This is a genomic window from Rhodococcus sp. FW305-130, from assembly GCF_058788335.1.
This window is the reverse complement of record NZ_JBYTAP010000012.1, coordinates 57672-111942: the sequence shown is the minus strand read 5'-3', so window position 1 is coordinate 111942 and position 54271 is coordinate 57672. Positions and strand designations below refer to the sequence as shown.

The 54271-nt window shown below is 62.2% G+C and carries 62 protein-coding genes (2 of these 62 only partly in view); 31 read left to right on the top strand and 31 right to left on the bottom strand.

The window, feature by feature from the left end:
- Together AC3WQS_RS29295 and AC3WQS_RS29290 are read right to left on the bottom strand one after the other, a co-directional pair.
- A protein-coding gene (locus AC3WQS_RS29295) for a hypothetical protein (RefSeq protein ID WP_020971538.1) crosses the window boundary here: on the bottom strand, positions 1–133 show its 5' portion. Its footprint begins 11 nt before the window's first position; 133 of the gene's 144 nt are visible here — the first part of the coding sequence; the start codon lies at positions 131–133; the stop codon falls past the left edge of the window.
- Between the two features lie 37 nt (positions 134–170).
- Complete coding sequence (locus AC3WQS_RS29290; RefSeq protein ID WP_021334480.1) at positions 171–311, bottom strand: hypothetical protein; 141 nt, start codon at positions 309–311, stop codon at positions 171–173.
- A 604-nt stretch (positions 312–915) separates the two neighbouring features.
- On the opposite strand from AC3WQS_RS29290, the gene AC3WQS_RS29285 reads away from it, so the two are divergent.
- Entirely contained in the window at positions 916–1287 is a 372-nt protein-coding gene (locus AC3WQS_RS29285; protein ID WP_021334479.1) for a hypothetical protein, read from the top strand.
- A gap of 78 nt (positions 1288–1365) precedes the next feature.
- Here the strand turns inward: AC3WQS_RS29285 and AC3WQS_RS29280 are convergent, their stop codons facing one another.
- From AC3WQS_RS29280 to AC3WQS_RS29230, 11 genes are all read right to left on the bottom strand, one after another.
- Complete coding sequence (locus AC3WQS_RS29280; RefSeq protein ID WP_021334478.1) at positions 1366–1704, bottom strand: hypothetical protein; 339 nt, start codon at positions 1702–1704, stop codon at positions 1366–1368.
- The gene (gene imuA' / locus AC3WQS_RS29275; RefSeq protein ID WP_021334477.1) at positions 1701–2504 is read right to left on the bottom strand and encodes a DnaE2-dependent mutagenesis accessory factor ImuA'; all 804 of its coding nucleotides are present in this window, start codon (positions 2502–2504) and stop codon (positions 1701–1703) included. Before imuA' ends, AC3WQS_RS29280 begins: the two co-directional genes overlap by 4 nt.
- 191 nt (positions 2505–2695) lie before the next feature.
- Positions 2696–4453 carry an arsenical pump-driving ATPase gene (arsA, locus tag AC3WQS_RS29270; RefSeq protein ID WP_020971543.1) on the bottom strand — a complete coding sequence of 586 codons (1758 nt, stop codon included), beginning with the start codon at positions 4451–4453 and terminating at the stop codon, positions 2696–2698.
- An 18-nt stretch (positions 4454–4471) separates the two neighbouring features.
- A complete protein-coding gene (gene arsD, locus AC3WQS_RS29265) occupies positions 4472–4879 on the bottom strand; it encodes an arsenite efflux transporter metallochaperone ArsD (protein WP_020971544.1) in 408 nt (135 codons plus the stop codon).
- Positions 4880–4910: 31 nt separating this feature from the next.
- On the bottom strand, positions 4911–5993 hold the full coding sequence (locus AC3WQS_RS29260) for an ArsO family NAD(P)H-dependent flavin-containing monooxygenase (protein ID WP_031332165.1): 1083 nt from the start codon (positions 5991–5993) through the stop codon (positions 4911–4913).
- Between the two features lie 53 nt (positions 5994–6046).
- A complete protein-coding gene (locus AC3WQS_RS29255) occupies positions 6047–6454 on the bottom strand; it encodes an arsenate-mycothiol transferase ArsC (protein WP_021334475.1) in 408 nt (135 codons plus the stop codon).
- A 27-nt stretch (positions 6455–6481) separates the two neighbouring features.
- Positions 6482–7468, bottom strand: a complete 987-nt coding sequence (trxB, locus tag AC3WQS_RS29250) for a thioredoxin-disulfide reductase (protein ID WP_492713270.1) — start codon at positions 7466–7468, stop codon at positions 6482–6484.
- 41 nt (positions 7469–7509) lie between these two features.
- Positions 7510–7926 carry an arsenate reductase ArsC gene (locus AC3WQS_RS29245; protein WP_021334473.1) on the bottom strand — a complete coding sequence of 139 codons (417 nt, stop codon included), beginning with the start codon at positions 7924–7926 and terminating at the stop codon, positions 7510–7512.
- A gap of 41 nt (positions 7927–7967) precedes the next feature.
- On the bottom strand, positions 7968–8624 hold the full coding sequence (locus tag AC3WQS_RS29240) for an arsenate reductase ArsC (RefSeq protein ID WP_021334472.1): 657 nt from the start codon (positions 8622–8624) through the stop codon (positions 7968–7970).
- 24 nt (positions 8625–8648) lie between these two features.
- Positions 8649–9746, bottom strand: a complete 1098-nt coding sequence (gene arsB / locus AC3WQS_RS29235) for an ACR3 family arsenite efflux transporter (protein WP_210378500.1) — start codon at positions 9744–9746, stop codon at positions 8649–8651.
- Positions 9743–10129 (bottom strand): ArsR/SmtB family transcription factor, encoded by a 387-nt coding sequence (locus AC3WQS_RS29230; RefSeq protein ID WP_021334364.1) that lies wholly within the window; start codon positions 10127–10129, stop codon positions 9743–9745. Before AC3WQS_RS29230 ends, arsB begins: the two co-directional genes overlap by 4 nt.
- A 111-nt stretch (positions 10130–10240) precedes the next feature.
- Here AC3WQS_RS29230 and AC3WQS_RS29225 point away from each other — a divergent pair, with 111 nt between their 5' ends.
- The gene (locus AC3WQS_RS29225) at positions 10241–10651 is read left to right on the top strand and encodes a MerR family transcriptional regulator (protein ID WP_021334365.1); all 411 of its coding nucleotides are present in this window, start codon (positions 10241–10243) and stop codon (positions 10649–10651) included.
- Positions 10648–10986 (top strand): hypothetical protein, encoded by a 339-nt coding sequence (locus AC3WQS_RS29220; protein WP_031332098.1) that lies wholly within the window; start codon positions 10648–10650, stop codon positions 10984–10986. Before AC3WQS_RS29225 ends, AC3WQS_RS29220 begins: the two co-directional genes overlap by 4 nt.
- 95 nt (positions 10987–11081) lie before the next feature.
- Here the strand turns inward: AC3WQS_RS29220 and AC3WQS_RS29215 are convergent, their stop codons facing one another.
- Complete coding sequence (locus AC3WQS_RS29215; protein WP_021334368.1) at positions 11082–11540, bottom strand: heavy metal-responsive transcriptional regulator; 459 nt, start codon at positions 11538–11540, stop codon at positions 11082–11084.
- A gap of 306 nt (positions 11541–11846) precedes the next feature.
- On the opposite strand from AC3WQS_RS29215, the gene AC3WQS_RS29210 reads away from it, so the two are divergent.
- From AC3WQS_RS29210 to AC3WQS_RS29190, 5 genes are all read left to right on the top strand, one after another.
- Positions 11847–12227 (top strand): ArsR/SmtB family transcription factor, encoded by a 381-nt coding sequence (locus tag AC3WQS_RS29210; RefSeq protein WP_021334369.1) that lies wholly within the window; start codon positions 11847–11849, stop codon positions 12225–12227.
- Complete coding sequence (locus AC3WQS_RS29205; protein ID WP_021334370.1) at positions 12220–14178, top strand: heavy metal translocating P-type ATPase; 1959 nt, start codon at positions 12220–12222, stop codon at positions 14176–14178. Before AC3WQS_RS29210 ends, AC3WQS_RS29205 begins: the two co-directional genes overlap by 8 nt.
- The gene (lspA, locus tag AC3WQS_RS29200; protein ID WP_021334371.1) at positions 14175–14687 is read left to right on the top strand and encodes a signal peptidase II; all 513 of its coding nucleotides are present in this window, start codon (positions 14175–14177) and stop codon (positions 14685–14687) included. The genes AC3WQS_RS29205 and lspA (AC3WQS_RS29200) overlap by 4 nt, the downstream gene beginning before the upstream one ends.
- On the top strand, positions 14687–15034 hold the full coding sequence (locus tag AC3WQS_RS29195; RefSeq protein ID WP_021334372.1) for a DUF3703 domain-containing protein: 348 nt from the start codon (positions 14687–14689) through the stop codon (positions 15032–15034). The genes lspA (AC3WQS_RS29200) and AC3WQS_RS29195 overlap by 1 nt, the downstream gene beginning before the upstream one ends.
- A gap of 374 nt (positions 15035–15408) precedes the next feature.
- Positions 15409–16425, top strand: coding sequence for an arsenic resistance protein (locus AC3WQS_RS29190; protein WP_051253193.1), 1017 nt, complete (start codon positions 15409–15411; stop codon positions 16423–16425).
- A 187-nt stretch (positions 16426–16612) separates the two neighbouring features.
- Here AC3WQS_RS29190 and AC3WQS_RS29185 read toward each other — a convergent pair whose 3' ends face one another.
- Positions 16613–16978 (bottom strand): DUF4229 domain-containing protein, encoded by a 366-nt coding sequence (locus AC3WQS_RS29185; RefSeq protein ID WP_021334375.1) that lies wholly within the window; start codon positions 16976–16978, stop codon positions 16613–16615.
- 129 nt (positions 16979–17107) lie between these two features.
- On the opposite strand from AC3WQS_RS29185, the gene AC3WQS_RS29180 reads away from it, so the two are divergent.
- From AC3WQS_RS29180 to AC3WQS_RS29150, 7 genes are read left to right on the top strand one after another with little or no spacing between them, the layout of a single operon-like run.
- The gene (locus AC3WQS_RS29180; RefSeq protein ID WP_021334376.1) at positions 17108–17749 is read left to right on the top strand and encodes a TlpA family protein disulfide reductase; all 642 of its coding nucleotides are present in this window, start codon (positions 17108–17110) and stop codon (positions 17747–17749) included.
- The gene (locus tag AC3WQS_RS29175; RefSeq protein WP_021334377.1) at positions 17746–18390 is read left to right on the top strand and encodes a TlpA disulfide reductase family protein; all 645 of its coding nucleotides are present in this window, start codon (positions 17746–17748) and stop codon (positions 18388–18390) included. The genes AC3WQS_RS29180 and AC3WQS_RS29175 overlap by 4 nt, the downstream gene beginning before the upstream one ends.
- Positions 18387–19193, top strand: a complete 807-nt coding sequence (locus AC3WQS_RS29170) for a cytochrome c biogenesis CcdA family protein (RefSeq protein WP_208722137.1) — start codon at positions 18387–18389, stop codon at positions 19191–19193. The genes AC3WQS_RS29175 and AC3WQS_RS29170 overlap by 4 nt, the downstream gene beginning before the upstream one ends.
- A gap of 47 nt (positions 19194–19240) precedes the next feature.
- Positions 19241–20821 (top strand): cytochrome c biogenesis protein ResB, encoded by a 1581-nt coding sequence (gene resB / locus AC3WQS_RS29165; protein WP_134771762.1) that lies wholly within the window; start codon positions 19241–19243, stop codon positions 20819–20821.
- A 53-nt stretch (positions 20822–20874) separates the two neighbouring features.
- Positions 20875–22431 (top strand): apolipoprotein N-acyltransferase, encoded by a 1557-nt coding sequence (gene lnt, locus AC3WQS_RS29160; RefSeq protein ID WP_492713566.1) that lies wholly within the window; start codon positions 20875–20877, stop codon positions 22429–22431.
- A 50-nt stretch (positions 22432–22481) separates the two neighbouring features.
- Positions 22482–23282 (top strand): thioredoxin-like domain-containing protein, encoded by an 801-nt coding sequence (locus tag AC3WQS_RS29155; RefSeq protein ID WP_021334380.1) that lies wholly within the window; start codon positions 22482–22484, stop codon positions 23280–23282.
- 31 nt (positions 23283–23313) lie between these two features.
- Positions 23314–24018, top strand: coding sequence for a DUF305 domain-containing protein (locus AC3WQS_RS29150; RefSeq protein ID WP_134771760.1), 705 nt, complete (start codon positions 23314–23316; stop codon positions 24016–24018).
- 56 nt (positions 24019–24074) lie between these two features.
- Here the strand turns inward: AC3WQS_RS29150 and AC3WQS_RS29145 are convergent, their stop codons facing one another.
- The gene (locus tag AC3WQS_RS29145; RefSeq protein WP_021334382.1) at positions 24075–25010 is read right to left on the bottom strand and encodes a cytochrome c oxidase assembly protein; all 936 of its coding nucleotides are present in this window, start codon (positions 25008–25010) and stop codon (positions 24075–24077) included.
- A 40-nt stretch (positions 25011–25050) separates the two neighbouring features.
- The gene (locus tag AC3WQS_RS29140; RefSeq protein ID WP_234552571.1) at positions 25051–25593 is read right to left on the bottom strand and encodes a copper resistance CopC family protein; all 543 of its coding nucleotides are present in this window, start codon (positions 25591–25593) and stop codon (positions 25051–25053) included.
- A gap of 183 nt (positions 25594–25776) precedes the next feature.
- On the opposite strand from AC3WQS_RS29140, the gene AC3WQS_RS29135 reads away from it, so the two are divergent.
- The 3 genes from AC3WQS_RS29135 to AC3WQS_RS29125 all read left to right on the top strand — a co-directional run bounded on the left by AC3WQS_RS29135 (position 25777) and on the right by AC3WQS_RS29125 (position 27438).
- The gene (locus AC3WQS_RS29135) at positions 25777–26433 is read left to right on the top strand and encodes a DsbA family protein (protein ID WP_021334384.1); all 657 of its coding nucleotides are present in this window, start codon (positions 25777–25779) and stop codon (positions 26431–26433) included.
- Entirely contained in the window at positions 26430–27092 is a 663-nt protein-coding gene (locus tag AC3WQS_RS29130; RefSeq protein WP_021334385.1) for a vitamin K epoxide reductase family protein, read from the top strand. The genes AC3WQS_RS29135 and AC3WQS_RS29130 overlap by 4 nt, the downstream gene beginning before the upstream one ends.
- A 151-nt stretch (positions 27093–27243) precedes the next feature.
- Positions 27244–27438, top strand: coding sequence for an antitoxin (locus AC3WQS_RS29125; RefSeq protein ID WP_021334386.1), 195 nt, complete (start codon positions 27244–27246; stop codon positions 27436–27438).
- A 701-nt stretch (positions 27439–28139) separates the two neighbouring features.
- On the opposite strand, the gene ctaD is transcribed toward AC3WQS_RS29125, so the two are convergent.
- The 5 genes from ctaD to AC3WQS_RS29100 all read right to left on the bottom strand — a co-directional run bounded on the left by ctaD (position 28140) and on the right by AC3WQS_RS29100 (position 34298).
- Positions 28140–29888: an aa3-type cytochrome oxidase subunit I gene (gene ctaD, locus AC3WQS_RS29120; protein ID WP_021334388.1), complete on the bottom strand. Its 1749-nt coding sequence runs from the start codon at positions 29886–29888 to the stop codon at positions 28140–28142.
- A gap of 117 nt (positions 29889–30005) precedes the next feature.
- Positions 30006–30956, bottom strand: a complete 951-nt coding sequence (locus AC3WQS_RS29115) for a M56 family metallopeptidase (protein ID WP_021334389.1) — start codon at positions 30954–30956, stop codon at positions 30006–30008.
- A complete protein-coding gene (locus tag AC3WQS_RS29110) occupies positions 30957–31316 on the bottom strand; it encodes a BlaI/MecI/CopY family transcriptional regulator (RefSeq protein WP_003944627.1) in 360 nt (119 codons plus the stop codon).
- A gap of 32 nt (positions 31317–31348) precedes the next feature.
- On the bottom strand, positions 31349–32227 hold the full coding sequence (locus AC3WQS_RS29105) for a M23 family metallopeptidase (RefSeq protein WP_234552570.1): 879 nt from the start codon (positions 32225–32227) through the stop codon (positions 31349–31351).
- A 139-nt stretch (positions 32228–32366) separates the two neighbouring features.
- Positions 32367–34298: a bifunctional copper resistance protein CopD/cytochrome c oxidase assembly protein gene (locus AC3WQS_RS29100; RefSeq protein ID WP_064113082.1), complete on the bottom strand. Its 1932-nt coding sequence runs from the start codon at positions 34296–34298 to the stop codon at positions 32367–32369.
- Between the two features lie 179 nt (positions 34299–34477).
- On the opposite strand from AC3WQS_RS29100, the gene AC3WQS_RS29095 reads away from it, so the two are divergent.
- The 6 genes from AC3WQS_RS29095 to AC3WQS_RS29070 all read left to right on the top strand — a co-directional run bounded on the left by AC3WQS_RS29095 (position 34478) and on the right by AC3WQS_RS29070 (position 39710).
- The gene (locus AC3WQS_RS29095) at positions 34478–35398 is read left to right on the top strand and encodes a cation diffusion facilitator family transporter (protein ID WP_003944635.1); all 921 of its coding nucleotides are present in this window, start codon (positions 34478–34480) and stop codon (positions 35396–35398) included.
- Positions 35395–35922 (top strand): signal peptidase II, encoded by a 528-nt coding sequence (lspA, locus tag AC3WQS_RS29090; protein WP_031332112.1) that lies wholly within the window; start codon positions 35395–35397, stop codon positions 35920–35922. Before AC3WQS_RS29095 ends, lspA (AC3WQS_RS29090) begins: the two co-directional genes overlap by 4 nt.
- Positions 35923–36161: 239 nt before the next feature.
- Entirely contained in the window at positions 36162–37229 is a 1068-nt protein-coding gene (locus AC3WQS_RS29085) for a multicopper oxidase domain-containing protein (RefSeq protein WP_492741614.1), read from the top strand.
- Entirely contained in the window at positions 37226–38488 is a 1263-nt protein-coding gene (locus AC3WQS_RS29080) for a ZIP family metal transporter (protein WP_021334393.1), read from the top strand. Before AC3WQS_RS29085 ends, AC3WQS_RS29080 begins: the two co-directional genes overlap by 4 nt.
- Positions 38485–38904 carry a QcrA and Rieske domain-containing protein gene (locus AC3WQS_RS29075; protein ID WP_021334394.1) on the top strand — a complete coding sequence of 140 codons (420 nt, stop codon included), beginning with the start codon at positions 38485–38487 and terminating at the stop codon, positions 38902–38904. The genes AC3WQS_RS29080 and AC3WQS_RS29075 overlap by 4 nt, the downstream gene beginning before the upstream one ends.
- An 89-nt stretch (positions 38905–38993) precedes the next feature.
- Positions 38994–39710 carry a YwaF family protein gene (locus AC3WQS_RS29070; protein ID WP_037137539.1) on the top strand — a complete coding sequence of 239 codons (717 nt, stop codon included), beginning with the start codon at positions 38994–38996 and terminating at the stop codon, positions 39708–39710.
- 443 nt (positions 39711–40153) lie between these two features.
- Here AC3WQS_RS29070 and AC3WQS_RS29065 read toward each other — a convergent pair whose 3' ends face one another.
- Entirely contained in the window at positions 40154–41035 is an 882-nt protein-coding gene (locus AC3WQS_RS29065) for a helix-turn-helix domain-containing GNAT family N-acetyltransferase (RefSeq protein ID WP_031332113.1), read from the bottom strand.
- A 99-nt stretch (positions 41036–41134) separates the two neighbouring features.
- Here AC3WQS_RS29065 and AC3WQS_RS29060 point away from each other — a divergent pair, with 99 nt between their 5' ends.
- Both AC3WQS_RS29060 and AC3WQS_RS29055 read left to right on the top strand, forming a co-directional pair.
- Positions 41135–42487 (top strand): NAD(P)-binding domain-containing protein, encoded by a 1353-nt coding sequence (locus tag AC3WQS_RS29060; protein ID WP_021334397.1) that lies wholly within the window; start codon positions 41135–41137, stop codon positions 42485–42487.
- 10 nt (positions 42488–42497) lie between these two features.
- A complete protein-coding gene (locus tag AC3WQS_RS29055) occupies positions 42498–43736 on the top strand; it encodes an MFS transporter (RefSeq protein WP_021334398.1) in 1239 nt (412 codons plus the stop codon).
- A gap of 177 nt (positions 43737–43913) precedes the next feature.
- Here AC3WQS_RS29055 and AC3WQS_RS29050 read toward each other — a convergent pair whose 3' ends face one another.
- Positions 43914–44099, bottom strand: a complete 186-nt coding sequence (locus AC3WQS_RS29050) for a hypothetical protein (protein WP_021334399.1) — start codon at positions 44097–44099, stop codon at positions 43914–43916.
- A 1818-nt stretch (positions 44100–45917) separates the two neighbouring features.
- Between AC3WQS_RS29050 and AC3WQS_RS29045 the strand changes: the two genes are divergently transcribed.
- The gene (locus AC3WQS_RS29045; protein WP_019750088.1) at positions 45918–46523 is read left to right on the top strand and encodes a recombinase family protein; all 606 of its coding nucleotides are present in this window, start codon (positions 45918–45920) and stop codon (positions 46521–46523) included.
- Positions 46524–46633: 110 nt separating this feature from the next.
- Here the strand turns inward: AC3WQS_RS29045 and AC3WQS_RS29040 are convergent, their stop codons facing one another.
- A complete protein-coding gene (locus AC3WQS_RS29040; RefSeq protein ID WP_230544130.1) occupies positions 46634–46897 on the bottom strand; it encodes a hypothetical protein in 264 nt (87 codons plus the stop codon).
- Positions 46898–47091: 194 nt separating this feature from the next.
- Here AC3WQS_RS29040 and AC3WQS_RS29035 point away from each other — a divergent pair, with 194 nt between their 5' ends.
- Together AC3WQS_RS29035 and AC3WQS_RS29030 are read left to right on the top strand one after the other, a co-directional pair.
- Positions 47092–47718, top strand: a complete 627-nt coding sequence (locus AC3WQS_RS29035) for a hypothetical protein (RefSeq protein ID WP_019750086.1) — start codon at positions 47092–47094, stop codon at positions 47716–47718.
- 520 nt (positions 47719–48238) lie between these two features.
- Positions 48239–48586, top strand: coding sequence for a hypothetical protein (locus AC3WQS_RS29030; RefSeq protein WP_223304650.1), 348 nt, complete (start codon positions 48239–48241; stop codon positions 48584–48586).
- Between the two features lie 356 nt (positions 48587–48942).
- Here the strand turns inward: AC3WQS_RS29030 and AC3WQS_RS29025 are convergent, their stop codons facing one another.
- From AC3WQS_RS29025 to AC3WQS_RS29005, 5 genes are all read right to left on the bottom strand, one after another.
- The gene (locus tag AC3WQS_RS29025) at positions 48943–49230 is read right to left on the bottom strand and encodes a hypothetical protein (RefSeq protein ID WP_019750075.1); all 288 of its coding nucleotides are present in this window, start codon (positions 49228–49230) and stop codon (positions 48943–48945) included.
- Positions 49230–49433, bottom strand: a complete 204-nt coding sequence (locus AC3WQS_RS29020; protein WP_019750074.1) for a three-helix bundle dimerization domain-containing protein — start codon at positions 49431–49433, stop codon at positions 49230–49232. Before AC3WQS_RS29020 ends, AC3WQS_RS29025 begins: the two co-directional genes overlap by 1 nt.
- Positions 49434–49802: 369 nt before the next feature.
- The gene (locus tag AC3WQS_RS29015; protein WP_019750071.1) at positions 49803–50396 is read right to left on the bottom strand and encodes a PaaI family thioesterase; all 594 of its coding nucleotides are present in this window, start codon (positions 50394–50396) and stop codon (positions 49803–49805) included.
- Positions 50393–50839, bottom strand: coding sequence for a universal stress protein (locus AC3WQS_RS29010; protein WP_492713550.1), 447 nt, complete (start codon positions 50837–50839; stop codon positions 50393–50395). The genes AC3WQS_RS29015 and AC3WQS_RS29010 overlap by 4 nt, the downstream gene beginning before the upstream one ends.
- A gap of 13 nt (positions 50840–50852) precedes the next feature.
- Positions 50853–52376 (bottom strand): MFS transporter, encoded by a 1524-nt coding sequence (locus AC3WQS_RS29005; protein WP_019750069.1) that lies wholly within the window; start codon positions 52374–52376, stop codon positions 50853–50855.
- 188 nt (positions 52377–52564) lie between these two features.
- Between AC3WQS_RS29005 and AC3WQS_RS29000 the strand changes: the two genes are divergently transcribed.
- Entirely contained in the window at positions 52565–52789 is a 225-nt protein-coding gene (locus tag AC3WQS_RS29000; RefSeq protein ID WP_230544131.1) for a hypothetical protein, read from the top strand.
- Between the two features lie 289 nt (positions 52790–53078).
- Here AC3WQS_RS29000 and AC3WQS_RS28995 read toward each other — a convergent pair whose 3' ends face one another.
- Positions 53079–54080 carry an AraC family transcriptional regulator gene (locus AC3WQS_RS28995; protein ID WP_003942428.1) on the bottom strand — a complete coding sequence of 334 codons (1002 nt, stop codon included), beginning with the start codon at positions 54078–54080 and terminating at the stop codon, positions 53079–53081.
- Positions 54081–54207: 127 nt separating this feature from the next.
- Here AC3WQS_RS28995 and AC3WQS_RS28990 point away from each other — a divergent pair, with 127 nt between their 5' ends.
- A protein-coding gene (locus tag AC3WQS_RS28990) for a 2Fe-2S iron-sulfur cluster-binding protein (RefSeq protein WP_003942421.1) crosses the window boundary here: on the top strand, positions 54208–54271 show its 5' portion. Its footprint extends 257 nt past the window's final position; the window shows 64 of its 321 coding nt (coding positions 1–64); the start codon lies at positions 54208–54210; the stop codon falls past the right edge of the window.

Sequence of the window (54271 nt, the reverse complement as noted above, 5' to 3'; positions counted from 1 at the left end):
TGCAGTCCTCGTCGCCGGATCGTTGCGCGGTGCAGGCGTAGTCGCCGGGGTCCGGGTAGATGCACATCTGCGTGTCGTCTGTCATTGCAGGGCAGGAGGTTTGGCCGCAGTCGCAGTTCGTCTCGTTGCTCATCGTTTTTCCTTTGCTCGAGATTGGTGGGTGGTTGTCGTTACTCGGCGTTGACGCACTGCACGGCGTCGTCGTGCATGCGAGGGCAGGAGTAGTCACCGCACCCGCAACTGAGTCCGGCGTAGTGGATGGTTGCCGCGCTGTAGTCGTCGCCCTCGGCGTAGTCGTAGTCGTCGCTCATCGGTGACCTTTCGTTCGCGGCTGGGGACCAATCCTGTGCCCCGCCAATTTTTTTCGCCTTCTGGCATAGGAGAGTTGGACCGGCATGAGGGGGGCGGAGTGCAACTGGTGAGCGGAAGAGTTTTTCTGCGAGCTTGCGAGTGCGGGTTGAAAAAGTCTTTCGAGCCGAAGGCCGGAGCGAAGCGGAGTCAGCGGTTGCGCGCAGGTCACCGCCGGTCAAAATCGGAAGGCCAGAAGGAGAAACAAATAAAACGCTTTTCCAGAACGGAGCGAAGCGGAGTTCTCTTCGGGGGACACCGCAGGTGGCCGGGCCGCCGGGCAGGCGGATGCAGTGGGTGGTCCGACCGACCGGGTTGAGTGCCAGGCATTCACTCAGAGGGAACGAAAAGCGACAAGCGGCCCGTTTCCGTGTACAAACTCCCGGCCCTTATCTACTGTTTCGCCTAGTCATAAAGTGCGAGCGGCACGAATGTCAGACTTCCAGTTCCTCGACCACGTGACCGAGGTCATGTTGTCGCAAATGTTCGGTTACCAGCATTTGCGATACCGTCAGTTACATCAAGTTGGTTGCGGTCGATGCAGCCTTCACGTCACAGGAGGTTTCCATGTCCCGTTCACGTATGGCCGTAGCTGCGCTGCTGGTCCCGGTCGCAGCCGGCGCTGTCGCCCTCCTCGGCGCGGGTGCCGCATCTGCCGTTACGCCGTATTCCGGAGACGGATATGTCGGTGTTCGGTTCGATCAGAACGAGACGCGCTTCCTCGCCGACACCAACACCGCTGATTTCCTCAACGCCATCCCCGGCGAATACTGGGGCGTGTATTCCGGCGAAGGATCGGTCTACAACAACGGGACTATCGTCCGCGCCACTATCGGCCAGCTGGTTGACGAGACTGCTAATCACCAAGGCCAGGTCTCTTTCAGTGTGAACAACCCGGCGATCTGGCGCAGCACCGTCGATATCGTCCAGGAGTGGTGACATAGGTCGAGTTTGTACGCGTAGGGCCGGTGAGCGCATTGCTCACCGGCCCTTTCCGCGTGTCCGTAATTGCCCAGCTCAATTGGTGGCCGGCACTTCCGCGATGGCGTCGGCGGTCACGAGCATGTCGATCTCTACGAGGTTGGTTCCGCCGGCATCGGTGACTCGCACGGTTACCCCGGCCAACCATTGACCATCGTGCATCCTTGCCCAGAATTTAAGAATGCCGTCGAGGTATCCGGACATGTAGAGCGCGGATGTTTTCACCCGCATGCTCACATGATCGGCGCGTGAGGCTCCCCCGCGGCCGAGCGGGAGCGCGCGGCCGATGTCGACTTTCACTGCCCTCGGTGAGTCGAATGTCCTGATCACGGGGTGATCGGGCCAGCGTTCCGACCAGTGGTCGGTGTTGATCACTGTGCTGCCCTCAATGGCGGTGTCGATGCGAGGGTGGTGTCGTCGACGGTCGCCCAGCGGAGCTGTCCGACGTCGTCGCGGATCTCCACGCGTCCGGCGCGTTGCTGGAATCCTTTCCCGACGGCCGCGACGTCGAGCCGAACGCCTGTCACCCGCCCTCTCCCCGCGGATAGACCCGAGTATCCGAAAACACGGGACGAGATCCGCAGATCCGGACCGTCCCACTGGCCTTCTGTCACGATGAGCAGCGATCCCTTACTTCGCGCCCTTGCTGTCACTGCCCGCCCGCGAGAGGGCGTCACAGCGCCTCCGGCGAGGCCCAGCACAACGGCATCGAAACCCTCCAGCAGAATTGCGGCACAGTCGATCCCGGCATCCTTCGGCTGAGGGACGAGGGCGAGCTTCGCCAAATCTGCGCCTTGCTCATGGAAAGCGAGAAGTCCGAGGCCGGGCATTCCGATTACGGCGACATGCCCGCCGGCTGCGGTAATGGTGGCGAGCAGTCCGATCAGGACCGATGCTGCGCCGTCGACGCTGACGACGGTTCCTCGGGCCAACCCGCCGCGCGGGAGCAGATCACCGATCGGCGCCGGAACGGGAAGCATCCGGAGGGCTGATTGCGCGGTGGCCACGATCGGGGCCGGCTCACGCTCGTCGACCGGGCGGAGCATCACCGACGGCGTGGCTGGTTCGGTGCCGTCCGAGCGAGCGGGGATCGAGGCCATCTTGCGGCGTAACTGTTCGAGCTTGTCCGCCTTGGTCAGCACCGTTGTTGATGATGACTGGGGCTGTTGGCTCATCGTCGCCCCGCTTTCCTGGATTCGCGCACACTTCCCGCACGTCCAGAGTACTCGAACACAAGTTCGATAAGAACGGTGGCGGAAAGGTCCGGATCGCTACTGCCGGCCACCGGCTCGAGCAAGCTCGGGTCGTTTTCTTTAGCTGTTGACCGCAGTCGGGCTTCGTAGTGCTCGACTTTTGGGGGGAGGGGCTATGCCTTGATCAGAGCTGCCAGGGCGGCTTCGCCGATGGGTTCTTCGGCGAACATCGGAACGACGGCGGTTCGTTGGCTGTATTGGTCTGTGATGGTGTCGATTTCGGTGATCTCGCCGGCTGCGCGTTGCTGCAGGAGCGTCGAGGTTGGTTCGGCTGCGGCGAGGGAGTTGTTGACCACCCATGCCCAGGGCTCGATGCCTGCGCGTTGTAGGTCGGCTTGGAGACCGGCGGCCTCGAGGACGGGGGTGGTTTCAGCGAGGGTCACGAGTAGGACTTTCGTGGCGTTCGGGTCCTGTAGTCGCATGAGTGGGGTGGTGAAGTTGCTGTTCTCACCCATTTGTCGGGCGATTTCCCGGTGGTAGGAGCCGGTGGCGTCGAGCAACAACAAGGTGTGCCCGGTCGGGGCCGTGTCCACGACGACGAATTTGCGACTCGATTCGTGAATCACCCGCGAAAACGCCTGAAAGACGGCCACTTCCTCCGTGCACGGCGATCGGAGGTCTTCGGCGAGGTTCGCGCGTCCGCGGTCGTCGAGGTTCTTGCCTTTGGTGGTCAAGACGCGGGTGCGGTACTGCTCGGTGGCTTCGGCGGGGTCGATTCGGGAGATCTGGAGGTTGTCGAGTTCCCCGTTCAAGGTTTCTGTCAGATGTGCGGCCGGGTCGGTGGTGGTCAGGTGCACCTGGTGGCCGCGTTCGGCGAGGGCGACAGCGATGGCGGCGGCGATGGTGGTCTTGCCGACTCCGCCTTTGCCCATGCACATGATCAGGCCGTGATCGTCGGTGTCGAGTTCGTCGATCAGGGATGAGAGTGGAGAACTGGGTAGCTGCAGGGACGGGTCCGCTGAGGCGGCGGATACCGGGCCGAGGTCGGCAGCAAAGAGGCTCTCGAGTGCGTCGATACCGACGATATTGGTCGCTTTGAGCGGGACCTGATCGGTGGGCAATTGCGCCAATTCGTCGGGCAGGCCGGCTATCGCGGCTTGTTCACGCCGGTAGATCGCGGTCGCGAGCGGATCGGTGTCGTCGGCCGGGCCCGGGAGGACACCGTTGATCACGACATGCTGATGGGTCAGTCCGATGTCGGCGAGTTCACGGTGGGTGCGGGTGATTTCGGCGAGCGTCGAACGCTGGGCGCGCGAGACCAGGACGAGGCGGGTCCGCTGCGGATCTGCGAGCGCGGCAACGGCGTCGGCGTAGACGGCTCGCTGCTTCTCGAGCCCGGACAGCGGCCCCAGGCACGATGCGTCGCCTTTACCGTCGTCGAGGAACTCGGTCCACGATCCGGGAAGCTGCAGCAGCCGGATGGTGTGCCCCGTCGGAGCGGTGTCGAAGAGGACATGGTCGAAGTCCGCGGTGATGTCGCCTTGGCCGGAGAGCAGTCCGGTGAATTCGTTGAACGACGCTATTTCGGTGGTGCAGGACCCGGAGAGCTGTTCGGCGATCGCCGCGATCTCCTTCTCGGGGAGCAATCCGCGGACGGGGCCGATGATCCGCTCGCGATAGGCGGCGGCGGCTTGTTCGGGGTCGATCTCGAGCGCAGACAATCCGGGAGCGGCGGGAATGTCGGTGATGGTGTTGCCGATGCTCACGCCGAAGACCTGTCCGACGTTGGAGGCTGGATCGGTGCTCACGAGCAGCACTTTCTTCCCGGCGCGGGCGAGGGTGATCGCGCTCGCGCAGGCGATGGAGGTTTTGCCGACACCGCCTTTGCCGGTGAAGAACAGGAATCGGGGCGCGTTGTTCAGGAACTTCATTTTGTGGTGTCGGCGCTTTCAGCAGCAGGTGGTGGAGTCGGCGGCGTCGGTGGAGCAGCATGCTGAGCCGTCGGCGAGTCCGAGCATCGTGATCCCGGCCGGCGCGTCCGCGGCTCCCGGTTCGGTGATGCCGGCCCATTTCGCGAGCTGGTTGCGGGTGGGATATGTGCCGGTCAGGGCGGTGACTCCGTCGACGATCGCCAGCGGGAGTCCTTCAGAGCCTGAGATTTTGAGAAACGCTGCCACCGTGTCGTTTCCGGCGAAGGCAAGGGGGTCGTTGGCGAGGTTGTGGCGGGTGATGGTGCCGCCGTTGCTCGCGACCCAGTCGAGGTCGGCGGTGAAGGTGATCAGCGCTTGGTCGACGTCGTCGCCGCAGACGCCGGTGTTGCAGCACAGGGCCGGTTCGAATACTTCGATGGTGCTCATGATGTGTCCTCTGTTTTGTTTCGGATGTTGCTCAGATGGCCGGGACTGTGAACAGGTCGTCGTCGAGTGCGGTGATGGCGTCGCGTGCGGTGCGGCCGACTCCGATCAGGGTGGCCGATGCGGGACCGGTCCAGTCGCCGTATCCGAGGAAAATCAGTCCAGGTTCATCAGCGACGTGCTCTCCGTCGAGTTCGATGCGTCCGGTGTCACCGTCTCGGAGTCCAAGGGGCTGAAGGTGCCGTAGTGCGGGGCGGAATCCGGTGCACCAGATAATGGCGTCCACCGGTTCGACGTGATCGCCGAAGACCAGTCCGGTGGCGGTGAGGCGGTCGAACATGGGGTGCGCCACCATCACGCCGCGCTCGCGGGCGGCTTTGACAGGGGGCACCATCACGATGTCGCCGAGTCCGGCGATGCCCCCGGAATCGGTTTCACCTGAAGCAATTTCACGGGCATGTTCACGGGCGACGTCGAACAGGATCCGGCCGTCGACGTCGTCGGGCAGGAACCGCGGTTCCCGGCTCGTCAGCCAGAGTGTCTCGGCGACGGTGGAGACTTCGGCGACGATCTGCGCAGCAGAGTTTCCGCCGCCGACCACGGCGACCTTGCTACCGGCGAACGGGGTCGGCGAACGGTAGCTGGTGGTATGGATTTGGGTGCCGGTGAACTCGCGGATACCGGGGTAGATCGGCCAGAACGGTTGCCGCCAAGTCCCGGTGGTGTTGACGACAGCCCGCGCGAACCAGCTGCTGTGATCGGATTCGACGAGATACCCGTCACCGGAACGGGTCACGGACGTGACACGAACCGGGCGGCGGACCGGTAGGTCGTATCGGGTCTCGTAGGCGGTGAGGTAATCCACGACATGCGAAGCGGGCGGGAAACCGGGACTCCAGCCCGGCATCGGCCAGCCGGGCAGCGAGGAGTATTCGGCTGGTGAGAACAGGTGCAGTGAGTCCCAGTAGTGCTGCCAGGATCCACCGGGCGCTGTTTCGGCGTCGAGGATCACGAAGTCGCGGCCGGAGCGGCGCAGGTAGTACCCGGCGGCCATTCCGGCTTGACCGCCACCGATCACGACAACGTCGACCGTGATCGGTGTCCCTTGCGAGTGCACGAGTGTCCTTTCCTCATCCAGATCTACTGCTGACAACCGGGGTGATACGTCGATTACGTGGTCAGACGCCCGGCCAGGGCGTCGACGCAGGCGGCGATGTCGTCGCGGACCAGCCGCATTCGTTCGATTCCGTCGATGCCGCGTTCGGACGGCTCGTCGGTGTCCCAGTTCTCGAAATCGGTACCTGCGACGGGATCGACCTTCGCTTCGCTGCCCAGGGTGACGACGAGGTCGACATCGCGCACCAGTTGCGGATCGATCAGTGTCGGGGTCTGTCCGGAGATGTCCACCCCGACCTCGAGGAGGGTTTCGGCAGACAGGGCGTTGACCGCCGAGCCTGGTTTCGTGCCGGCCGAGTACACGTCCACCTGGTCACCGGCGGCTTTGCGCATGAGGCCGGCGGCCATCTGGGATTTGCCGCCGTTCTTGACGCACACGAACAGCACTGAAGGCTTGCTCATCGAAGTTCCTTTCGCTGGGTGTGGGAGTCAGACGGCGTCGACCATGTGGCCGGCTGCGTCGAGCGTGTTGGCGGTGATGTCGCCGCGGTCGGCCAGCCAGCGTTCGGCGTCGATTGCTGCGGAGCATCCGGTGCCGGCAGCGGTGATCGCCTGACGGTACGTGTGATCGACCAGGTCACCGGCAGCGAAGACGCCGTCGACGGAGGTCGCGGTAGAACCGGGAGCGACCCGCACGTATCCGGCGTCGTCGAGATCGACCTGGCCCTTGACGAGTTCACTGCGCGGGTCGTGGCCGATGGCGACGAACATGCCGGTGATCTCGAGTGTGGAGGTCTCGCCGGTGACGGTGTCGCGCACGACGAGGCCGGTGACGCTGTTCTCACCGAGCACCTCGACGGGCTCGGCGTTGGTCAGGAAGCGGATCTTCTCGTTGGCCTTGGCGCGCTCGAGCATGATCCGTGAGGCGCGGAACTCCTCGCGGCGGTGCACCAGGGTGACCGAGCGAGCGAAGCGGGTGAGGAAGGTTGCTTCTTCCATCGCGGAGTCGCCGCCGCCGACCACGACGATGTCCTGGTCACGGAAGAAGAAGCCGTCGCAGGTGGCGCAGGCGCTGACGCCACGGCCGAGGAGACGCTCTTCACCGGGAATCCCCAGGTAACGCGCTGCGGCGCCCATCGCGAGGATGATCGCGTGCGCGGCGTAGGTTTCGCCGTTCGCGACGACCGTCTTGATCGGGCCGCTCAGGTCGATCTCCTCGACGTCCTCGGTGCGGATGTCGGTGTCGAAGCGCAGAGCCTGCTCACGCATCTGTTCCATCAGGTCCGGTCCCATGATTCCCTCGCGGAATCCGGGGAAGTTCTCGACCTCGGTGGTGGTCATGAGGGCGCCACCGAACTGCGTTCCCTCGAAGAGCAGGGGCGCGAGCTCAGCGCGCGCGGTGTAGACACCAGCGGTGTAGCCGGCCGGTCCGGAACCGACAATGATGACGTCATGGACCCTTGACGGAGTGGTCATGGAAGCTTCTTTCACAGGGGAAATGTGGAAAGCGTGGGCGGTCAGCGCGATACCGACGGGGCGGTGAGTTCGGTGATCAGGTCCTGTACGCGGGTTTTGATCTCGTCGCGGATCGGGCGAACCGCATCGATGCCCTGACCGGCCGGATCCTCGAGGACCCAGTCGCGGTAACTCTTGCCGGGGAAGATCGGGCAGGTGTCACCGCAGCCCATCGTGATCACGACATCCGAATCCTGCACGGCGTCGGTGGTGAGGATCTTCGGGGTCTGGGCGGAGATGTCGATTCCGAGCTCTGCCATCGCCTCAACCGCGGCGGAGTTGATGGTCTCCGCGGGGGCGGATCCGGCGGAGCGGACCTCGATGGCATCGCCGGCGAGGTGGCTCAGGAATCCGGCGGCCATCTGCGATCGGCCGGCGTTGTGGACACAGACGAACAGGACGCTGGGCTTGTCGGACATGAGGATGGAGGTTCCCTTCGAAGACGGAAGTAAGAGGTCGGTCAGACGGCGACGGGTGAGGTCAGCTCGGTGAGCAGTGCGATCACCCGGGCATCGAGGTCGTCGCGGATTGCCCGCACCACCTCGAGGGGCTGCCCGTCCGGGTCGTCGAGAGCCCAGTCGAGGTACCGCTTCCCGGGGTAGACGACGCACGCGTCGCCGCAGCCCATCGAGACGACGCAGTCCGCTGCGGCGACCACGTCATCGGTGAGCGGTTTCGGGAACTCGTCGGCCAGGTCGATCCCGATCTCGGCCATCGCCGTGATGACGGCGGGGTTGATCTCGTGGACCGGCGCGGATCCAGCCGAGCGCACATGAACGCGGCCGCGGGCGTGGTGATCGAGCAGTGCCGCCGCCATCTGCGACCGGCCGGCGTTATGGACGCACACGAACAGAACTTCGGGCACGTCCTTGGCGAGTGCTCCGCTGGACTGAGCCAAAGCGGTGAGGCGGTCGGCAGCGAACCGCGCCGCGAGCGAGGTGAGATGAGTGTGGATCTTCGCGGTGCGGCGCAGCGCCGTATAGGACTCGAAGACATAGCGTTCGACGGTTTGCGGGGAGAAGACTCCGACATACTTCGCTGCCAGGTCTTGCGCGGTGCGCGAGAGAACGGCCTGCGGTGAGAGGAGATCGGGCTGGGCGCGGTGCTCGTTCATCATGACTCCCGAAGAGTTGTAGGTGACTTACGTGCCGGTAGGTGCGGGTGAAACCTCTTTGACGGCAAAGCGTTTACGCAGAGCGAGGGAGACGTAGACCAAGCCCACCAGCACCGGCACCTCGATCAGCGGGCCGACCACTCCCGCCAACGCTTGACCGGAGGTGGCGCCATAGGTGGCGATGGCGACGGCGATCGCGAGTTCGAAGTTGTTGCCGGCTGCGGTGAAGGCGAGGGTGGTGGTGCGTTCGTATCCCAATCCGATTGCGGCGCCGAGGATGTAGCCGCCGCCCCACATGAGCGCGAAGTACACCAGCAGCGGCAGCGCGATGCGGACGACGTCCCAGGGCTGTGAGGTGATCTGTTCGCCCTGCATCGAGAAGAGCACGACGATGGTGAACAGCAGACCGTAGAGCGCCCAGGGGCTGATCTTGGGGATGAATTTGTTGTCGTACCAGTCGCGGCCTTTGGCGCGTTCGCCGAAGAAGCGGGACAGAAAACCTGCCAGCAATGGGATTCCGAGGAAGATCAGGACCGATTTCGCGATCTGCCAGGGCGAGGTGTCGATGGTGGTCTGTTCGAGGCCGAGCCACCCGGGCAGGACCGAGAGGTAGAACCAACCGAGCACGGCGAACATGATCACCTGGAACACCGAGTTGATGGCGACCAGCACCGCGGCGGCTTCGCGGTCTCCGCAGGCCAGGTCGTTCCAGATGATCACCATCGCGATGCAGCGAGCGAGACCGACGATGATCAAACCGGTTCGGTATTCCGGCAGGTCAGGCAGAAACAGCCAGGCGAGGGCGAACATCAGCGCTGGGCCGAGAACCCAGTTCAGGAACAGGGAGCCGGCGAGGAGTTTCTTGTCCCCGGTGACTGTGTCGAGGCGGTCGTAGCGAACTTTCGCCAACACCGGGTACATCATGATCAGCAGTCCGAGGGCGATCGGCAGGGAGATGCCGTCGATCTGCACCTTGTCCAGGGCAGTGTTCACACCGGGGATCCAGCGCCCGACCAGCAGGCCGACGACCATGGCGACGCCGATCCAGACCGCCAGATAGCGGTCGAGGGTGGAGAGTTTTCCGACGACTGCGGGGTGTTCGGTGGTGGCAGCGGTGTTGCTCATGCGCTGACCTCTGCGCACGCGTCCGCGACACTCACGCTCGTACCTTCAACCAGTAGAACGGCGGAAAGCTGTTGCAGCGCAGCCGGAATAACCCAGTAGTACACCCAGGTCCCGCGTCGTTCACAGTCGAGTAAACCGGCCTGTCGCAGCACCTTGAGGTGATGCGAGATCGTCGGCTGGGACAGGTCGAAGGTGTCGGAGATGTCGCAGACGCAGGCTTCACCACCCTCGTGACTTGCCACCAAGCTGAGCAAGCGGAGGCGAACCGGATCGCCGAGGGCTTTGAACATGCGGGCCAGGTCGCCGGCCCAGTCTTCGGTCAACGGTTCACGTACGAGCGGGGAGCAGCAGGCGCCGGTCTCCACCACAACTTGATTCGACATACTTCGATATTGACAGTTTTCGAAATAACACGCAACCAACCTCAGATGAATTCCCGACGAGGAGAGAGACGACTTGACTCCGTAGCCGGGTACAGGGTTAACAATGGCGACATGCGTAGCAGTGAACTGGCCACCCGCGCCGGGGTGAACGTACAGACATTGCGGTACTACGAACGGCGCGGACTCCTGCAGCACCCGCCGCGATCCGCCTCGGGATACCGCTCATATCCGGACGAAACTGTCGAAATTGTCCGGTTCGTCAAACGCGCCCAGGAACACGGCTTCAGCCTCGACGAAATCAACGAACTTCTCCATCTCGCTGGCGGCGGACCGGATGATTGCGACACAGCTCGGCGACTGGCGCAGACGAAGATCACCGAGTTCGACGAAAAGATCCGAGATCTGCAACGCATGCGGGCCTCGCTGGCCGAGTTCGCGTCCACCTGCGCGCGACCGCGACCGCGAGCAGACCGGCACTGCCCCATGCTCCAGACACTGCACACCGACAAAGGACGACCATGATGAATCTCGAAATTCTGCAAGTCCCGGACTGCCCTAACGTGCCGCTCCTCGAACAACGAATCGAGCACGCTCTTTCAGGCGTGCCGATCGAATGGGAACTGCGCCACGTGATCATCGAAGATCCTCGATCAGCAGCACTTGCCGGTATGGCCGGATCTCCGACGTTGCTCGTTGACGGCCGCGACCCCTTTGCCGAACCGGATCAGATGCCAAGCGTGTCCTGCAGGCTCTACCGCGACGCCGTGGGTGCGGTCAGTGGCGCTCCTACCGTGACTGCGCTGAGGAATGCATTCGAACGGGATACACCCACTGCCGCTACTTCCGTACCGGACTGATCAATACACCGACAACACCACGACAACCGCTTCGCGCACCTCATCACGTTGCAGAGCGCCGAACCTGCTGAAACGGGAAGGGGTCGCAATCAATTTCACGATTCGGCAACACCTTCCTGAGACTCGGATTCCAGGATCCAGCACACACCGACATCGTCGGCTTCCGACGGAATCTCACCTTCCGCTCTACTCAGCAGAGCAACAAGGTTTGTTTCGAGGGCGGTAAGTTCGCGGATCTTGCCACGCACCTGGGAAAGATGCTCCGAGAGCATCTCCACGACCTGTTCACAAGGAGCCGCCCCGCGGTCATGGGTGGTGAGGATGTCGCGGATCTCTCGCAGGGTGAGACCTGCAGACTGGGCGCTGCGGACGAACCGCAAACGCGCAAGAGATTCCGGACCGTAGTCCCGGTAGCCGTTGGACTTTCGGACCGGGACGGGAATCACCCCGCTGTCCTCGTAGAAACGCAGTGTCTTAGGGGCAACGCCACTTCGAGCGGCCAGTTCACCAATTTTCACGAGATCCTTGACCTTCCATCGCACTGGAATGTCCATTATGGATGACGTTCGGGAACCGCAGGTGACTCGGACCGTTCGTCGCCGCGCTGGCGACGAACTCAGAAGGAGGTGAATGAAGATGAATCCACTGGAGATGTTGTGCGACTGGCTGTGTCGAGCGATGGGTCCTTGTTGTCCCCCCATGTGATGCCGTGGCGAGCAACTCGCAAACTACAGATGCCACTGCGCCATTCCTGGTGAGGTACGTCGGCCGACCACCGTTCGGCTGGCGTACCACATCCACTTTCAAGTCCTGCACATCCGCACCTTTTTTAAATCGCCAACTATCGCTATCATCGTTATATGACGATAAATAAAGAGTCGGGGTGCCTCGCCGCAACCGGCAGCGGGTCCAGCTTGGATGCGGCAGTGGCCCTGTTCCACAGTCTCTCGGACGGCACCCGATTGTCGATCGTGCGCCGTCTCGCCGAAGGAGAGGCACGGGTTGCGGATTTGATCGGCGAACTCGGCCTCGCCCAGTCGACGGTGTCCGCACATGTCGCATGCCTACGTGATTGCGGTTTGGTCGACGGCAGACCGGAAGGTCGGCAGGTGTTCTACTCGCTGGCCCGGCCGGAATTGATGGACCTACTCGCCTCGGCGGAGACGCTCCTTGCCGCGACAGGGAACGCGGTTGCCCTGTGCCCGAATTACGGCACCGACATCGGAGATAGCCGTGAGTGACGCGTGCGGCTGCGGCCACGACGAACCCCGTGCCGAGGGCGAGGAAGAACACGGGCCCGAAAAGTGGTGGCAGGTTACCGAGATCCGGGCGGCTGCAGCTGCGGGCGTGCTGCTGATCGCGGCCCTGACAGTCGGGCTGGCCGGCGGACCTGATGCGCTCGGGATCGGCCTCGAAGCGGGCGCGCTGATCATTGCCGGCTACACCTTCGTACCGTCCACCCTCACACGCCTGGCCAAGGGCAAAATCGGGGTCGGCACCCTGATGACGATCGCGGCCGTCGGCGCGGTACTGCTCGGCGAGGTCGGCGAAGCAGCCATGCTCGCATTCTTGTTTGCGATCAGCGAGGGACTCGAGGAGTACGCGGTCACCCGCACCCGCCGTGGCCTGCGCGCGTTACTGTCCCTGGTCCCGGACACCGCGACAGTGCTCCGCGACGGCCGGGAGGAAACCGTCCCACCCTCGGACCTCGAGCTCGGTGAGGCCATGATCGTCAAGCCCGGGGAGCGGATCGCCACCGACGGTGTCATTCGCGCCGGCCGCACCGCCCTGGACACCTCCGCGATCACCGGAGAATCGGTGCCCGTCGAAGCCGGTCCCGGCGACGAGGTATTCGCCGGGTCGATCAACGGCACCGGCGTCCTCGAAGTCGAGGTCACCGCAGAGGCGCAGGACAATTCGCTGGCGAAGATCGTGCGGATCGTCGAAGCTGAGCAGTCCCGCAAGGGCGAGGCGCAACGCCTCGCCGACAAGATCGCCAAACCGCTGGTTCCGGGCGTAATGATCGTCGCCGCGGTTATCGCCGCGGTCGGCAGCGTGCTCGGTGATCCGCTGGTGTGGATCGAACGAGCCCTGGTGGTACTGGTCGCCGCGTCCCCGTGCGCGCTGGCCATCGCGATACCCGTCACGGTCGTCGCCGCAATCGGCGCAGCATCCAAGCTCGGTGTCCTGGTCAAGGGCGGCGCAGCCCTCGAAGCGCTCGGCAGGATCCGCACCATCGCATTGGACAAGACCGGCACCCTCACCCGCAACCAACCCGCCGTGATCGACGTCGCGACCGCGAACGGCGCCAACCGCGGTGACGTTCTCGCGGTGGCCGCAGCGTTGGAGGCACGCAGCGAGCACCCGCTCGCTCGCGCGATTCTCGCCGCCGTCGAGGACTACACACCCGCTGATGACGCGGACGCAGTCATCGGTGCAGGCCTGACCGGCTACATCGACGGCATCCCCGTCCGGCTCGGTCGACCAGGCTGGATCGACCCGGGGCCACTGACCGGGGATATCGAACGAATGCAGCACGCCGGCGCCACTGCGGTCCTGATCGAACGCGCCGGAACCGTGATCGGGGCGGTCGCCGTCCGCGACGAACTCCGCCCGGAAGCACGCGAAGTGGTCACCGAACTACGCCGCGGCGGCTACACCGTCGCGATGCTCACCGGCGACAACGAGCGCACTGCCCGCGCTCTGGCCGCCGATGTCGGCATCGACGACGTGCACGCCGATCTGCGCCCGGAGGACAAGGCGCGCATTGTGGAGACCTTGCGTGCGAGCCGACCGACGGCGATGGTCGGGGACGGTGTCAACGATGCCCCCGCCCTGGCCACCGCCGATCTGGGTATCGCGATGGGTGCGATGGGAACCGACGTCGCCATCGAGACCGCCGATGTCGCTTTGATGGGCGAGGACCTGCGGCATCTTCCTCAGGCTCTGCAGCACGCGCGACGATCGCGGTCGATCATGTTGCAGAACGTCGGCCTGTCTTTGGCGATCATCACCGTTCTGATGCCTCTGGCTCTGTTCGGTGTACTCGGATTGGCTGCGGTCGTGCTCGTCCACGAGGTCGCCGAGATCGTCGTCATCGCCAACGGGGTGCGCGCCGGGCGTACCCGAAGTCTGGCTGCTGTACCGCAGTCGACCAGGGCGTCCGAGCCGGCCACGGTAGTACGGCGATGACATCTGCCGCCAGCTCCGGGTCATCATCGGTGTCCGTGGTCGGAATGCGTCGCGGCCGGGGTGTTCTCGTCATACTCGCAGGTGCCTTGGCTGCGGTCGCGCTGCTCCTCGACCCGGTGGCACGTGGCGCGCTGTCCGGTGGGCAGGTAGTCGATTTCGGGGTCTTGCAACTGCGATTGGCCTACAACAGCGGTGTCGCGTTCAGTCTCGGTGACCAGCTCCCCACAGTCGTCGTTCTCGCCGGCACCGCTGCCCTCACCGCCGCGATCGGTGTGTTCGCCTGGCGCACAGCATCTGAGCGTCCCGTACTCCAGACCATCGGGCTGGCCGCGATCACGGCCGGTGCCGCCGCCAACGTCGTCGACCGCTTTCTCGACGGCAAAGTCACCGACTACTTCCATACCGGATGGTGGCCCACGTTCAACCTCGCTGACACCTACATCACCGGCGGCGTTGTCCTCGTCATCGGCGGGCTGCTCCTCGAATCCACTAGCAGGGAACACATCTGATGAAACGAATGCCCGCACAGTTGCGCCGTACCTACACCGCGGAGATGGCCGCAGCTGGCCGCACCGGCGATGACATCAGGCGTTGGCATCACCTCGAACGCGCACATGTCATCTCCCAGCCCTATCCGTGGCCTCACACCCACAACCACCTCGCCATGCTCCTCCTCGCCCTTCGTCAGCGTGATCGCCGCGAGGCACTCGGACAGATTCTTCGCATCATCGTCGCCGCACCGGGGTCAGCCCTGGGACGCTATCCGGAGGGCAACACCGGACGCACTCGTGTCGGTCTGATGACACCGATGCCGATACCTGACGATCTCGCCGAAACCATCTCTCGCAGCGCCTGAACCGCCACGGGTGTTGTTGTCGGAGGCGGTCCAACGTGCACTAGCACCGTGTCATGCTCTCCCCAGTACGTCGTCGACTCGCCGCGGAAGGGTTATGCGATCACCAGTTCTCGTCCGGCACCCCCTGATGTCGCACCGGCAATCGCTGCCGCAACAGTCCTCGGTGTCACGGTCAGAAGTCTCTTGACCGATATCGTTGCCGGTGAGGTGGTCGAAATTGGCAGCGCCGCCGTTTTCCGGTTCGTGCTCCGAACGATCATCACCAGGAGATGACTCCCTCGCACGCTTCTACCGTCGAGCCCTACGTCGGGCCGATGACGTACTCATCTCGTTGTTCCTGCCGAATCCGACCAGAAATGACACCGCTGCCACTCATGACTGCTCCACGTGTTACTCGCCTGGTCGAGGCCCTCGAACGTCATCAAATCCCGCTCTATCTCTTGGCCCTGCTGATCGGTGGCCTTGTGGGGATCCTTGCGCCCGACACCGCTCCGGGTTTCGAACACGCGATCAACCCCGTTCTGATCGTCCTGCTCTACGCCACCTTCCTCGCGGTACCGTTCTCCTCGATCCGGACGTCGTTGAAGGACGGCCGATTCCTCACTGCACTGCTCGGTGTGAACTTCGTTCTGGTTCCGATCGTCGTGTTCGCTCTCTCGCGTTTCGTCGCCGACGATCAAGCGGTATTACTCGGCGTGCTGTTGGTGCTGTTGGCGCCGTGCATCGACTACGTCATCGTCTTCAGCGGGTTGGCCGGCGCAGCGTCCGAACGTCTCCTCGCTGCCGCGCCGCTGCTCATGTTGCTGCAGATGGCGCTTCTTCCGGTCTACTTGTGGTTGTTCGTCGGATCCGAACTTGTCGATGTCATCGACGTCGCTCCGTTCGTGGAGGCTTTCCTACTTCTGATCGTGGTGCCGCTTGTTCTCGCGGCCCTCACGCAGGGCGTTGCTCGACGGCATGGGGCTGGTCGCATCGTGATGGAGGTGATGGCCTCGATCATGGTTCCGGTGATGATGGCGACCCTGGCAGTGGTTGTTGCCTCCCAGATCGAATCTGTCCGCACACAACTGAGTTCGCTGATCGTAGTGGTTCCGATTTTCGCCGTGTTCCTGGTGGTCATGGCATTCGTCGGTCAAGGTGTCGGCAAGGCAGCACGCGTGAAACCGGCCGCGACGAGGGCGTTGATATTTTCCGGTGCCACCCGTAATTCCCTCGTCGTTCTGCCGCTCGCGCTGGCGCTTCCGCCCGCGTTGTCACTGGCTGCCGTGGTCGTGGTGACCCAGACTCTCGTCGAGCTCGTCGGCATGGTGATCTACGTCCGCCTGATCCCTCGGCTCGTACCGATGTCGAAATTTGATGCCACAACGAATTCCACTGACTTGCGAATCTGAGCCCGCCACCTGACATCTTCATCACTCGATGCCATGAAAACGCTCGACCCTCCCACCGGCGCCATCCAGAAATAGATCTTTGAGCGGTCACGTACCGAAAAGGGACCGTGCGGGCACGATTTTGTGAATTGCGAGGTACGTTCGGCGACTGGGCGCTTCTATGCGTGTCGGGCCGCAGGGCGACTCCTCACTGAGTACGCATTGCGCGACGTTTCTCATCTACGACCATCACTTCTTCATTGATCCGGCGCCGTAACGACCGGAATATGATCGCGGAGATCGCGAATCCGAGCAGCAGGGCCCCGAACAGTGCCAAGACGCCGGGGATTTCAAGATCGAATATGGCGTTGATTCCCATGATGATCACTGCGAGACCGGCGATCAGGGCGAGCCGAGCCGCGGTGTAGTACAGCATCAGGCGCACGAGCTTTGAACGTGCCACACGGTTGATTCGCGCCAGGCGTGTCTGCTGCGTTTGATGGGCATCCACTTCCGCAATTTCTGGCCTGACTGGTGAGTTGGGGCGGCCCTTCGGAGCGGACTGGCGTTTCACGATGCTCGATTCTCGGGTTCGGATCCCGCCTCTGTTTGGCGGGGGGCGACAGACGAACCACATAACTACTATGCACAATAGTAGTTCAGTGTTGTTTCCGGTTCATCGCACCACGCTTGGAGGAAGTGCATGCAGGCACGTTCGCGATGGCTCCTGTTCTTCCTGGTCGTGATCGCCCTCCTTGTCGTGGCGATCTGGCCTCGATCCACCTCGACCGAGGCCCACACCTCGACCCGGCCGCAAGTGCCCCCGGCCGCATCACAAGGCGAAGAAGAAGCTCCCGGCTCGGTGCTTTCCTCGTCGCCCGCGGCAGCGGACGTTTCCTGTCCAGTGGCCCCGGCACCACCGCCCGTAAACGGAGAACTCCTGGGAATCAAAGCGAAGTGCCTCGGCGAGAGCACCGAAGTCGACCTCGGTGCAGCGTTGTCGGGGGAACCTACCTTGATCAACCTCTGGGCCTCGTGGTGTGGGCCGTGCCGATCGGAAATCCCGGTACTGAATGACTATGCAGGTACTCCGGGCGCCATCCGCGTAGTCGGAATCAACGTCCAGGACGACATGTCAACAGCACTAGCACTTCTCACGGACACAGGCGTGCGCTATCCCTCGTTCGCCGCCGTCGACGACATCGGAGTTGCGCTGTCGGCGCCGCCAGTTCTGCCGCTGAGCTTCCTCGTCCAACGTGACGGGTCCGTCGACCAGGTTACAACCCCCATGGTTTTCGAGAACACTGACCAAATACGCTCCGCTGTAAGTGAGTTGATGAAATGACCGCCCCCACGCTCCCTCGAAAACCGAGACAACGCGCACTCGGAACACCCACCCGCGCCCTCTCACTCGTCGCTATTCTCACCGCGATCGTCGTCGCCGCGAGCGGGTGCGCGACCGGCACCGACGCAGTCGCTTCGGGTGCGAATTTCGATTTCGTCTCACCGGGAGGGCAAACCGATATTTTGTACGACCCACCCGAGTCGAGAAACACGATCGGCGTATTGGCCGGACCTGACCTCATGACCGACGGTAGCGATATTTCACTGGCTGATTACGCAGGTCAGGTCGTCGTGATCAATCTGTGGGGGCAATGGTGCGCCCCGTGCCGGTCCGAGGCCGATGATCTCGAGCGCGCGTACGAAGCGACCAAAGGTCTCGGTGTTCAGTTTCTCGGGATCAATGTTCGAGATCCTCAACGTGACAAGGCCCAGGACTTCGTCGTCGACAACAACGTGAGCTACCCCTCGATCTACGACCCGTCGATGAGAACATTGACAGCACTCGGCGGAAACTACCCGACAAGCGTGATTCCCTCCACGCTGGTGTTGGATCGACAGCAGCGCGTCGCCGCCGTATTCCTTCGCGCACTTCTCACCGAGGATCTGCAACCTGTCATCGAGCGTGTGGCGGCCGAACAGTGAACGAACTCGCCCAAGGCGTCGGGTCCAGCTTCCAGACCGCCGCCTCGAGCGGTCCGTTGCTGCTCGCCGTGGCAGCGTGCATTCTGGCCGGTCTGGTGTCTTTCGCATCGCCGTGCGTGGTGCCACTGGTTCCCGGATACCTGTCGTATCTGGCCGGCATTTCCGGAGCTGATTCTCCGTCGGTGACCCCCGGCGACGAGAATGCACAACCCGCGGGCAGATGGCGGGTGACAGGGGCCGCCACGATGTTCGTTGCGGGATTCACGGTGGTGTTCGTTCTCGCCACGGCGTCGGTATTCGGGGTGATCGGCACCCTGCGCATCAACGAAGAGCTGCTCCAACGCGTGGGTGGTGTGATCACCATCGTGATGGGGTTGACGTTCATCGGCTTCATTCCTGCCCTGCAGAAAGACGCACGGTTCGCCCCACGGCGCATCTCCTCCCTTGCCGGCGCACCCTTGTTGGGGGGTGTGTTCGCGTTGGGTTGGACACCGTGTCTCGGGCCCACTCTCGCCGGGGTTATTTCGGTTGCGGCCGGAACTCAAGGCACGACAGCAGCGCGTGGGGTGATACTGATCGTCGCCTACTGTCTGGGATTGGGACTGCCGTTTATCGTGCTGGCATTCGGGTCCGCAAAAGCGCTCCGCGGTGTCGGATGGCTCAAACGCCATTCACGGACGATTCAGATCATCGGCGGAATAATGCTCGTCGTTGTCGGCCTGGCCCTGGTCACCGGCGTCTGGAGCATGTTCATCGGCTGGTTGCGCAACGAATTCGTCAGTTCGGTCGTGTTGCCGATATGACCGATAACGCCACCGCAGGAGCTCTCATCCGTCGCCTCCCAAGACTGATGATCCGAGAAAGCATTCGGCTACTGCGCCAGAATTGGCGCAGGTTGACATCGATGAGTACCGCGCTCGTGCTCCTGTTCCTCTTGGCACTCGCAGCACTTCCAGGCGCTATGTTGCCTCAACGAAATCTCAACGTACAAAAAGTGTCCCAGTACATCGCGGCCCAACCAACCCTTGGCCCGTTGTTCGACAAGCTGGAGTTGTTCGACGTCTTTTCCAGCTTCTGGTTCACTGCGATCTATGTCCTCCTGTTTCTCTCTCTCATCGGCTGTCTGGTTCCACGCTTGCAGGCGCATCTCGGCGCGCTTCGGAGCCAACCTGTGCGAGCGCCTCGGAATCTGTCCAGGTTGCCTCACCATTTTCGCGGCGTTCTAGATATCTCGCATGACGAGGCCCTCACCAGAGTGCGGCAGTCGCTCAAGGGCTGGCGGGTAGCGATCAGGTCCGAAAAAGATTCCGAGGTAACGGTTTCCGCGGAGAAGGGGTATCTGCGAGAGGCAGGGAATCTGGTGTTCCACTTCTCGCTGATCGGATTGCTCGTCACCGTCGCCATCGGCAAGTTGGTGGGATATGAGGGTTCGGTGATCGTCATTGCCGACGGCGGCCCTGGATTCTGCAACACGTCACCCGCCGTGTACGACTCGTTTCGGGCTGGAAGTGCAACTGACGGCACGGGTCTCGCACCGTTCTGCATCAAGGTCAACGACTTCTCCGCGGACTATCTCGATACCGGTCAGGCCGAAATGTTCACCTCGAACATCTCGTACCAGAGCGGGCAGGACATCGCGACCAATACATGGAAGGACTATCGCCTTCGGGTCAACGAACCGTTGCGTACCGATGGCGCCCGCGTCTATCTGACCGGCCACGGGTACGCGCCGCAGTTCACGGTCACATTCCCCGATGGACAATCCCGTACCGAGACAATGCAGTTTCAACCGGACGACGCGGTGACGTTCCTGAGCAGTGGGGCGTTGCGGTTCGATCCACCCGGCGGTTCGTTCCCCGATCCGAACGAGCGCCGGAAGAATCAGATCGCCATCGAGGGACTCTTCGCACCGACCGCGGCCTTCAGCGGGACGCTCCTGACTTCGTCGTTTCCCGACGCGCGTGACCCTGCGGTCGCGATCGACATCTACAAGGGCGATACGGGTCTGGATACCGGCATCCCGCAATCGATCTTCACGTTGAACAAGGAAATGATCAACCAAGGAAGGCTGGTCAAACAAGATCGTGTGAACCTTCGCCCGGGAGAGACGCGGACTCTCACCGATGGAACACAGGTTCGGTTCGACGGGGCCAAGGAATTCGCCAATCTGCAGGTGTCGTACGACCCTGTGCAACAGTGGGTTCTCGTCTTTGCGATCACGATGATGCTCGGACTGTTGATCTCGCTCGTGATCAGGAGGCGGCGGGTGTGGATCCGCCTACGCCCGGGGACGGGACCGGAGCAGGTTGATCTCGAACTCGGTGGACTGGCGCGGACCGACCACGCCGGATGGGGCGGCGAATTCGACGATCTCTGTGAGAAATTGTTGGCGGACCAGCACAGTTCTCCTTCTACGAGAGCGGGCCTGTGAGGGTCCTTTCGGTCGACCGTGCAATCACTGCCGACGGTGAACTCGATGCATGCCTGAAGAGTGGTCGCCCCAAACGGCGCCACGGTGGGATCGCTTTGCCTCTCGCGCTTTCGGTGGGCGCTGGGTGGCTGCTGTTTCTCAGCTTTCCGCCGCGCACGCTGTGGTTTCTCGCCCCTGTAGCCATCGCCCTGCTGACCGCCGTTCTCCAGGGTCGCAGTCTCCGTGCGGGTTTCGGATTCGGCTATGCCGCGGGACTGGGATTCTTCGTTCCCTTGCTGCCGTGGGTCGGAGCGTACGTAGGTGCAACGCCTTGGTTGGCGTTGGCGGCGATTGAAGCGCTCGCGTTCGGCGTGTTCGGCGTACTGGCGGTGGCCGTCGGTCGCGCTCCCCTTTCCCCGGTGTGGATTGCGGGTGCATGGGTCACCGCAGAAGCACTTCGTAGCCGAGTTCCGTTCGGCGGTTTCCCATGGGGGCGTTTGGCCTTCGGGCAGGCTGACAGTCCGCTGCTGCCGTTGGCTTCGATCGCGGGGGCGCCAGGTCTTTCCTTCGCGACTGCACTGATCGGAACCCTCATCGCCTGGTCACTGGCCGGGCCCTTAACTGTTCGATGGCAAGCATTGGCAAAAGGTGGCGCCTGCATCGTCCTCATCTTTGTGAGTGCATTGGTGACCGGTTCTCCAGGTGCCGCCCCTGACGAGGTCGTCACTGCGACCGTCGTTCAGGGCAACGTGCCGCGACTCGGCCTCGATTTCAACGCCCAACGCCGAGCGGTGCTCGACAATCATGTTGCCCGCACCGAGCAGCTCGCAGCCGATGTCGCGGCCGGTCGCGTAGCCCGGCCCCGACTGGTGATCTGGCCCGAAAATGCTTCGGATATAGATCCTTTGGTGAATCGGGATGCTGCGGATCGACTGGACCGAGCAGCCCGTTCGATCGGGGCCCCGATCCTGGTCGGTACGGTTCTCGTAGGTGAGGCGGGTACTTCGGTCAACAGTGTCATGGTGTGGGATCCCACGGATGGCCCTGGGCAGCAACACATCAAGCGGCAGCTTGTGCCCTTCGGGGAGTACCTGCCGCTCCGATCGATCGTTAGTGCGGTGTCGTCATATGCCGATTCTGCGGGCAATTTCGTTGCCGGGAACGGGAACGGCGTCGTCGGCCTCAACGGAGTTCAGGTAGCTGTTGCCACGTGTTACGAGGTGGCCTTCGACGATCTGGTGACCGAGTCCGTCAAGGCAGGAGCCACCGTCATCGCGGTTCCCACCAACAACGCGACCTTCGGCCGGACCGAGATGACCTTTCAGCAGTTGGCCATGTCGCGGGTGCGGGCGGTCGAACACGGCCGCAGTGTGCTGATCGCAGCAACCAGCGGTGTCAGCGCGATCATCACGCCGACGGGGGAAGTACGCCAACAGAGCGAGATCTTCACAGCACAGGCACTGACCGACGAGGTCGCCCTGCGTTCCGATCTCACACCGGCAACACGTCTGGGCGCGGTTCCCGAGATCGCCCTGGCAGTGATCGTCCTTTCTCTCGCCACCGCACCTCTCTTCGGGGGGCGCGTACCGCTTCTGTCTCGGCAGAAGGAACAAAACCATGAATTACTATGATTGATAGTAATTCAGTGTCGGTGCCAACGCACTAGGGAACGAGTCCGCCAATGTCGAAGAACCGCAAGAAGAACACACCTCGCCCCCGCGGCGGTGGGGTGCCTGGTGGCCGAAGTTTTCCGTGGTCGATATCGATAGCAGTCCTGATTATCGCCGGCCTGGTCTCGGTCATCGCCTACAACATGGTGCCCAAAGCCATCGAGAGAACCGAAGCGCAAAAATACGCTCCGAGCGCGGACAACCCGGACCCGTCGAAGTCGATCGAGGGGGTGACCGAAATCGAATATGCTGCCGCCAATCATATCCAAGCGCCTCAGCGTGTGGCATACGATCAAACTCCGCCTTTGGGCGGAGCGCATGATCAGTACTGGGCAACGTGCACAGGCATCGTCTACCCGGAGCCGATTCGCACAGAGAATGCGGTGCATTCACTCGAGCACGGCGCGGTTTGGGTGTCCTACGATCCTGACTCCTTGAACTCGTCCGACGTCGATGCCCTTGCCTCCCAAGTAGATGGTGAACCGTATTCTCTGATGTCACCGTTCCCCGGCATCGATTCACCTGTTTCTATTCAATCGTGGGGGCACCAACTCAAAGTCGACAGCGTCGACGACCCCCGTATCGCAAAGTTCGTCACTTCCCTCAAACAGAACCCGAACACCCATCCAGAGGTCGGGGCCAGCTGTGCAACCGTCCCCGGCGGATTCGACCCGAAGGCTCCTTCCCCCTTCGACGCATCTCCGCCAGGCCCTGATGCGATTCCCGCAGCATCGGAGCAGTCAGCAACTGGTCTCCCCGGGGCAACGGCCACACCGATGCCCGCGATCACGGGAGAACGCAGCAATGGTTGAACACGCTCCGGTACCCATTGAGTCCGAGTCGATGTCCGATTCATCGGGCAAACGCCGTGACACGAGGCCCACAGCGTTGGTTCTCGGTGTTGTCATCGCCCTGTTGGTCGGAATCGTCATCGGACTGTGGGCAAAGGGACGAATCGAAAACACCTCGGAGAGCGCCCCAGCCGTCGGCGCAGTAGAGGTCGGCTTCGCGCAGGACATGTCCGTTCACCACGGGCAAGCGGTCGAGATGTCATCCCTCGCACTGACGAACACAGCCGACCCTGCTATCCGTACGCTCGCCTACGACGTCGTCACTACTCAGCAAAGTCAGATAGGAATGATGCAGGGGTGGCTGTCCCTCTGGGATCGACCGGCCCGGGGCACGGGCGAATACATGGAGTGGATGCCCTCGACTACCTCGGCGATGGATCACTCGATGCCCGGCATGAGCACCGGACAAAATGATTCCGGCACAAATTCGTCAGCTGTGATGCCCGGCATGGCTTCTCCTGCCGAACTCGCGGAACTACGCGCGCTGACAGGGCCGGCATTCGAAATTCGCTATCTGCAATTGCTGTTGCGCCACCATCAAGGGGGAATTCCGATGGCCCAATACGCCGCCGACAATGCCGATCTCCCCGTCGTGACAAATCTTGCTCGACAGATCGCCGCCACACAGCAAGCCGAATCGACCGCATTGCGAGAACTGCTCGCAATGCGAGGCGCCCAACCGATCCCGATGAACTGACACTCTCCTCCGGCACCTTCGCATCCGCCGAACCGTCGTACCGGCTTCTGCGATATTCACCGACGTGGAAGAGTTTTGAGGAATTCGTTGTAGGCATCGAGGTCGACGTCACCGTCCCTGGCGGCCTTTTTGTCGACGACGGCGTTGGTGCGGGACTCGTCGCGGTTCCACCTCATCGCGAAAACCACCATGATGATCAACGCGACCGGTTCTCCGTACGACCACGCCAAGGCCCCCGCCATTTGTTGATCAGCCATCAGATCCACGTTCCAAGACGTCGGCGGATTGCTGAAGGTACTCAGAAGCGGTGAGGTCGCCATCATCAGGATCACGCCGATGAAAACGTGGAGAGGCATTTCGACGAAAAGGTCGAAACATCGCCCCAGGTTGCTTTGCTTGACGGGCAACGGACCAGATGAGAGAACCGGAACGATGAACAACACTCCAGTGGCCAGGAAGAAGACCTCCAGGCCTGTGTGGCCGGCCCAGGACGATGCCACCAGGTCGAACATCGGAGAGAGATAGATGCCGTAGTAGCTGAACAAGAACAGCGGAATCGTGACACCGGGGTGCAGCAGAATCTTCGCGGTTCGGCTTCTGAGCGCCGTCAATGCAAGCGTGAGGATCGGAATTCCCCAACCTGCATGAGGCGTGGACCGCAGCAGCAGCAGACCCGGACTGCCGAGAACCAGCAGTGGCGGAATCGCCATCGACAAGGTCAAATGCTGGAACATCCAGATACTGAACAGTTCGTACCCGTAGCCCTCGATGGCGAGGCCCGTCACCAGGATCAGCAACACACAGCCGAAGAGAAAGCTGGCGGTCCTCGTCCACGGCCACACCCGACCGGAAGACTTCACCCGACAAACACCCCAGCAGTACCACGCTGCCAGTAGGACTCCGATCAGCGGTAGAACGGGCAGTGGCTGCGGAGCCCATCCCACCAGAGCTCCGAACGAAGGCGCTGCCTCGGGCAAACGTATCCAGTCCATCGCCTACGTTGTCCCTCCCCGCTCTACCGTGGCGCGAAGCTCAGCGCTTCGAACGCTTGTCTCCGCGCAGGACGATGATCATCCCGATTACGAACAGAATTGCCACTGCGCCACCGAGAATCGGCAACAACAGTGGAGATCCGTCGTCGGAGTCGGCATCGCCGGTTGCCGCCGAGGGCGCAATAGTTACCGGAGGCGTTGCACCTGCAGGAGACGGCGCTGCATTGTTCGTCGCCGCGTTCAAGGTGAAGGAGTACGACCCCGTGATCGGGTGTCCGTCCTCGGAGATCACCCGATATCCAACGGTGTAGGTACCGGAAGGTATCTGACCGGTCGTCGCGAGAGAAACTCGCTCTCCCTGTACCGACGGCTCCCCGGCTCCGACCTGCATCCCGTCGGCCGCACTGACGGTCACGTTCGCGAAACTCGTCTGAATTTCCTGGTTGAAAACCAATTCCACCGAACTCGGCGCAGTGTCGAGAACCGCGTCGGCGGACGGAGTCGATCCGACCAGTGCACTGTGGGCTTGCGCGGTGCCTGCGCCGATGAGCGCACACCCCGCAGCCACCAGCAGCACAACCATTGCACGCCTCAAAATCTGTTCCTCCTACTCGGCTCACACCATCGAGTGGCGGAGTACGGCGATCGATGCGCACCGGCACCTCGTTGAGACAATACCTCCGACTACTATGTTGCATAGTAGTCAGGGTGTGTGGCGGTCGGAAGGCTGCGCACATCGACAAGCACCTACCAGGTAGGCGGATCCGTGAAGTTGACCACCAATGCGAAATTCTCGATAGCCCTGGTAGCTGTCTTCGCTGTCGTCCTCGGCGCGCTGTTGCTCGGTAACCGCAGAGGGACGGAGGGCACCAGCGCCGGCGTCTCGGAGGCATCGGTTCTCCGCGACGACACACATCTGCTGTCCACTGCGCCGGACAACGACGTGGTGCTGGTCGAGTTCCTCGACTTCGAGTGCGAGGCATGTCTGGCGATGTATCCGACGATGGAGCGGATACGTGCTGAGTACGCTGACCGCATTACCTTCGGTGTACGGTACTTTCCCATTCCCAGCCACACGAACAGTGGACTCGCTGCGCGAGTCGTCGAAGCATCGTCTCGGCAAGGGAAGTTCGTGGAGATGTACCAGCGGATGTACGACACGCAGACCCAGTGGGGCGAGTCGTCGGAGTCTCAAGAAGCCCTCTTTCGTACGTTCGCCCAGGATCTGGGACTCGACATGGCCTCCTTCGAGGCAGATATGAATGATCCCGCAGTCGCAGAGCGTGTCAAAGGGGACTTCAACGAAGGTATCGACCTGGGAGTACAAGGCACCCCGACGCTGTTCCTCAACGGCGTCCAGTTGCCATCAATGCCGACATATGACGATCTCACCGCTCGTATCGACGCTGCGCTGGCCCAATGACATCAACGGGAGCGCGCGGTGCCCACGTCGATACCGGTACACCTCCGACTGTCGGATCGTCTCCGAAAGTGTGTTCCCCCTATGTCGTCGGATGGATTCTCGCAGGTGGCGGCGCTCTCGGCCTGGCTGCGTCTCTGATACTGACCATCGAGAAGTTTCAGCTTCTCGCAGATCCCTCGTATCGCCCGTCCTGCAGCATCAACCCTGTCCTCAGCTGTGGATCGGTGATGAGTTCTCCGCAGGCGTCGCTCTTCGGTTTTCCGAATTCGATCCTCGGCGTGGTCGCATTCACTGTCCTGCTGACCACGGGAATCGTGACACTCATCGAGGCAAAGGCACTGCCTCGATGGTATTGGCGCTGTCTCGTCATCGGATTGTTCGCAGGCGCAGTGCTGGTTCACTGGCTGATTTTCCAAAGCCTGTACAGAATCCAGGCGTTGTGCCCGTACTGCATGGTGGTGTGGGTGGTGACGATGACAGCCCTCTGGTACGCCACTTTGCATCTGGGCGCTCGTAGCCTGTCGGCCTCTTCACGAACCGTCAAGAACATCGTTGCCCTCGGCGCCGGAAATCACTCACTCGTACCGACCATCTGGATCCTGTCCGTCGCGAGCCTGATCGTCAGCGCGTTCTGGGACTACTGGTCGACGTTGGCCTGAGAGCACGAGGAAAGCTTGCCGATGCCAGCCCGCCTCCCCGGCAGTTGCCTGCTTCGCAGAACGAACCAATCTTCAACTACTATGGAGCTTAGTTTTTAGTTCCGTGGTTGTCCCGAGCAGATGCGATGGCGGCTAGGCGTAGGAGACGAATATGAAACTCATGGGTGCAGTGAAGACTCTGGTCAACAAGGGCAAAGAGGCTGCTTCGAAGAACGCCGACAAGATCGAAGGCGCGATCGACAAAACCGCCGCTTCTGCCGAAGCCAGGACGGGTGGAAAGCTGACCAGTCAGATCCAGAGGGCCGCGCTTGCGGCCAAGAGAACGATCCCGCCGAAGCAGCAGTAGCCGCCCTGTCGTGCCGACCGTTTGCGTTTCGGTTGCGAATCCGCTCGGGCAAGAACAGACGCCGATGAGCCCATCTTGCTTCGGTGCCCCTCATAGCAACACACCGAAGCAAGATGGGCTCAGTGCTCGACCTGCGGAGGAATGACGATACTTGCGTGAAAATCGCTGTGCCACAGCCGCGTAAGCAGGGCGCAATAGGAATCGGTTACCCTCGTTTGAGTTGATATCGCCGCTTCTGCCGACTCGATGGTCACGGGAACGAGAAGGAGCGCGCGATTCGCCAATGCCGCCGCGGAACTCCCGATATCCATCATTGTGCCTCCGATACTGGCTGCGGCGTTCAACACGGGATCAGGAAGGGCCGTGATGGGTCTAGAGAAAGCGTGCGCTGAGTCCACGAAAATTGCTTCGGTCCGGAGTTGATGTTCGATTGCAGCGATCGTTTCACTTACTCGACGGGCGTGAACCCGCAGCTTACGGGGATGTCGGATGTGGCGATGAGATATCGGGGGCAAAGTCCGCAACCAGCCGCTTGCATGGTGCGCCGCTCCGCCGTCGAGAGCAGTCGGCAGTGCATCTCGAATCAACCAATCGGCGAGAAGTGCGGCGGCGGTATCTGTTGCCGGGACACTGACCACGGGCATTGTTCGTGCTGACATCGTCTTGTTCTAGGTCCTCGAACGGAACCAAATTCCTTTCTCTTAGTCACTGTCGGACGTGGATGCAGTCAGCGACTTTTCCGATCCCGGTGAACTCGACTCCGATCGATGCCCGGCCCCGACGTGTGCTTCTGCCCGCATCCGAGCAACCATGTGCGGGTAGTGCAACTCGAAGGCCGGACGCTCGCTGCGGATGCGCGGCAACTCGGTGAAGTTGTGACGCGGCGGCGGGCAGGTCGTTGCCCACTCCAGCGAGTTTCCGTAGCCCCACGGATCGTCGACGGTGACCACTTCGCCGAATCGGTAGCTCTTGAAGACGTTCCAGATGAACGGGAGAGTGGAGGCTCCGAGAATGAAGGATCCGATGGTCGAGACTGTATTGAGTGTGGTGAATCCATCTGCGGGGAGGTAGTCGGCATATCGTCGCGGCATACCCTCGGCACCGAGCCAGTGCTGGACGAGGAACGTCATGTGAAAGCCGACGAACGTGGTCCAGAAGTGCCACTTGCCAAGGCGCTCGTCCATCATGCGACCGGTCATCTTCGGGAACCAGAAGTAGATACCGGCGTACGTCGCGAACACGACCGTACCGAAAACCACGTAGTGGAAGTGGGCGACCACGAAGTAAGTATCCGTGACCTGAAAATCCAGCGGAGGGCTCGCCAGCAGCACACCGGACAGACCACCGAAGAGGAAGGTGATCAAGAATCCGAGAGAGAACAGCATCGGTGACTCGAACGTCAGGTGTCCCTTCCACATCGTGCCGATCCAGTTGAAGATCTTCACACCCGTCGGCACGGCGATCAGGAACGTCATGAACGAGAAGTACGGCAGGAGAACCGCGCCCGTCGCGTACATGTGATGCGCCCACACTGCGATCGACAGCGCCGCGATACCGAGCGTCGCGTAGACCAGGCCGCTGTAGCCGAAGATCGGTTTGCGGCTGAAGACCGGAAATATCTCCGAGACGATACCGAAGAAGGGCAGCGCGATGATGTAGACCTCGGGGTGGCCGAAGAACCAGAACAGGTGCTGCCACAGCAGGACTCCGCCATTCGCGGGGTCGAAGATGTTGCCACCGAGGCGACGGTCGTAAAGCAGTGCGAAGAGTGCGGCGGTCAACAGCGGGAAGGCCAACAGAATCAAGACAGAGGTGATGAAGATGTTCCACGTGAAGATCGGCATGCGGAACATCGTCATGCCGGGAGCGCGTAAGCAGACAATGGTGGTGATCATGTTGACCGCGCCGAGAATCGTGCCGAGACCGGAGACGAGAAGCCCCACAATCCACAGATCCGCACCGACCCCAGGTGAGCTGACTGCCGAACTCAGAGGCGTGTAGGCCGTCCAGCCGAAATCTGCGGCACCTCCGGGAGTGACGAACCCGCCCGTAGCGATGAGAGCACCGAAAAGGTAGAGCCAGTAGCTGAACGCGTTCAGTCGCGGGAAGGCGACATCCGGCGCACCGATCTGCAGGGGGAGAACGAAATTGGCGAATCCGAACACCACCGGCGTCGCGTACAGCAGCAGCATGATCGTGCCGTGCATGGTGAACAACTGGTTGTACTGCTCGTTCGACAGGAATTGCATGCCCGGAATCGCCAGTTCGCTGCGCATGATCAGCGCCATGAGCCCGCCGATGAGGAAGAACGCGAACGAAGTCACCAAATACATCAAGCCGAGCGTCTTGTGATCGGTCGTCGTCACAAGGTTCCGCAGCACCGATCCCTTCGGCGCCCGTCGCGCGGGGTACGGCCGGGCGGCGATGGGGGGTGATGCAATTGCGGTCATAGTCAGCCCACTTCCTGTCGAGACGCAAATAGAGTGTGCGACAGAAGCATAACCCAAATACTACGTTGCATAGTTTTTGGGTTCGAAGTGCCGATCGAGTGTTCCTCCGGTGCCGTCTTAGGTCACGAGGGCATGAGCGGAGGCGGAGAAGACGACTATGGTGGTCAACGCGGCGATGACGGGAACGATCATCGGGAGCATCGCAGCAGAGATGCAGACCAGTTTGGTGGCGCGAATCCGGGAATCGGCCTGCAGCCTGACCAAACGCACCGAGATCTCGTCGTCACCGAGCCCGAGTGTCCACACCGGCTGAGGTAGCGGCGACGTCGCCACCACGCGCAATGCCGACCGGACGGCATCGGGGCTGGTGGCTTGTGCAGCTCGATCGTCGGCAGCGAGCTCGACCAGCCGCCGCACCGCAGCGGGAGCCGCTTTGAACAGCGGGATCACCGGCAGCGCCTTCGCGAAGACTTCGCACACATTAATGATCCGGTGATGCTGCCCTCGCAAGTGTGCCCGCTCGTGCGCGATCACCGCTTCGCGCTCGGAGGCGGTCAAGCAATCGGAGAGACCTTTGGTCGCTACGACGAATCCCGGCCGTCCAGCGACGCTGTAGGCCATCGGCATCGGATGATCAAGCCAGAGAACATCATCCGATGCCGGATCTGCGCGGGCGATGATCGATACGACATCACGGTGGTAGTCGCGGACCTTCGCTCGGCCCTTATGTTGCTGATGAGCCAAGAACAGGCTCCGAGCGGCGATGAGCGCGGTAACCGCAACTCCGCCGACAGCGAGCGCTTCCCCGATCCAGGGAGCCATCGCGTGCTGGAAGGCAGTGAAGCATCGCACAAGGGCCTCGGAGAGTCCTTCCGCTGGTGCATGGCTCGGCCACAGAAGGATCACTACTGCCGATACGGCAAGGAATCCCAGACCCACGATACTGCCGATCCATGCCGCGAGAATCGCTGCAGGAGCCAGAGTGGTCGATTCGAAACGCCGCAAAACCTTGGGCATGAACGCTCCGATGAGCACGGCCCCGAGAAAGAGGACTGCGGCGAGAGTCATCTACCGAACCTTGCCGTGATCCAGTGCTCGCCGCAGTGCCTCGTATTCGTCATCCGAGACGTTTTGCGCGAAGTGCAGAAGCGCTGAAACAGAGTCATTGCTGTTGTCGAGTAATTCACGCATGGCCAGTGAGGTCGCTTCATCGCGGCTACGCGATGGCGAATAGATGTACGCGCGGCTTCGTTTTTCCCTCTGTACCCACCCTTTTTCGTGAAGGTGCGTCACGACGGTCAAGATCGTGGTGTATGCCTTCGGGGCGCCGCCCTCGAAGCGGTCGACCAGATCCCGCACAGACTGCGGCTCTTCTGCATCCCACAGGAGATCCATCACTTCGGATTCGAGCCCGCCGAGCCTCTTCATCTTCCTTCCCCCTTCGAAAATCGTCGATTGCGTCAGTCACTGATGGCCGGAGGCTGGATCTGTACCCCACGCGCGTCCAACCATGCCATGGGATCGACCTTCTGGCCGTCTGCCTGCCACACCTCGTAATGCAGATGTGGCCCTGTTGATTGTCCTCTGTTTCCTACCGTCGCAATCAATTCTCCGGCACGCACCTTTTGACCCGCGGTTACCAGAGTCTCGTTGATGTGTCCGAAGACCCCGATTGTCCCGTCATCCTGCAGGATACGGACCCACAGTCCGAAACCCGACGCAGGTCCGGACTCGAGTACCGTACCGTCGGTCACGGACACGATAGGTGTACCAATCTCATTGGCAATGTCCAACCCGTAATGAGTCGACCCCCAACGCGGCCCGTAGTTCGACGTCAATGTTCCGCTGACAGGAGCCATCGTCAGCGGTTGGCGTGCAGCTGCCTCTCTCGACGCGCGATCGGTGTCGCGTTCGGTGCCTCGAGCCAACTGTTCGGCCAGCCTCCCCAGGTCGGCCAGTTTGGGAACCTGGAGAATTTCCGGAGCCGATGCCAGTGCCTGGTCGAGAGGTGCCAGCGGTTGTTGGTCGAGCTCGACGGGAGCACTGACGCTCCCCGTCGATGCATGTGAGGCGGATGTGCCGGCGGCAAGCAAAGCGCCGGTGGCGACAGAGAGAACCAAAGCCCGTCCACCAGGACGACTGCGGGACTGTCGGCGATGAGCGCCGCCGCGTCGCGCCTGAACGCTTCCAGCGACGGATTCCCGGTCGACTGCAGATGCGGTGGAGATATACATCGTGTCGACTGGCAGGTCTCGATCGCTGTGTGGCGTGCCGAAAAGATAACTTTCCCGAAGTGGGCAGTCGAGATCGTCGGTGTCGGGCTTGCGGTGTCGGGCCAAGATCGCATTCCTTGCGTCGCGGAAGGTCACAGAATGGTGACGGTCCCAGACAGCGTACTACTATTTCGCATAGTTTTTGGGCGAGCGTTGACAAAATTCAAAATCTCGACAGACCGCCCCGCTGCGAATGCACCTTCTCCTACTCATGTGCCGCGCGGTGGCATCTCGGCGAGCAGCACGCGGTGAGGAGAAACCCTGTCGCGATTGCCAGGGGCACTGCTCCGATCGCGATTATCAGTCCGGCACCGAACCGTTGATCTCGCGAGAAGTCGTCGAGCCAGCCGCGCTGCAACGACGCGAAGTACTGATCGGCAATCACCGTGTCAGTGGCGATCAGTGCTGCTGCGAGGCCCCCGTAGGCCAAGAACGCCGCCAGGAGCAGGGTCGTCCTGATCGCGGCGCTCGCTCGCCTCGGCAAGGGATCGACGCCGACCATGACCCAGAAGAACATGAAACCGCAGATCAGCAGGGTTCCGTTGATCACCAGATGGGGGACGTGCGAGCCGGCGACAGCGCTGTACATCCCCCCCAGGTAAAGGAGAGGCAGGGCTCCGGCGAAAATCACAGCGATCACATAGGGCTGGGACATGAATCGGAACCAGGAGCCTCTGTACACGCTTTGCGCCCATTCCCTCAGCCCCGGCGCATCTCCGGACGATCGCCGAACGGAGAGCCTGAACAGCGTGAACGGGGCGCCCAGGACCAGACAGAGTGGAGCAAGGACCGCCACGGCGGACGTTGCCGCCATATGCATACTCATCACTGCAGGTGCATACCTACCCACTCCCGATGATGTTGCGACAAGCAACACCAGGCACCCCAGAGCCCAGCTGACCGATCGGAACGTCGACCACTGCACGCCCTGCTGTCGGAGGCGAAAAACGCCGACGACGTAGCACGCAGCCAACACCACGGCGAGAGTTCCGAAAATGAGATCGAATCGCCAGTCGACGAGCAAGCGGCCCGCAGTCGGTACGCCATCGAGCGCATACCCGAGCACCTCCTCGACTCTGCTCGGATCCTGTCGCTCCGTGGGCGCCGGGGGCGGCGTGCGGCCCAGGGCGACGGCGATACCGACGGTTACTGCGAGAACCACCGACTCCACCACTGCCAGACGAATGAAGGTGCGACCGTCGCTAGGATCCTTCGTCAGTTCGGCGATCGCGATTTTCCGTTGGCGCCAACCTGCCAGTCCGGTGAGGACCAAGGCGGCGACTTTGGCAAGAATCAAGACACCGTAGGTGCTACTCCACACCGCGGTGAGCGGCACCCGCACGGCAGCGTTGACCACACCGCTGATCGCTATGACGACGAACGCCATGAGTGCCACGGCCGAGAAGCGGCGCGCGGCGAAGTCGAGATAGCTCCCCTTTCTGCGGGCATGCAACACGAGAGCCGCTATTCCTCCCATCCAAATCGACGCCGCGAGGATATGCAGAACCAAACTGTTCGTGGCGATGTCGTGGGATCCACCCGAAGAGGAGTGACCCGACAATGCCCTGGGGAGCAGGCTGAACAAAGCGAATGCGAGAAGTAACGGTGTCCACGAATATCGCAGGGTCAGACGACACGCAATCGCGAGCACGAGTGCGAGCCCTGCGGTCCATGCCCATGCAGTTGTGACATCGATGTCCGAAATCGCGCGAGCGAACAGCCCTGGATCGGCGAACACGACGGAGAGAGGTTGGCCTGAACTGTCCGAGAGGGTGAGTGGAACGAGCAGCGCCGCGCATACCGCCCAGATAGCGGCGGCGACGCTTGCGGTTCGTAGCGCCAGATATCCGTCGACATCGAGTACACCTGAGGCTTGAGGCGGAACGAGAACGGCAGCCAAAAGTAGACTGCCTACGGTCATCACGGCGGCAACCTCGCCGAACGCCATCACCGCCGGGAGTCCGTAAATCGTCAAGGGCCCCGGATCTGGAAGTCCGAGCAATCGCAGCGCCTCGGAAGTTGATGCGCGCGCCAATGCCGCCGCAGTGATTGCAGCTATGACACCCCATCCCAATACTTTCCGTATGGGTCGTCCGACGACGAGGGTATCGGCGCCGGACGGTTCGGTTTCGATCATTTGCGGGTGGACCTCTCAGCATTGTGGATCTCGCCCGCGCGATCGGTGCTCCGGACCAAAATACTATGACGGATAGTTGCATGGGTGCTTCAGCCAGGGTTTACTGAAACTCTCTCGTTGGCAAATATGCGCATATGAGAATACGACGCTCCAGTCATAGGCGAGAAGGGCATATCGAGATGGGTCACGGCCATGGGCACGGCGTTGCGGAACAAGCTGCGAGTGCATCGGGTAAACATGTCCGCAAATTATGGATAGCCGTCGGGCTCGGTCTGGTCACGTTCGTCACGCAAGTCATCGTGGGGTTGTCCACGTCATCGCTCGCCCTGCTCTCCGACTCCGCACACGTCTTCACCGATGTGTTCGGCATCCTCATGGCATTGACCGCTATCTTGCTTGCGCAAAGAGCGCGATCGCGCCCGGATCGCACGTTCGGTATGTACCGGGCGGAGGTGTTCGCTGCCTTGTTCAATGCCCTACTCCTGTTCGGTGTCGCCGGATGGGTTCTCTACGAAGCTCTCGGTCGACTTTCCGATCCGCCTGAGGTCCCTGGACTCCCGGTGAGCATCGTCGCTGTCGTCGGCCTCGTGATGAACATCGCGGCATTCTTGCTGCTTCGCAGCGGGGCGAAGGAAAGCATCAACGTCCGGGGCGCCTATCTCGAGGTCATGGCTGACATGCTCGGGTCCGTTGGAGTCCTGATCAGCGGATTGGTCACACTGATCTTCGGATGGCGGTACGCGGATCCGGTGATCGGTGTTGCGATCGGCTTGTTCGTCCTACCGCGTGCCTACAATCTCGGCCGCCATGCCCTGCGGATCCTGCTCCAGCACGCCCCCGCCGGCGTGAGCATCACCGAGGTGACGCAAGCCTTGCAGGGGATCCCCGGGGTCAAGGACGCCCACGACCTTCACATCTGGACGCTCACATCGGGCATGGAAGTTGCGTCGGCGCATCTGACGATCGACGAGGAGTCCGATCCGACCAAGGTTCTCGCTGCTGCCCAGGATCTGTTGGCCACCCAGTTCAATCTCGTTCACGCGACCCTGCAGGTAGAACCCGCCGCGGGTGACGGGCGTTGCCAGGAGCTTCCGTGGTGAGTACCAACGAGGTGACCACGAACGACAAATCCGCCCATCACAAGAAACGAATTCTCTTCGCTACGACGGTACTCGTTTCGGTCGTCGTCGCCCTGACGATTGAGCCCGTTGCGCGGAAGCACCTGTCCGGGGTCAACGAGATGGATCTGGGCGTCGTCAGTTTGAGGCTGGCATACAACAGTGGTGTCGCCTTCAGCCTGGGTAATCAGCTGCCGAGTGCCGTCATCATCGCCTTTACCGGCCTCGCCACCATGGGAATCGCCGTATACGCCTGGCGGAGTGTCCCGCAAAGTCGCGGGGTGGCCGTGATCGGTTTCGCTCTGATTGTCGCCGGAGCTGCCTCCAACGTGGTCGACCGAGCCCTCGACGGGAAGGTCACCGACTACTTCCACACCGGCTGGTGGCCCACCTTCAATCTTGCCGATACCTACCTCACCTGTGGATTCATCCTGGTCGTCGTGTCGCTGCTGGTCGAATCCTCGCGCGGGTCCGAACGTGAGATTCAGCGTCCGCAATGCGTGTGACCCGATTCGAGCGAGGAGGGAGCCGGAGCGCTGTCGGCAGGGAAGCAGTCCATCTCTGCGAACTTCTGCGGTTCGAGGTGGCGAAACCACGACGCCCCCACTCGTCGAAAATTTCCGCGGCCCGCCTGTTTTCGGTCGAATGCGTTCGGATAGTTTGGTGTCTATGAAAATAAAGTTTGGCATGACAAACTTTGAGGTGTGACTCTTTTGACTGTCAGGAATGTCGATGCTTCGGTCGGGTGGCCATGAGCGCACCGTCGCGGCGACAATTGTTGATCGGTGGGGCGCTCGCCGGATCAGCCGGACTCATGATGAACGCAGGAAGAGTTGCGGGCGCATCGCCTACCGAGCATCCCGGAAACACCAACCCGGGTACCGCCGCACCTGACGGAGACGGCGGAGTCCGTCACGGCGGCACGAGCGGCGCGACCTTTCGGGCCGGTCAGCAGGTGAACCACACTGCCAACGGGTTTCATCCCACGGCACTGCTGCGGGACTTCGACTACGGGACGACCTCCGAATTGCCTGACGGTCGAACGCTACGCGAGTGGGAGATCTTCGCAGCCGACGAAGAGATCGAGGTAGCACCAGGAGTCTATTTTCCGGCGTGGACCTTCAACTCCCGCATTCCAGGTCCCGCGTTGAGATGCAGTGAGGGAGACCGGCTCCGAGTGAAGTTCGTCAACGGCTCCGCGCACCCACACACGATGCACTTTCACGGAATCCATCCCGCTGAAATGGACGGAATTCCCGGGGTGGGGCGGGGAATCATCGAGCCGGGCGAATCATTCACTTACGAATTCGATGCCATCCCTTTCGGATTGCATCTCTATCACTGCCACGTCAATCCACTGGCAGAGCACATCGCCCGCGGCATGTACGGCACGTTCATCGTCGATCCAGCTCAGGGGCGCCCTGCGGCCGACGAAATGGTGATGGTGATGCACGGCTACAACACCACATTCGACGGGCAAGGAAACCAGCTCTACGCCGTCAACGGCATCCCGTTCCATTACATGCACGAACCTGTACAGGTGAAACGAGACGAACTGGTTCGCATCTACCTGGTCAACATCCTCGAATACGACCCGATCAACAGCTTCCACCTACACGGAAACTTCTTCGACTACTACCCGACCGGAACACGCCTCGAGCCCAGCGAATTCACGGACACGATCATCCAGGCCCAAGGTCAGCGCGGAATATGCGAACTGCGCTTTCCCTACCTGGGCAAGTACATGTTCCACGCCCACAAAACCGAATTCGCAGATCTGGGCTGGATGGGATTCTTCGAGGTGACCGAATGACCGGCACCCCTGATCCTCCCTCTCCGACGAGCACTCATGAGAATTCCCTTGGCGCTGCGGGTTCCGCGCAGACAGGGTCCGCTCAAAGCGACGCATCGCGCACCGGCCTTTGGCTCCGAGGCGCCGCAGTGCTCGCGATCATCGTCATCGCCCTGACTGCGCTGGCAATGCTCGCAGGACAAAGTCTCCCCGAACGCACCGGCCCACCGATCGAGAACATCTCCGTCGAACGAACTGCCCTCGAACCAGGCCGAATCACGTTGACGCTACGCAACACCGGCCCCGACGCGGTGACCGTCGCGCAAGTTGCCGTGAACGACACATTCGTCGATTTGGTAGGAGCTGCAGATCCCATCGGCAGACTCGAGTCCCAGACGATCACCCTCGACTACCCGTGGATCACCGGACAGCCGTACCTCGTCTCGATGCTCACCTCCACAGGGTTGGTCATCGAACACGAAATTCCCGCTGCCGTAGCAACTCCCGCCCCGGGAGTGGCGTTCTTCGGCTTGATGGCTCTCTTGGGCACATACGTCGGAGTCATCCCGGTCCTGCTCGGGATGCTCTTGCTGCCTGTGATGCGGGGCGCCGGCGTCAGGGCAGTCAGATTCGTGCTGGCCGTCACGGTCGGTCTGCTCGCCTTTTTGATCTTCGACGGCACGAGCGAGGGGTTCAAACTGGCAGCAGCCTCGAGCGGAGCCTTCGGCGGCGGCACTCTCGTCGTTCTCGGCGCGGCGATCGCCTTCCTGACGCTCACGTGCATCGACCGATACCTGCGCGGAAGACGCCCAGCCGGTACGACAGGCGCATCCGAACTCAGACTGGCACTGATGATTTCCATCGGCATCGGATTGCACAATCTCGGAGAAGGCCTCGCGATCGGATCCGCGTATGCGGTAGGTGAGCTTGCGCTCGGCGCGTTCCTCGTTATCGGATTCACCCTGCACAACACAACAGAGGGGCTCGCGATCATCGCACCGTTGGCTCGGCGACGCACCCCCCTGCTGACCTTGTTGGGGTTGGGATTGATCGCGGGTGCGCCGGCAATCCTCGGTGCTGTTATCGGGGCGGGCGTCGACAACCGTGAAGTATCTGCGTTGCTGCTCGGAGTCGGCGTCGGGGCAATCATTCAAGTCGTCATCCAAATTGCACCGTCCCTGCGCACACAAGGCCGCTCGGACCTGGATCCGATGGTCCTCGTCGGCGTCGGCGTCGGAATACTCCTGATGTTTCTCACTGGTTTGGTGGTCCCCGCATGAGCACGATCGATCCATCCGACATCAAGGTCGGGCGCCGAACGGTCCTCCTCACAGCCTGCGCAACAACTTGTCTCGCCGTCGCCGGATGTAGCACCCAGAACAACAGCAAGGCACCCGGCGTAAGCCTGGGCAGTGCCGAGGTTCCGATATCAGCGGTTCCTGTCGGCGGCGGAGTCATTCTGGCGGACGAGCAAGTCGTGATCACCCAGCCGCAGGAAGGCGTGTTCCAAGCCTTCTCTGCGGTATGTACCCACCAGGGATGCGTAGTCTCCGAGGTCAGCGATGGAACGATCAACTGCCCATGTCATGGCAGCCGATACTCCATCGTCGATGGCTCGGTCGTGCAACGACCTGCTCAGAAGCCACTGCACAGCTACGCCCTTTCTCGCACCGCGGACACGATCATCGTCAACTAAGCCGGAGAACGGCACTTCCGAACTGGAACAGCTATCTGCGAAGGTTGTTATGGAACAGTGCGTTCGGCGGCGCTGAGGAAGTGAGAGATGTGTATTCTGCACAACCCGAGTTCTCGGCGTACGGCCTATCGCATTGGGCAGCCATCGCTCTGTTTGTCGCGGGTTCGGTGTTTCTGATCTGGGCGGGACGTAGACAGACCGAAGCGCAAGCTCGCCACCTCAGCCGCGCCCTCGGCGGAATACTGGCGGTGATATACGGCTCGGCGGTGCTCTACTCGTTGTCCTCACCCACGCTAGGGGGATCCGTACCCTTACAACTCACCGATCTCGCGACAGTGTCCGCGATCTACGCATTGTGGTCGCACCGACATTGGCCGTTCGCCCTCACCTACTACTGGGGGCTTGTATTGAGTACGCAGGCGTTGATTTCACCGGCTCTGGCCGGGCCAGACTTCCCCGGTTACGAGTTTCTTGCCTTCTGGGCGATTCACCTGTTTGTCGTCTGGGCCGCGATCTATCTCACGTGGGGCCGGAGAATGCGACCTACATGGCGCAGCTACCGCCTCGCGGTACTGGTCACGCTGACATGGGCGATAGTCACTTTCATCTTCAATCGCATCGCCGATACCAATTACGGCTTTCTCAACGCCAAACCTTCCACCGCATCGCTGCTGGACCTGATGGGTCCGTGGCCGGTGTATCTGTTTTCTGGGATGACAATCGTATTCATCATCTGGGCTCTGATGACGTGGCCGTGGGAGAGAGACGGAATTCTCGACAAGGACGCCGCGCAACCCGTGGTCTAGCCGTCCTCGCTGGACCTCCGCGCCCCTGGCCATGGACCGACCGCTTTTCAGCAACAATCTGCACAGTCCTGCCCAACCGAGCTACCGGGCAGCCGAGTGACAGGCAAGCGAGAGCAGCAGATGTGATACTCAACCGGCATGTAGATGCAGGCGGCGTTGCACACTCCGATCGGCGACTCGCGAAGACTTTCAGTTTCACCCGCTCCAGTTCGTCTGCACGTACATCCCCGACGGTGACCGCTCTGCTGTGAAGCCGCTGATCCCGAGCCTCAAGGACTCACTGCAGGAGGACGTGACACCAGCCCACGAATAATTTGCCAGTTACAGCGGGGATCACGTCTCAGCAGACTCACTCTGCACTCGAGCTAAGGGGTTGCTTCGAGTTGCTGATCACATATGGCGGATCGATTGCCGAAAAATGCTTCGATTAGCGGTTCAGAAAATCAGGAATCCGCTGCCGTTCGGCGTTCGAGCAGGACCGTGTCGCGCCAAATGCCGTCGAGTTGGGCGATCTTTTCCCGGATCCCGATGGTGCGGAAACCTGCCGAATGGTGCAGCGAGACGGAGGGGCGATTTTCGGGGAAGATCGACGTCTGCAGCGTCCAGAGTCCGTCCGCGTCGGCTGCCATGACTTGCTTGCGTAGCAACGCTTTTCCGACACCCCGTCCGCGCATCCCGTCAGCGACATAGACGGAATTCTCGGCGACTCCGCGGTAGCAGTCCCGCCCGGACACCCGACTCAGAGCCGCCCAGCCGACGACGACATCGTCGATGGTGGCGACCCAGCGATGATTCGGCAGCCACTGCGCATCGAGGTACTCCCGGCTGGGGACTTCGGTGGTGAAAGTGGCGTTGCGCGTGGCAATTCCTTCGCCGTAAATCCGCAGAACAGCGTCCCAGTCGTCATCGGACATGACCCGGACGGCGACGTCATCGGGAAGGTCGCTCGGGCAGCACGGCCGCGGGGCGAGCACTCCCATCACGATGTCGGCGGCTTGCGGCAACGCGACGCAGCACGTCGGATTCATCGCGACAACGGTGCTGGTCCCCTCTTTGCGCAGGCTGACGAATCCCACGTCGGCGAGCTTGCGCACATGGTGGGAGACCGTGGGCTGCCCGATCCCCAACGCCTCGGCGAGAGCCCCGATCGTGATCCCGCCGGCAGCACTCGCTACGCGATGCAGCAGCCGCACCCGCATCGGTTCGGCCAGGCACGCGAACCACTGCGCGTAGGTGACGGCGTCAGCTTGCTCGAGCACATTCGAGTCGACCGCACCTGGGTCCGAATCGCCGACGCGCACCGTCGGGGTCTGCAGCGATGTCATACACACACTATATCGACCTTCGTCGATGGTTGCATTCATCGACTGATGTCGATACAGTTCGAATTAAAGATCGATCATTGTCGATGAAAGGAATTTGTGATGACCGAACTACCCGTTGTCGTGATCGGAGCCGGACCGATCGGCCTCGCCGCCGCCGCGCAACTCCGCGAACGAGGACTCACGCCGCTGGTGTTCGAGCGAGGCGCCGTCGCCGGTACGGCGATCGCCGAATGGAATCATGTCCGTCTCTTCTCCCGCTGGTCAGAGCTGGTCGACCCGGCTGCCCGCCTCCTCCTCGAGCAGACCGGGTGGAGCGCCCCCGACGGCGAGACGTACCCGACCGGACAGCAGTGGCGACAGCTCTACCTCGAACCCCTCGCCGCCGCCCTCGGTGATGCGGTGCAGTTCGGTACCGAGGTGATCGGTGTCGCCCGACGTGGCCGCGACCTGGTCGTCGATGCCGGCCGCGAGACCGAACCTCTCTCCATTCACCTGCGCCGTGCCGACGGCAGTGAGGACCGCGTCTTCGCTCAGGCCGTCGTCGATGCGTCCGGCACCTGGGGCACCCCGAACCCGCTCGGCGGGGAAGGACTGCCCGCCCTCGGCGAGAGGGCTGCCGGATCCGCGATCACCTACCGTGTGCCCGATCTCGACGACGAGACAGTGCGTGCCCAGTTCGCTGGCAAGCACACTGTCATCGCAGGTAGCGGCCATTCCGCATTGACCGCGATCGTCGCGTTGGCCGGCCTCGAGGTGGACGCCCCCGGTACGCGGATCACGTGGGCGGTTCGCCGCGGCGCTATCGGTTCCGCGTTCGGCGGCGGCGAATCGGACGAGCTGCCCGCCCGCGGCGCCCTCGGACTGCGTGCGAAGAAGGCCGTCGACGACGGACTTCTCACCGTGGTCACCGGTTTCCGCACCGCCGCCGTCGAATCCGCCGACAAGGGTCAGCTCGCACTGGTGTCCGATGCCGGCACCCGGATCGAGAACGTCGACAACGTCGTCACCTTGACCGGATTCCGCCCTGACCTGTCCTGGCTGTCGGAAATCCGACTGGGCCTCGACCCCGTCCTGCAGGCACCGACACAGTTGGCGCCTCTGATCGACCCGAACGTCCACTCCTGCGGCACCGTGTATCCGCACGGCGCGAAAGAACTTCGCCATCCCGAACCGGGTGTGTACCTGGCGGGGATGAAGAGCTACGGCCGCGCGCCGACGTTCCTGGCGATGACCGGCTACGAGCAGGTTCGCAGCATCGCCGCAGAACTTGCCGGTGACCACGAGGCTGCTGCTCGGGTGGAGTTGATCCTCCCGGAAACCGGAGTCTGCGGCGGCGCAGGTGTTTTCGATGAACCCGACACCGCGGAATCCGAGGGTGGCTGCTGCGCGACGCCGGCTCCGGAGCTGATCTCGCTGTCCAGCCCCTCCGGTAGTTCCAACTCCTGCGGATAAGGCGCAGCCGATGACGACCATCGAGGATCCGCCGCAGCGCCCCGTCAGCCTCGACCCGTCGGGGCTGCGGCGGGTCCTGGTGGCGCTGTGTCTGACCGAAATCACCAGCTGGGGAATCCTGTACTACGCGTTTCCTGTTCTGTCGGTGGCCATTTCCCGCGATACCGGGTGGTCGACCTCGGTGATTGTGGCGGCGTTCTCGGTCAGCCAACTCGTCGCCGCCGTCGTCGGCATACCTGTCGGACGGATCCTCGATCGCCGCGGGCCCCGCTGGGTCATGACCGCCGGATCTGTACTCGCTGTACCCGCACTGGTGGTCATCGCGACAGCTCACACCCTCCCTCTGTTTTTCGCGGGGTGGGTGTTCGCCGGAATTGCGATGGGCGCGGTGCTGTATCCACCGGCATTCGCCGCCCTGACCCGCTGGTACGGCGACAACTACGTCAAAGCGCTGATGATTCTCACCCTCGCTGCGGGTCTGGCCAGCACGGTGTTCGCGCCACTGTCTGTCGCTCTGGCCGATCGTTTCGATTGGCGCACAACCTACCTGGTGCTCGCCGCCATACTGGCTGTGATCACCATCCCCGGACATATCTGGGGGTTGCGGGGCGGGTGGCCCGGCCCCATCCGGCTGCCCCATGCCCAGCCCGGCGACTATCACCGCACCTCACGCAGCCTCGCCTTTCTTGCTTTGATCGTCGCCCTCGCTGCAGCCGCTTTCGCCGCATCCGCCGGCGTCTTCAACCTCGTACCGCTGCTGATCGAACGCGGTTTCAGTCCCAGCCTCGCCGCACTCACGCTCGGGTTGGGCGGCGCCGGTCAGGTCATCGGCCGCATCTTCTACCTACCTCTCGCAGCGAAGACCAGTGTCCGCGTGCGCACAGTATCGGTCATCGTCGTTGCCGGTCTGAGCACCGCGTGGTTAGGTCTGGCGAGCTCGGCGGCGGCGTTGATCGGCATCGCCATCGGCGCCGGACTGGTCCGCGGTATCTTCACGTTGATCCAGGCCACCGCTATCACCGACCGCTGGGGCGGTGAACATTACGGGCGCCTCAACGGGCTGATGTCCGCACCGATCGTCATTGTCATGGCACTGGCGCCGTGGGCCGGCACCGTGCTCTCCACCTGGACCGGAAGCTACGCCCACGCCTACCTTGTCCTCGGAGCGATCGCCCTCGTCGGCGCCGTGATCAGCGCAGCAACCATCCCCGCCCTCCACGCCACCACAACGATTCCGATCACTTCCTGACCGAAAGAGAACTCTCATGACGCACTACGACGCGATCGTCGTCGGGGCAGTCAGTGGGCTTACCGGTACACCGAGGGTGCTGAGCCAACTCTGATGGAGATGCCGGAGCGTCCTGCCCCGGCGTAGGAGTACAGCAGTGAGGCCCGCACCGAATCCGGTGCGGGCCTTCTTGGTTGGTCAGCTGATCTGTGTATTCATCTTGCTTGCAAGCCATTCCGCGTCCGACTGGACCATCGGTCCTCGCAGGCAGTAGCGGCCGCGGTTGTCTTGGACGTAATGGGTGAAGCACTCGTTCTCGTATCCGCCGTGTTCTTCGGTGCGGGGTATCACGACAAAGTGTGTGGGAGTGACTGTTTCGGTCATGGTGATGCCTTCCTGCGAGTCGGTAGGGTCGCTCCCCTGTCACCATGTCGAGGGTGGCCCGTCAACCCCGTAGAGCGAAGCGTGGGTTGACGGGTCGGGTCCCCGGCATGGTGTTCTGGGGCGACTTGTACGACGACTTCTTGACCACTCGGGGCCGCGTAGCGGCAACGGCACCGGAGGTGGCGTTCAGTTTTTGGAGTGTGTCCGGCGGTGGGTAAGTGCGGTGGTGAGCACCTCCCGCGCAGTGCGCTGGCGTGGTGATTGTGCGGGAGCTGCGCAGGCCGGCCACGGGCGGTGTCGCGGTAGCTCTGATTTTCGGTCGGTGAATGAGTATCAGGTCGCCACGTGTGACCGATCTGGACGGGTTTGCGTTCAGGTCAGGACTTCGGCTTCCGCTTCGGTCTGGTCAGAGTGGCGACCTGATGCTCGTCGCGGTCTGATCGTACTCAAGAGGTCGGACATGGTTTGGGTGTCGGCAGTCGCGGATCCGAACTGCCACCCGGCAAACCGACAATCGACGATGAGGCCGGGAGTGGATGCGTGGAAGGGAGTTGCAGTGTGCGGCGACGAAGGAAGGCGAAGATCCCAGAATCTTAAAAAAGACCTGACCAGCGCTTTTACAGGCAAAAGTGACCGTGCTCTGCGCCGCGGGATCGAGTTGACGCGCCGATTCTCGTGTTATGTAACGGAAGACCGTTCCGTCTGTTATGCTGTTTCCAGGCATACGACTAGGCCGTTCACCCTCGGGTGACGGCCTGTCCTATGTGACACAACTAAATACGAAGGAGGTGAAACATGATCGCCAAACGCTCAACTGAGAGCATCTGGCGTGGAATCGGCAAGTGGCTTGGCGGCGTCTTCGCACGATTCACGCTTGATCAACTGTTCGACCAGCTCGTCACGATTTAATTGTCGGCGCGCGGCCCGTCAGTCCTACGGGACTGGCGGGTTTCTTACGTCATTGCTTATACAGTAGCAGACTGCTGATGTTATTTAAACTTATTCGATCTCATTGTGCTGTTATTTGACTGCCCAGACGATCGCGATTGCAAGTCTATGGAAACCTTTCGCAACTGGAAAACAGCTGCATGAGTCGTTCCGCAGTCCGTCTGAGCACTGAAAGTTCGCTGTGCAGCCCCTGTGCGAACCGTACTCGTGTCTGTATTCAGCTGCGCAAGGCGTTGCGCAGTCTGTTTGGCGGCGAAAGATCGTTGTGGAGACTGTTTGCGACTAGTCCTACGGTCTGTAAACAGTCGCATGAGTCGTTGCGCGGTCCGTTCGCATCCACACGAAGGGTCGCGGTAGCAAAACGCGGATCGTTCCGCAGTCCGTCGAACCCTACGAATGCTGTGCAATTGAGTCAGCGCAGATGTGTCCGATTCGCATCTTGTCAGGTGTTGCTGCGGGAGGAAACGCGGATCCGAACCCCAGCTGTCCGAATCTTGTGGGGTTCGGTGAGTATCTCGAAGCTGCATTCGGTGGCGTCGTGCTTCGGCCGGCGCCAAGATCCGACGCCATTTAGCGGGTTTCGCCTGGTGAGTGTGGCGGCCTCGATCGTGAGCTGTTCTGTCGAGCTGTGTGCGAGCTGCTGCCACAGACCGCGACGGGGCCGAAAATTTCGATTTGGGCGCTGATCGGCTTCCTGCGGCTTTGGGTGTGCGTTTTGACCCTCGTCATACCGGACGGTGAAGATCGGGCGTCTGGGTGCGACTGACGTGGCGAAATTTCGTACCGAAACGTCCAATTTTGGTGTCCGTTGGATTTGTCCGTTATGGCATAGGCTCTAGTGGACAATTCGTGTTCGGCAGTGGGGGTGGCGTGAAAATCGGGTATGCGCGGTGCAGTACGGTCCGGCAAGACACGGCGGTTCAGGTTGATCTTCTGGCGAAGGCCGGGGTGGATCGTGACATGGTCTATGTCGATCATGGTGTCAGTGGCCGGCAGGCTCGCCGGCCGGGTTTGGATAATGCGATCAACGCGGCTCGGGCCGGCGACGTGTTTTGTGTGACGAAGCTCGATCGGCTGTCTCGCTCGGCGAAGGATTTGCATGAGACGGTGGAGCGGATCGCGGAGAAGGGTGTGTCGCTGTCGATTGATGGTCAGGTGTACGACCCGGCTGATCCGATGGGGAAGATGTTCATTGGCATTCTTGCGTTGATGGCGGAGTTCGAGTCGGATCTGATTCGTTCCCGCACTCGTGATGCTGTTGCCGCCGCGACAGCTGCTGGGAAGATGAAAGGTAGGCCGCACAAGCTCTCGCCCGAGGAGCGTGCGTACCTACTGCAAATTTATGAGACGGGCCAGTTCAAGATCGAAACACTATGTAAGAACACGGGTTTGAAGCGTTCGTCGTTGTATACCAATATCCAGCTTGCGCGGATCGAGCGGGAAGCTAGCGGCCGGACCCCTCGGGTCGAGAACTGAGCTCGAAAGTGGGATCCGGCCGCTAAGTCAATGGTGCAGATGTTGTCGGTCTAGTTGTCCCTCAAGCAATTTCGACCAGTTGATATTGAGGTCGACACCCGTATTTTAGATCAGGCGGGCGTGAAGGCATTGCGCAACTGCGCTGTTACCACGCCTTCGAGACAGGTTGCGAGGTCGATGTCTTCTCGCAGGGTTGCTGATGCGTTGGCTGCTCCGACGGTGCCAGCGCACAGGTTCCATGCGAGTCGGTGCGCGGTGGGGGTGTCGGTGAGTTCTCCGTCGGTGATGGAGTTTTCGACGATGTCACTGATCGCGTCAACCCAGTGCGCGAAGGCTGCGCCGTTGACGACGGTGGGTTCGAGGGTGAGTTTCATTCCTGCGCAAAGGTTGGCGTTCTCGGCAACCAGGGCCATTGGGATGATCGCAAGGGCAGCCGCAATGGCAGGTACGAGTGGACTGTTACCGAAGCCCACCACAGGTCATACCCCGGATCTTCAACTGGTTGTCGGCACGTGTCTCTACAGTCAACTCGGGTAACAGTCCGGATCGAGTGTCAGGAGCAGGGCCGATGACGTTCGTCAACGATGCTCCATCCCCGCTGCCCGGCATGCCCGACAGCGCTCCCGCGCTGCGGGCGTTCCAGATGACGTTGATCGGGCAGCCCCAGCCTGTACGCATTCCGGAGCGTCTGTGGCGTTCTTGGCTCGACAATCCTGCCGTCGTTTCTCGTTTCGAGTCCAAGCGATTCCGACGCCGCCGGGAGCAGTGCTGGCCGTGGATCGGCGGTGTGTCTTCGACCGGGCATGGTTCCTTCCGGGCGGCGAGTCTGCCTGGGCCGTCCCGCCGCGGGACCGTGCCGGCGCATTTGTTCGCCTACCAACTCGAAGACGGTGTCATCTCGAGGTTGGGCTGGTCCAACACCGACGACGCGGTGCTGTGCCACCAATGCGACTTCGCCGGCTGCACCAACCCGGCACACATGCAGTTGGGAACCAATCGCAGCAACCGCAGCGAATACGAGCTCCGGCGACGCAACATCGCCAGCCCACTCGCCGACGTTCGAGGACCCGCGGGTCGCACTCGCGCCATTGCCACCGCGATCCGTACCGGGATCGAACAAAACGTAGGAGTCGACGTCATCGAAGAGCGCATCGCTGCGGCCGAGGCTGCAGGACGTCCGCTCTCGCTCTGGTAGCGAATATTGCCATTCGATACTGACGATGCACGTTCAATGTGGGTGTATTTCGTTGCGGTGCAGCGACTTTCATCCACAAAATGACATAATATAGGTTATCGGCGAACGTATGGGCGGCAATCTATTGACCGCAACACATCCGGCACATTCAACTTTGGCGATCGAACGCGAAGCGCCGGCGACGGCATTCGGTCGCTGCCCCGGAACCCGATCCGTTAGAACATCGGCACGTTCGCTCGTGGCGCGAGTTTTCCAATCTGTAACTTTCGATATCTGTGACCCGGCGGGACAGAAAGGTATACATATCTCATGTGCCCGGCTAACGACAAGGAGACCGATGAACATGCTGGACCTTTTCTCGTTCGTGATGCCTCGATGACTGCCTCCGGCGTCGCCGCGCCTACACACCGAGGTCTTCCCACCACATCCGGCAGGAAAAGCCCCGCTACCACCACTCGCACCACCACGACATACGGCTCGGATACGCGATGACCATTCTGCCTGCAGCGGCGGAGCCCCGATGAGCAGTCCTCGCCGCATCGCGCGGCTCTACTCTGCCGCGAACAGTCACGAGGTGCCGCCGGCACACCAACTGAACGCACGCGCCCGGCGCACCCGAACGGCCCCGCCCCCGGACGTCATGGCCGCCGTAGAATTTCTACTCGCAGAGCCCGATGCCTACCTCTACCGGCGTCGCTACCTCGACCTCATCACCCACACCCTTGGCCCGGACGGCACCGCCGTCACCGACTACACCGCCGCCGAAAAATACCTCCTCACCGCCGACAGATGCAGAAGAGCAATACAACGTACGACCGACCTTTACGCAGTGCCGACAAGAAAACCCGGAAACGACGCGTCCAGGTAGGCGCAATTCGCGCCCCCACCAGGCAGCGAATTGAACAAGCCAACGGCGAGCCCACAAATCTGGAAATGATCTATTCCCTGACCGTCACCTGCTCCTGACGCTCGATCCCGGACTGTTACCCAGGACCACGAACCCCAAGCCACGGCGCCGAACCTCATCCAATGCACTCTCCGGAGTATGTGCGCTAGGGCACACCCCGCCGATATAGGCCGCCCAGACGACCACAGCAGGGGCAGCACTCGATGCTGGTTGTCGATCCATCCCCGCAGCTCACCGTCCCCGTACATTGCTGCCTGTGGATAGAGGGAGACTCCGGACCGCGTACTCAGCGCGATCAATGCTGCGAGGGAAACCGATCAGCTGCGGAGAGAACGTGCGGCAGGCACATCGGTAGGACTGTTGACGGCAGGAAAGCGGCGTACCAGTTGCTCAACCAGAGCGTGCACCCGATGAAGGTCCTTGCGCAGAGCCGCCGCATCGGTGCGCGCAGCCGACGCCAACACCGGTGCGACCGGACGCGCACCCCGCACCAGCCGCAGCGCGGATTCGATGCGCTCCGACAACTCGTCGATCTCCGAATTCAACAGAGCCAGAAACACTCTCGCCTGCGCAACATCGGACTCTTCTGCCGCGGACACAGCCATTATGAAGCGACCAGCGAGGAAAGTTTCTCACCCGCCATGCGCTCGACGAGCAGAGGAACAAAATCACGCACCTTGTGACCGTCGAAATGAGCATGAGCAGACGCAACAGCGTCCGCAACGACATCAGCCGATATCGACGGATACTTCACCGACAACCGCGTCACCGCATGAGCGATCAGTCGTTCTTCCTCTTCGGTTTTCATCGGTAAATACTGCGCCCCACCTGCCCATAGTTCAACAGGAGACGACTATCGACTACGCGCAACGATCAGCACCTAGTCACGCTGCGCTGCCACGAGCCGAAACCGACCGCCGAGGTCGCCCCACACCGGCGACGGGTGCGCGGAACCGGGATGCGATCCTCACGCAATCTCTCACCCTGAAACCATGAGCACCGTCCCGTCGTCGTGACCGAACACGGCCGCAACGCCGCGTTCTGCGACCTGATGGCGCGCACCGGCCTCCGGTTGGGGGTGTACAGCCGGAGATATTTACCCGGTTCGATCACGTCTCCGACTGCCGCCACGGACGGCACAGCGCTCTGCCGATCGCGGATCGGCTAGAGGGACACGTCAGGGACTGTCCATCTGAGGGCCTTGTTGGTCTTCGTGTGTAGTGGGCGCGGTCGCCGCCGAGGCGTTGTGTCGGGGGGTCAGGAAGTGGTCGATGTCGACGATGAGGAACAGTGCGGTGGCGGTAGTGACCACGTGGGCGTGGTTGTTTTCGATGGTGGCTCGCAGGTGTAGTTTGCGGCCTGCGCGGGAGTGGATGTGAGAGCGGAGGGTGTAGGGGGTGTCGAGCAGGACCGGGGCGAGGTAGTCGATAGCGAGGTGGCGGGTGACGGCGAGCTCTCCCACGGTGTAGAGCAGAAACCCGAACAAGTCGTCGAGGACGGTGGCGACCGCGCCCCCGTGGGCAATCGCTGGGGCGCCGACATGGCGGGAATCGAAGCTGTGGTGGGCGTAGACGCCGTGTGCGTCGCGTCGGACGCGCAACTGGTGGCCGTGAGGGTTAGCCGGTCCGCAACCAAGGCAGTGGGGGTGGTGAGGCGGCAGGTCGACGTGTTCAGGCGGCGCCACAGCGAAGGTACGGATCCAGTCCTCGGCCTCGAAAGGTTCGGGGCCGGCGGTCTCGGGTGTGTTGGTGTTGGGTGTGTGCTCGGTCATGGACGCCTTCCGTAGGTGTCCTCACCATTAGCAATGAGGATGTCGCAGTGGGCTTTGTGGGCAAGCTCGGCCGGCGAGGTGAATAGCAGCCGGGCCAGTGGTGACCGGTGGGGGTTCGCGGTGACGATGAGGTCGTCGGCGGTCGGGCCGGCTAGGTGAAACAGTGCGCGGACGGTGGGCTCGGGCAGGATGCGAGTTTCGATGTCGACGGCGCCGTGGGCGATCGCATGTTGGTGCGCGGTGCGCAGGATGGCGTCGGTGGGTGTGGTAGCTCGCAGCCGGTCGACGTCAGTACCGAGTGCGCGTTCGTCGATGTCGTGACGGGCGCAGATGATCAGGAGTCGGGCGTGGGTGACGTGAGCCAGCTCGGCGGCGTGGTCGACCACGCGGTAGGAGTCGTCGGATCCGTCGGTGTCGACGAGGATCGTGCGATAGGCCGTCATGATGGGGCCTCTTTCACGAGAAGGGGGTGTTCGAGCGGGGAGGGGTGTTCGTGTGAGTGCGTGACGCGCGGGAGCGGCGGGTGGTGGGGCCGGGAGAGAGGACTGCCAGCACGATCGCCCCGGCGGCGGTGAGGGCGGCCAGCGTGAGCGCGGCCTGGCTGCTGCCGTGCACGAACGCTGCCTTGGCGAACTCGGCCAGCGGTTGGGCCGCCGGTCCGGCCTGGTCAGCGACCTGCAGAGCAGCGGCCAGGGAATCGGCGACCGGGCCGCGGGCGGGCTCGGGAAGCTGGGGCAGAGCGGGCTGGATGTGGTGGGTATAGCCTGCGGCGAGCACGCTGCCAGCCACGGCGATCCCGATCGCGGCGCCGATCTCGCGGGCAGCGTCGTTGACCGCGGCGGCGACCCCCTGTTTGGCCGCAGGGGTGTCGGCGACGATGGCGTAGGTCGCCGGGGCGGTGCACAATCCCAGACCCGCGCTCATGATCAGCAGCGGCCACAGCAGGCCGGGATAGTCCGCGGCCACGGTCAACCGGCTTACCAGCACCAGTCCGGCAGCGATGGCAAGCAGTCCTGAGACGGTCATCACTTTCAACCCGACGAGGCTCGACAACCACGGTGCGATTACCGAGATCACGACCAGCGGCACCACCATCGGCGCCAACGCCAGTGCCGAGGCCAGCGGCCCATAGCCGAGGATCAGCTGCAGGTACTGCACCAACAGCAGGAACACTCCGAAGGTAACCAGGAACTGGATGGTCACCGACAGCGAGCCGGCCCCGAAACCGCGGCGGGCGAACAACCGCACGTCCAGTAGTGGCGCAGAAGACCGCAGCTCTACGATCACAAACACCACCGCTGCCAGGAGACCGACCCCGGCGATAGCGGCGACGAGCTGGTCGGCCCAGCCCCGCGCGGGAACCTCGATCGCGGCGAACACGATCGCCGCGATCGCGACGGCCACCACCGCCGCACCCACCCAGTCCACCGGGGGATGCTCGCTCTCTCGGGACTCGGCGATAGTGCACGCCAACCCCGCCAGCACCACCCCCGCCACGGTCAACCCGACGAACACCGAAGGCCATGACCACCGCTCGAGCAGTACCCCGGCGCCGAGGATGCCCAGCACTGCCCCTGACCCCGCAACTCCGGCCCACACCCCCACCGCCCGGCCACGATGGGCAGCGGCGAACCCCGCGGTCAGGATCGACAGCGTCGAAGGCATCACCAGCGCCGCGCCCACCCCGGCCAGCGCGCGCGCTGCGATCAGCCACACCGGGTCGGCCAGCAGCAGCGGCAGCGCCGACGCGACCGAGAACACCGCCAGCCCCGTGACCAGCACACCGCGACGCCCGTAACGGTCACCGATTGCTCCGGCAGGCAGCACAAGACACGCCAGCACCAGCGTGTAACCGTCGACGATCCAGGTCAACTGGGCTTGCGTCGCCCCGGTCTCGACCGCGATCTGCGGCAACGCCGAGTACAACGCCGCCATGGCCGCGACCACCAGCGCCACCGCCAGGCACGACACCGTCAGCATCCACCACTCGGCCCTGGTCCACCCGTCGATCTCAACAGCGCCCGTCCCAGGTGTGTCCACCGGCGCCTCCCAACTCAAAGACCAACAGTCTCGGTACGAGACCATTCGTATCATAGTGGTGGGGGCTCGGGATAGAGTCGACACATACGCCCAGGGCTGAACGAGACGAATCGGAGGAGCGCGCTCCCATGACCGCCCCGGACCACGCCACGACCGACTCACTCACCGCAGTCGACGAGCAGGCCGATCCGCGGCTAGCACGCTCACGCAACCGGTTACTCGACGCGGCCGCGCCCAACTTCGGGGGTGTCTTGACGTGCCCAAGCAGGCGTTCTCGAACAAAGGTGGTCGGCTGGCGCTCCGGCCCGCGGCCACAACTGCCGCAGCACCTGCCTTCAATCCGGAAAATCTAGGTTCCCATGCGGAGCTGTCACTTCCGAGAAAGATGATCATGCCCGAGCACATGCCCATGCCCACACAGCAGGCATAACCCCTCGCTTTGGCTGCAAAGTGCCCACGTCGACGCGGATTCCACCACTGATCACGCCGTTGCGGTGACCCCGAGACTCAGGAAGATCCTGTCGGACCGAAATCTTGGTCGGCCCCTGGAGTACCACTGATCTCATGCACTGGGAACGGCCCCACACTGATTTACCGCATCCGCCAGCCCCCTCAACCCGCCGGAGACCGGGCGGCTCAGCGTCATGGATGCCGGAACTCGTTCGGAGAACGGCCGGTCCATCGCTTGAAGGCGTGTGAGAAGTTGGTGAGGTCACTGTATCCGAGCTCCGTGGCGACCTCAGTCACCGACATTGATCGGTCGAGTAGCCGCAGCATCGCACGCTCGCGCAGGAATGACTGGCGCAACTCGCGGAAAGTGGTCCCCTCTTCGGAGAGGCGCCGCTTGAGTGTGCTGACGGATATCGACAACTCGCGTGCGACCCAGTGGATACTCCCCTGTGCGGGCTCCTTCTCCAGCAGCCGTCTCGTCTTCTCCGAAAACGACGTGGTCCTGCCCCGCTGGTCGAGAGTTCGCTGCAGATCGCCGATGGCGAGTCGGTATGTGAGGGGATCGGAGAACCGGCAAACCTCGTTAAGCGTGTCCGCGGGAACATGAAGGAAGGACATCGGAGCGCCGAAAAACAGGCGCCCGGCTATTAAGTCCTCATGATTGGACAGGAGGGGCGGCACCGGCCAACTCAAGTGGAGTGTGACGGTAGGCATGTCGCCGGCGAGCATGTCAAGCAGTCGCAGTAGCGCCGACCCGCAGTAGGCGACGACCAGGCAGTCCAGGGCCGGATCGCTTGTGTGTGCGGTGAACCCGATGGTGAGGCCGTGGTCACTTGGATGGAACTGTGGACTGAGAGCTGTCGAGATCAACGGCAGATAGGTGAGCAACTCCACGATCTCGGCTACCGAGCCTGCGCTGACCAGCGGAGAACTCAACGGGCCGAAGGACGTCAACTGGGCCTGTTCAGCGAACGCAAAGCCGAGCAGTGTTGCCTGGTCGACGTCGAGTTCGGGGTAGACCTCCCGAAACCACCGTATGGGGGCCTGAACGTCGCGCTGAATCAGCGTCGCCTCGTCGGTTCCTTCGCGAGACATGATGTTGCGAAGCCGCGCGACGGCGTCTGGGTCGAATGCTTGGCGCTCGAGCAATTGCACGAACAGGAGCGGGGGCACACCCTCGTCATCGAGGATCATTGGTTCACCAGATCCCTTTGAGCCGAATTCACAAGTTTTTGACTCCGCAGAACATAGCCGTAGCGGTCATCCCCGACGACACTTTGATCAAGTTCCCAAGGCGAGGACAACGTATCAGGAGTTGGTTATGGCAGTTGTCACCTTTGTCTCACACGACGGCAAGAAGCACGAGGTCCCTTTCCAAGAAGGAC

Bases quoted from the DNA above. Each gene is read 5' to 3' on its own strand.
- AC3WQS_RS29005 (WP_019750069.1), bottom strand. From the start codon at position 52,376: ATGCTGACGGTGTCGTGCCTGGCGGTGGCGCTGGTGGTCGCGGCCATG.
- ctaD (WP_021334388.1), bottom strand. From the start codon at position 29,888: ATGACCGCAATTGCATCACCCCCCATCGCCGCCCGGCCGTACCCCGCG.
- AC3WQS_RS29055 (WP_021334398.1), top strand. From the start codon at position 42,498: ATGACGACCATCGAGGATCCGCCGCAGCGCCCCGTCAGCCTCGACCCG.
- AC3WQS_RS29210 (WP_021334369.1), top strand. From the start codon at position 11,847: ATGACGATAAATAAAGAGTCGGGGTGCCTCGCCGCAACCGGCAGCGGG.
- AC3WQS_RS29190 (WP_051253193.1), top strand. From the start codon at position 15,409: ATGACTGCTCCACGTGTTACTCGCCTGGTCGAGGCCCTCGAACGTCAT.
- AC3WQS_RS29095 (WP_003944635.1), top strand. From the start codon at position 34,478: ATGGGTCACGGCCATGGGCACGGCGTTGCGGAACAAGCTGCGAGTGCA.
- resB (WP_134771762.1), top strand. From the start codon at position 19,241: ATGATCCGAGAAAGCATTCGGCTACTGCGCCAGAATTGGCGCAGGTTG.
- AC3WQS_RS29000 (WP_230544131.1), top strand. From the start codon at position 52,565: ATGACCGCCCCGGACCACGCCACGACCGACTCACTCACCGCAGTCGAC.
- AC3WQS_RS29225 (WP_021334365.1), top strand. From the start codon at position 10,241: ATGCGTAGCAGTGAACTGGCCACCCGCGCCGGGGTGAACGTACAGACA.
- arsD (WP_020971544.1), bottom strand. From the start codon at position 4,879: ATGAGCACCATCGAAGTATTCGAACCGGCCCTGTGCTGCAACACCGGC.
- AC3WQS_RS28995 (WP_003942428.1), bottom strand. From the start codon at position 54,080: ATGATCCTCGATGACGAGGGTGTGCCCCCGCTCCTGTTCGTGCAATTG.
- arsA (WP_020971543.1), bottom strand. From the start codon at position 4,453: ATGAAGTTCCTGAACAACGCGCCCCGATTCCTGTTCTTCACCGGCAAA.
- AC3WQS_RS29130 (WP_021334385.1), top strand. From the start codon at position 26,430: ATGACATCAACGGGAGCGCGCGGTGCCCACGTCGATACCGGTACACCT.
- lspA (WP_021334371.1), top strand. From the start codon at position 14,175: ATGACATCTGCCGCCAGCTCCGGGTCATCATCGGTGTCCGTGGTCGGA.
- AC3WQS_RS29145 (WP_021334382.1), bottom strand. From the start codon at position 25,010: ATGGACTGGATACGTTTGCCCGAGGCAGCGCCTTCGTTCGGAGCTCTG.
- AC3WQS_RS29180 (WP_021334376.1), top strand. From the start codon at position 17,108: ATGCAGGCACGTTCGCGATGGCTCCTGTTCTTCCTGGTCGTGATCGCC.
- AC3WQS_RS29230 (WP_021334364.1), bottom strand. From the start codon at position 10,129: ATGTCGAATCAAGTTGTGGTGGAGACCGGCGCCTGCTGCTCCCCGCTC.
- AC3WQS_RS29015 (WP_019750071.1), bottom strand. From the start codon at position 50,396: ATGACCGAGCACACACCCAACACCAACACACCCGAGACCGCCGGCCCC.
- AC3WQS_RS29030 (WP_223304650.1), top strand. From the start codon at position 48,239: ATGAGCAGTCCTCGCCGCATCGCGCGGCTCTACTCTGCCGCGAACAGT.
- AC3WQS_RS29035 (WP_019750086.1), top strand. From the start codon at position 47,092: ATGACGTTCGTCAACGATGCTCCATCCCCGCTGCCCGGCATGCCCGAC.
- AC3WQS_RS29125 (WP_021334386.1), top strand. From the start codon at position 27,244: ATGAAACTCATGGGTGCAGTGAAGACTCTGGTCAACAAGGGCAAAGAG.
- AC3WQS_RS29245 (WP_021334473.1), bottom strand. From the start codon at position 7,926: ATGTCCGACAAGCCCAGCGTCCTGTTCGTCTGTGTCCACAACGCCGGC.
- AC3WQS_RS29080 (WP_021334393.1), top strand. From the start codon at position 37,226: ATGACCGGCACCCCTGATCCTCCCTCTCCGACGAGCACTCATGAGAAT.
- AC3WQS_RS29025 (WP_019750075.1), bottom strand. From the start codon at position 49,230: ATGGCTGTGTCCGCGGCAGAAGAGTCCGATGTTGCGCAGGCGAGAGTG.
- AC3WQS_RS29010 (WP_492713550.1), bottom strand. From the start codon at position 50,839: ATGACGGCCTATCGCACGATCCTCGTCGACACCGACGGATCCGACGAC.
- AC3WQS_RS29240 (WP_021334472.1), bottom strand. From the start codon at position 8,624: ATGATGAACGAGCACCGCGCCCAGCCCGATCTCCTCTCACCGCAGGCC.
- AC3WQS_RS29100 (WP_064113082.1), bottom strand. From the start codon at position 34,298: ATGATCGAAACCGAACCGTCCGGCGCCGATACCCTCGTCGTCGGACGA.
- AC3WQS_RS29110 (WP_003944627.1), bottom strand. From the start codon at position 31,316: ATGAAGAGGCTCGGCGGGCTCGAATCCGAAGTGATGGATCTCCTGTGG.
- trxB (WP_492713270.1), bottom strand. From the start codon at position 7,468: ATGACCACTCCGTCAAGGGTCCATGACGTCATCATTGTCGGTTCCGGA.
- AC3WQS_RS29140 (WP_234552571.1), bottom strand. From the start codon at position 25,593: ATGGTTGTGCTGCTGGTGGCTGCGGGGTGTGCGCTCATCGGCGCAGGC.
- arsB (WP_210378500.1), bottom strand. From the start codon at position 9,746: ATGAGCAACACCGCTGCCACCACCGAACACCCCGCAGTCGTCGGAAAA.
- AC3WQS_RS29065 (WP_031332113.1), bottom strand. From the start codon at position 41,035: ATGACATCGCTGCAGACCCCGACGGTGCGCGTCGGCGATTCGGACCCA.
- AC3WQS_RS29215 (WP_021334368.1), bottom strand. From the start codon at position 11,540: ATGGACATTCCAGTGCGATGGAAGGTCAAGGATCTCGTGAAAATTGGT.
- AC3WQS_RS29150 (WP_134771760.1), top strand. From the start codon at position 23,314: ATGTCCGATTCATCGGGCAAACGCCGTGACACGAGGCCCACAGCGTTG.
- imuA' (WP_021334477.1), bottom strand. From the start codon at position 2,504: ATGAGCCAACAGCCCCAGTCATCATCAACAACGGTGCTGACCAAGGCG.
- AC3WQS_RS29195 (WP_021334372.1), top strand. From the start codon at position 14,687: ATGAAACGAATGCCCGCACAGTTGCGCCGTACCTACACCGCGGAGATG.
- AC3WQS_RS29290 (WP_021334480.1), bottom strand. From the start codon at position 311: ATGAGCGACGACTACGACTACGCCGAGGGCGACGACTACAGCGCGGCA.
- AC3WQS_RS29050 (WP_021334399.1), bottom strand. From the start codon at position 44,099: ATGACCGAAACAGTCACTCCCACACACTTTGTCGTGATACCCCGCACC.
- AC3WQS_RS29285 (WP_021334479.1), top strand. From the start codon at position 916: ATGTCCCGTTCACGTATGGCCGTAGCTGCGCTGCTGGTCCCGGTCGCA.
- AC3WQS_RS29255 (WP_021334475.1), bottom strand. From the start codon at position 6,454: ATGAGCAAGCCTTCAGTGCTGTTCGTGTGCGTCAAGAACGGCGGCAAA.
- AC3WQS_RS29175 (WP_021334377.1), top strand. From the start codon at position 17,746: ATGACCGCCCCCACGCTCCCTCGAAAACCGAGACAACGCGCACTCGGA.
- AC3WQS_RS29115 (WP_021334389.1), bottom strand. From the start codon at position 30,956: ATGACTCTCGCCGCAGTCCTCTTTCTCGGGGCCGTGCTCATCGGAGCG.
- AC3WQS_RS29075 (WP_021334394.1), top strand. From the start codon at position 38,485: ATGAGCACGATCGATCCATCCGACATCAAGGTCGGGCGCCGAACGGTC.
- AC3WQS_RS29060 (WP_021334397.1), top strand. From the start codon at position 41,135: ATGACCGAACTACCCGTTGTCGTGATCGGAGCCGGACCGATCGGCCTC.
- AC3WQS_RS29220 (WP_031332098.1), top strand. From the start codon at position 10,648: ATGATGAATCTCGAAATTCTGCAAGTCCCGGACTGCCCTAACGTGCCG.
- AC3WQS_RS29020 (WP_019750074.1), bottom strand. From the start codon at position 49,433: ATGAAAACCGAAGAGGAAGAACGACTGATCGCTCATGCGGTGACGCGG.
- AC3WQS_RS29155 (WP_021334380.1), top strand. From the start codon at position 22,482: ATGTCGAAGAACCGCAAGAAGAACACACCTCGCCCCCGCGGCGGTGGG.
- AC3WQS_RS29040 (WP_230544130.1), bottom strand. From the start codon at position 46,897: ATGAAACTCACCCTCGAACCCACCGTCGTCAACGGCGCAGCCTTCGCG.